Here is a 53,579-nt window from a genome sequence, read left to right as displayed (position 1 = left end):
AGACCGAGAAGGTCACCACCAGCATCGAGAGATTGAAGTTCTGGATCACCGAGCGCTGCACGTCCTTCTGGAGGCCGCGCAGGGTGCACCAGAGCGTGGGAATGGCGCCGGTAAAGCCGCCCAGTCCGCCGCAGACACCGCCGATCATGCCGACGACGCCGTCGGCCGCACGGCCGCCGGTCTTCACCCGTGGCAGGTTGCGCGCCATCAGCATGGCCGGGCACCAGAGCACGAGCAGCCCGCCGAGGCAGGCCTTGAACAGCGGCACGTCCAGGCGCGGGAGCAGCCACACGCCCAGGGGCACGCCCATCAGCCCGCCGAGCACGAAGGGCAGCAGCAAGGCGCGATCGAAGCCGCGCCGCACCGTGACGGCGGCGATCACCTGGCCGGTCAGCCCGCCGAAGGTGGCGAGCACCGCGGCCAGCCTGGGGTCCACGGTCCACGCCCAGAAGGACATCGCGACCAGGCTGAAGGCGAAGCCCGACAGCCCCTGCACGAAGCCGGCCACGATCGCGCCGAGCGCGACGATCAGGTAAAGAGACGAATCCAACGGGCCGACGTCAGGCTGACGCCGGCACCAGGGCCTCGCGCCGCACCCGCCGCACGTTGAAGGCGCTGGCGATCAGCACCGCCTGCACCACCGCCAGGCCGATGATCACGCTCATGTATTGGCCGTGATCCATCAGCCGCCCGAAGATCAGCGGCGCCACGGCCTGCCCGATGTCCAACCCGGCGTACACCACGCCGTAGACGCGGCCCGAGGCGTTGGCCGGCGTCGAGCGCTTGACGAGCAGGTCGCGCGAGGGCCCGGCGATGCCCGACGCGAAGCCCATGGCACCGAACATCGCCGGCACCAGCACCGGCGGGATATCCACCAGCGCGAGGACCAGCGCCAGCATCGCCGCGACGCCGAAGGCGAAGCCCACGATGCGCTCGCACCGGCTGGGGTCCGAGGCCAGGAAGCCGCCCACCAGCATTCCACCCGAGCTGGCCACCATGTAGACGGTGAGGCAGATCGCAACCAGGGCGACCGGCACGGCATGCAGGTGGCCGGCAGCAGCGGGCGCGAAGGTCTGCACCACGCTCAGCACCATCGCGTAGACGAAGAAGAAGCCGAAGCACATCCACACCGCCGGGATCTTGAGGAAGGCCAGCTCGCCGCCGGCTGCCGCGTCGGCGCCGGTGGCCTTGTGCACGGCCTTCACATCCAGCGCCAGCGCGGCGCGGTTGAGCCAGAGCACCAGCAGGACGACCAGGGCCAACGCGCCTGCGGAGGCCAGGGCCACGCGCCATGAAAACGCGATAGCCAACGGCACCACGAAGGCCGGTGCCAGGGCCCACCCCAGGCTGCCGGTGATGCCATGCACGCTGTACGCATGGCCCAGGCGCGTCGGGGCGACCTTCTGGTTGAAGAGCGTGTAGTCGACCGGATGGAACACGCCATTGCCGATACCGGCCACCACGGCGCTCGCCAGCAGCATCCAGTAGCTCTGCGCGCATGCGTAGCCGATGGCCGCCAGCGCCAGCAGGCCCAGGCCCGCGAAGAGCACCGGCCGCGGCCCCAGGCGGTCGACCAGGAAGCCCGAGGCGGCCTGCACCACGCAGGAGACCACGAAGAACACGGTCAGCACCGCACCGAGCTCGGTGTAGCTGACGTTGAAAGCCTCCTTGAGCCAGGGGAACAGCGGTGGCAGTACCAGTTGCGCGAAGTGGCTGATGGCGTGCGCCAGGCCGACGAGGCCGATCAGCTTGGCGTCGGAACGCAAGGTATTGGAGGCGAGGGAGGCGTCGAGCGAAGACATGAATTGCAACAAGAAACCGGGGGAGCCTCGGATCGTATGCTTAGAGGCCGCGGCAGAATGGCGATACAGAGACAACATTTGTCGAATCCATGCCGTCCCCTGTCTTTGCGCCCGCCCCACCTGCACGCCGACGCGCCGTGCAGCCGGAAGGCCCCGCGCCGACCCATGTCGTGGTCCCCCTCGCGCCGGACCGCTACGCGCCCGATGCGCTGCGGCCGCTGCGCGCCAAGGAGCATTTCCTCAAGGCCGACACCTTCGTCGAGCTGCACACCCACCCGTGGCCGCAGCTCACTTTCTCGACGCGGGGCGTGATCCGCCTGAGCACCGAGGACGGCAGCTACATCGTGCCGCCCTCGCGCGCACTCTGGGTGCCGGCCGACATGGCGCACAGCATCACGCTGATCGAGGACGCGGAGCTGCGCACCATCTACCTGCACAGCTGGCTCGGCCCCGGCTGGGAGAAATGCGAGGTGCTGGAGATCAGCCCCTTGCTGCGCGCTTTGATGCTGGCGCTGGACACCACACCCGACGGCGTGCCGCCTGCCGATCCGCATGCGGCGCAGCGCGAGCGCTGGATCGCGCCGCTCCTGGTAGACGAACTGGAGCGCGCGACGCAGATCCGCATCGATGTGCCGCTGCCCGCCGACAAGCGCCTGCGCCAGCTCTGCGAGACGCTGCTGCGCAACCCCGCCGGCCGCGCCACTCTGGCCGAGCGTGCCCAATCGATCGGTGCCAGCGAACGCACGGTGGCGCGCCTGTTCCGCGACCAGCTCGGCATGAGCTGGCAGCAATGGCGCCAGCAGGCGGTGCTGGCCCATGCGCTGCCGCTGCTGGCGCGCGGCATGGCCGTGAGCCAGGTGGCGTCGGCAAGCGGGTACGCGACAGACAGCGCCTTCTGCGCGATGTTCAAGGCAGCGACGGGGCAATCGCCGACGGCTTTCCAGCACAAAAGGAAGAAATAGCGCGGCCGGGGGTTTGTACAATTCGTACAAATTGCACTTTTTGGAGCTGCCATGCTGACTTACTCCGCTAGCGAAGCCAAGCAGAACTTCGCCGCAATGCTCGATGCCGCCGCCCGGGAGCCGGTGGTGATCCGCCGCCACAACCGCGATGTGGCGATGGTGATTTCGCCCGAGCAATACCGGAAGCTGCATCGCCTCAATGTCGAGGAGCTCAAGCGCCTCGTCGACGGGATCGGCGCCGAGGCCGAGAGGAACGGCATGACGGACGAGGTCCTGGCCGAGATCCTCGCCAGCGATGACTGAACCGCTCCCGCTGCGCCGCTGGGTCATCGATACCAACGTCCTTGTCAGCTGGGTGCTCCGCCCGCTGAGCGTTCCCGGCCGATCGGTCGACCGGGCCATCGACCTCGGAAGGCTGCTCTTCTCGAAGGAAACGCACCGCGAGCTGCTGTCCGTGATCCGCCGCCCCAAGTTCGATGGCTACGTCTCGCTCGATCGGCGGGTGGCATTCCTGATCCGACTCGACGATCTCATCGATTGGGTCCAGCCCACGCGCGCGATCCGCGCCTGTCGCGACCCCAAGGACGACCAGTTTCTCGAAGCCGCTGTGCATGGCAACGCCGATGCGCTCATCACGGGCGACGCCGATCTGCTGACCTTGCATCCGTTCCACGACATTCCCATCCTCACGCCCGAACGATTCCTCTCCGGCTTCGCCCCGCCGGCCCCGGCCGGCTTGCTGCAAGAACCGCCCGCGACCTACCGGACAACAGCACGCAAGACCATCGCGACAACCGTCAAGACTTGAGCGTCAGGGCGCTTTCGTATCATCGGCGGGTGCACCCCAACCATTCCGCGCGGTGAAGGATGGCCCTGAACCGCGACCAGCTCGTGCGCTGGCTCCCCTTCCTCGGCTGGCCCCGCCCCAGCCGCGCGCTTCTCACCGGCGAGGCGCTGGCCGGCATCACGGTAGCCCTGATGGTGATCCCGCAGGGCGTCGCGTATGCGGCGCTCGCCGGCATGCCGCTGGTCACCGGCATCTACGCCTCGCTCCTGCCTGCGCTCATCGGCGTGCTGTTCAGCGCATCGACGCGGCTCTCCGTCGGGCCTACCGCCCTGTCCAGCCTGCTCGTGGCGGCCTCGCTCGGCCCGCTCGCGATTCCCGGCAGCGCCGAGTGGGTGGCCCTGGCGGTGTGGCTGTGCTTCATGTCGGGCGCGATCCAGCTGCTGCTCGGCATGGGCGGCTTCGGCTGGGTCTTGCGCCTGGTCAACTCGCCGGTGCTGATGGGCTTCACCCAGGCTGCCTCGGTGCTGATCATCCTGTCGCAGCTGCCGGCGCTCTTCGGCTTCACGGGCCGGAGCATCGGCCAGCTGTGGCAGGGACCGCCGCCCGATTTCCTGGCGATCGCCTTCGGGCTCGGCAGCATGGCCGCGCTCTGGATCGCCAAGGAGCGCTGGCCCCGCTTTCCGGCCGCCATGGTGGTGGTGGGCGTGTGCGCGGCCATCAGCGCTGCCATCGGCTACGCGCTGCGCGGTGGCGCGGTGGTGGGCGCCCTGCCCTCGGGCCTGCCCGCCTTCTACTGGCCCGGCACACAGCCGCTGGGCACCTTCGGCGCCCTGCTGCTGCCGGCGCTGATGATCACGCTGGTGAGCTTTCTCGAGACGGCCTCGAGCGCCAAGGTCGACAACGCCCGCGCCGGCAAGCTGTGGAACGAGAACCAGGACCTGATCGGCCAGGGGCTCGCCAAGATCGCCTCGGGCTTCTCGGGCGCCTTCCCCACCAGTTCATCCTTCTCGCGCTCGGCCATCAATCTCTATGCCGGCGCCCAGACCGGCTGGGCCACCGTGTTCTGCGTGCTGCTGATAGGCGCCGCGCTGCTGTGGGCGATGCCGCTGCTCTACCACGTGCCGCAGGCAGTGCTGGCTTCCATCGTGGTGATCGCGATGCTGGGGCTGGTGCGACCCGGGCAGTTCGTGTCGCTCTGGCGCATCTCGCGCGTGGAGGCGATCACGGCACTGGTGACCTTCGTTCTCACCATCGCCGCCTCGCCCTCGATCTACTGGGGCGTGCTCGCCGGCCTGCTGATGAGCCTGAGCCACTACATGTACCGGCACCTGCATCCCCGCATCATCGAGGTGGGCCTGCATCCCGACGGCAGCCTGCGCGACCGCCACCTCTGGAACCTGCCGCCGCTGGCGCCCCGGCTGCACGCGATGCGCATGGATGCGGAGCTCGACTTCGCCACCGCCAGCACGCTGGAGCGCGCCATCACCGTCACGCTGGCGATGCGGCCGGAGCTCACCGACCTCTGCCTGTTTGCGCAGCCCATCAACCGCGTCGACGTGACGGGTGCCGAGGTGTTCGGCGCGATCCGCCGGCTGCTGGAATCGAAGGGTGTGCGCCTGCACCTGAGCGGCCTCAAGCTGCCGGCACAGCAGGTGCTGGAGCGCGCCGGGCTGCTGACGGCCGGGCCGATGCTGTTCATCTACCGAACCGATGCCGACGCGCTCGCGGCACTGGGCGCCATGCACGGGATGACCGCTGCGGACGTGGAGGCCGCGCTCAGTCCTGCACCGGCCCGCGCTGACGCTTGACCTCCGCGCGCTGGCTCTTCCCTTCGAGCCGGCGCTGCCTGGCCCCATAGCTCGGCTTGGTAGGCCGGCGCACGCGCGGCGGCAGGGCCACGCTGTCGACCAGTTCCTGCAGCCGCGCCAGCGCGTCGGCACGGTTCATGTCCTGGCTGCGGTGGCGCTGTGCCTTCAGGACCAGCACGCCTTCCTGGGTGATGCGGGTGTCACGCAGCGCGAGGAGGCGCTCCTTCACGGCGTCGGGCAGCGAACTCGCGCGGATGTCGTAGCGCAGGTGCACGGCGCTCGACACCTTGTTGACGTTCTGGCCGCCCGCGCCTTGCGCGCGCATGGCAGTGAACTCGACCTCCGAGGGGTCGATGGGGACGAGAGGGCGCGGCGCGGGCATGCGCCATTCTGACGCGGCCCCAGCGTCGCCGCCCGCCGATTGACGCTGGCCCGAGGCCGGTCCATATTGAATGCAGGAGGTCCGATGGCCATGCCTGCTGTTCGCCCCGCCGCGGTCGCGGGGATCTTCTATCCGGGGGATGCATTGCCGTTGCGGCAGCAGATCGGCGAATGCCTGGCCGGCGCCCACGACACGGTCGAGGCCGAGCGCCCACCCAAGCTGCTGATCGTTCCGCACGCGGGCTACGTGTATTCCGGTGCCGTCGCGGCGCATGCCTATGCCTTGCTCGCCCCCTGGCGCGAGCGGATCAGCCGCGTCGTGCTTCTCGGCCCGGCGCATCGCTCGGCGGTGCGTGCCCTGGCGGCCCCGGCGGCGGAGGCCTTCGACACGCCGCTCGGCCGCATCGCGCTGGACCTGCCTGCGCTCGCCCTGTTGCGCGACCTGCCGCAAGTCGTGCGCGACGACCGGCCGCACGCTTTCGAGCATTCGCTGGAGGTGCAGCTGCCGTTCCTGCAAACGCTGCTGGGCGGCACCTTCGACCTGGTGCCGCTGCTCGTCGGCCATGCTGGTCCCGCCGAGGTCGCGCAGGTGCTGGCACGCCTGTGGGGCAGCGACGAAACGCTGATTGTCGTCAGCTCCGACCTGTCGCACTACCTGCCCCATGCGCAGGCGCAGTTGCGCGATCGCGCGACGGTGGATCGCATCCTCGGCTTCGATGCCACCCTCGATCCCGAAGACGCCTGCGGCGCGCCGGCGATCAACGGTGCACTTCAGGCGGCACAGGCGCACGGCCTGCTGCCACGGCTGCTGGACCTGCGCAACTCCGGCGACACTGCGGGCGACCGCCGCCGCGTGGTCGGCTACACCGCGATCGCCTTCGAGGCGACGGCGCCATGAACACGAACCCGCCGGCAAGCTGGTGGCATAAGCTGGACGACGGCCGCATCCAGTGCGACCTGTGCCCACGCGACTGCCGCCTGCACGAGGGCCAGCGCGGCATGTGCTTCGTGCGGCAGCGCATCGGCGACGAGATGGTGCTCACCACCTACGGGCGCAGCTCGGGCTTCTGCATCGACCCGATCGAGAAGAAGCCGTTGAATCATTTCCATCCGGGTTCCAGCGTGCTGTCTTTCGGCACCGCCGGCTGCAACCTGGCCTGCAAGTTCTGCCAGAACTGGGACATCTCCAAGAGCCGCGAGATGGACCGGCTGATGGACCAAGCCTCGCCGCAGCGCATCGCCGAGCTGGCGCGCCAGCGTGGCGCCCTGAGCGTGGCCTTCACCTACAACGACCCGGTGATCTTCGCCGAGTACGCCATGGACACTGCCGATGCCTGCCGTGCGCTGGGCATCTTCAGCGTCGCCGTGACCGCGGGCTACATCCACGCCGCGCCGCGGCGCGAGTTCTATGCACGGATGGATGCCGCCAACGTCGACCTCAAGGGCTTCACCGAGGACTTCTATTTCCGGCAGACCGGCGGCCACCTGGCTCCCGTGCTCGATACGCTGCAGTACCTGCGGCACGAGACATCCTGCTGGTTCGAGATCACGACGCTGCTGATCCCCGGCCACAACGACAGCGATGCAGAGATCGAGGCGATGAGCCGCTGGATCTTCGACGCGCTCGGGCCCGACGTGCCGATGCACTTCACGGCCTTCCATCCGGACTACAAGATGATGGACGTGCCGCCCACGCCGCCCGCCACGCTGAAGCGTGCTCGTGCCATCGCGCTGGCCAACGGCCTGCACCACGTCTACACCGGCAACGTGCATGACTTGGAGGGCGGCACGACCTTCTGCCCTCACTGCCGCGCAGCGCTGGTGCGGCGCGACTGGTACCTCGTGATGGATTGCGCGCTGGATGCGCGGGGCGAATGTCCGCATTGCGGCACCCCTATCGCCGGCCATTTCGGAACCTTCCAGCACGGCTTCGGCCGCCGGCGTATCGCGGTGCGTGCGTCCGCTTGAAGCCTACACGGGCAGGACGTCGAGATTGTTCGCCCCCGGCAAGGCATGCAGGCTCTTCGCGAGGCGCGCGCTGTAGGAACGGCTCAACACGGTGCTGATCTCCGTCCAGTCGGCGCGAGCCTCGGACGGCGTCAACGTGACAACGAGATAGCCGCGCTTGCTTGTCTCCGCATAGCGCAGATCCCTCACCATCCTGGGGAAGGCGTCGGTCAGGACCGGCCCGGATATCAGCGGCAGCAGGACCTCGAGTCCTGGCGAGCTGACCGAGGGCGTCGCGAACTCGACCCCGACGCGCTGACCAGACGCATCGGTCAGGTTGCTGGCCCACGCGTTGTGGGTATCGCCCGCGAGCGAGACCAGGTTCTTGCCCATCGAACGGGCCGCCGCCAGCACGGTTTCGCGTGCCGCCGGGTAGCCGTCCCAGGCGTCGAAGTTGTAGGGGACTCGGCGCTGGGCCAGCAGGGCACGCTGGCTGTCGCTGCGCAAGTTTTCCGGCGTGGACTGTGCCAGCACGAATTCGCTCACCGTCTCCAGCGTGAAGGCGCTCGCAACGCTGAGCGGGATCTCCATGCGCGCCATCAACACCTGCTGCCCCAGCACCTGCCAGGTGGCACCCGAAGCGGCCATGCGCGCAGACAGCCAATCCGATTGCTCCGCACCCAGCAACTGGCGGGAGGGACTGTCGGCCGCCCCTGCAAGGTAGGCATCGAGGTCGACCTGGATATCCCGCCCGATGATTCGCGTGTCGAGCATGTGCAGCGACGCGAGCGTGCCGAAGTCGAAGGACCGGTAGATCTTCAGCGGATTGGCAGGATCGGGCATCCTGACCGGCAGCCATTCGCGATAGGCCTGCACGGCGGCGAGGCGCCGCGCGGCGAACGCGCCTTCGGTCGCCGGATCGTGGTTGGCCGCGCCTGCGGACCATGCGTTGTCGGCGAGGTCATGGTCGTCCCACACCGCGATCATCGGCATCCGCGCGTGCAGCGCCCTGAGGTCGGGATCGGTCTTGTACTGGGCGTGCCGGCGGCGGTAATCGTCGAGCGTCAGAATCTCGCGCGGCGGCTGCGATTCGCGATCCAACGCTATTGCCAGCTGCGAGGCGAAGCCCACCACGCCGTACTCGTAGATGTAGTCGCCCAGGTGCAGGACCAGGTCGACGTCGTTGCGCTTCGCGAGCTCGGCGCAGACATTGAAGTAGCCCGCCGGGAAGTTCGTGCACGACACCACGCCGAGCCGCATCTGCGACACGTTGCCGGTCGGCAGCGTCTTCGTGCGTCCGGTGGGTGAGGGCTCGGAACCGACGTAGAAGCGGTAGTAGTACTCGCTGGCCGGCAGCAGCCCGGTGGCGTCGACCTTGACGGTGTAGTCCTGCTCGGGCCCGGTGCTGGCCGTGCCGCGCGCCACGATCACGCCGAAGTTCGCATCGCTTGCGACTTCCCAGCTCAGGTTGAGGGTGCCGGGGCTCGCAGAAGTGACGCGGGTCCAGAGGATGACGCGGTCGGTCAGCGGATCGCCGCTCGCGACGCCGTGGGAGAACAGCGCAGGCGCCCCACCTGGCGCGCCGCCGCCCCCACCGCCCCCGCCGCCGATACCGCCGCCGAACCCGCCTCCACCACCCCCGCCCCCGCAGCCGGACACGCTGACGCCGGTGCCGACGAACATGGCATAGAGCACGGCGCCTCGGATGAACGATCGCCGCGATGGCTCGGGAGCGAGTCGGGGTGCCTTGTCCGGACCCGCAGTGGATCCAGGCGTTTCCGTGCCTTCTTGGGCTTCGCGCATGTCTCGCTCCTTGCCCCGCACGGCAGCCGCACGATGCGGTTGGGTCGCGTCGGAGAGTGGCGAGATTGAAGGCCGATCCAGGCGACCGTGCCGTCGGCCGAGGTCACTGCCAGAAGTCGGTCATTCGCTTACATCGAGTCACATCGAGTTGCGCCCCGATACGTCCACGAGCTTGCGGACGAGGGCTACTCGCCGCGCGAGACCGGGCGCGCCTGCACATCCGTCACGCTGTCGCCCCGGTCACGCAGGCGCACCGGGCTGCCCGCGTCCTCGCCGCGCGCCCGGGCACCGGCCACATCGGCTGCCGTCGGCTCGGCCGGCTGCGCCGCAGCGCGGAAGCGGTCGAAGCCGTGACGCGGATCGAAGCGCATGACCCAGGGCCGCACCGGTTGCCCGGTGAGGCGGGCCCAGCCGTAGCGCAGGCCCCACACCGCCGCCAGCAACATCACCGCGACGGCAAGGCTGGCCGCGAAGACCAGGCCGAGCAGGAACAGGACGACGCGCAGGAGGAAATTCATCATCATCCAGATTAGGCCATGGCCTCGGTGCGAGGTTCCCCGGCCTTCCGGAATTCGAATTGCCCCGGTTTGCGGATCGGGTCGGTCGTCACGGCGATCGTGTCTTTCGGCGCGAAGCTGCCGTCGAGCAGCAGCTTCGACAGCGGGTTCTCGATGCGGTGCTGGATCGCCCGCTTGAGCGGCCGCGCACCGAACACCGGGTCGAAGCCGACCTTGGCGATTTCCGCCAGCGCCGCCGGCGAGACCTCGAGCGCGAGGTCCATCTTCGCGAGGCGCTCCTGCAGCACCTTGAGCTGGATGGCTGCGATCGCCTCGATGTGCTTGGCGTCCAGCGCATGGAAGACCACGGTCTCGTCGATGCGGTTCAGGAACTCGGGACGGAAGTAGTTCTTCAACTCGTCCCACACCGCGTCCTTGATCTCCTCGGCCGGCCGGCCCACCATCGACTGGATGATGGGCGAGCCGATGTTGCTGGTCATCACGATCACCGTGTTCTTGAAGTTCACGGTGCGGCCCTGGCCGTCGGTCAGGCGGCCATCGTCGAGCACCTGCAGCAGCACGTTGAACACGTCAGGATGCGCCTTCTCGATCTCGTCGAGCAGCAGCACGCTGTAGGGCTTGCGGCGCACGGCCTCGGTCAGGTAGCCGCCCTCCTCGTAGCCGACGTAGCCGGGCGGCGCGCCGATCAGGCGCGCGACCGAATGCTTCTCCATGAACTCGCTCATGTCGACGCGGATCAGGTGATCCTCGCTGTCGAACAGGAAACCCGCCAGCGCCTTGCACAGCTCTGTCTTGCCCACGCCCGTGGGGCCGAGGAAGAGGAAGGAGCCGGTGGGGCGGTTCGGGTCCGCCAGGCCCGAGCGCGAGCGGCGGATCGCATTGGCGACCGCGCCGATGGCCTCGTCCTGGCCCACCACGCGCTCGTGCAGCTTGTCTTCCATCTGCAGCAGCTTGTCGCGCTCGCCCTGCATCAGCTTGGAAACCGGGATACCGGTGGCGCGCGCCACCACCTCGGCGATCTCTTCCGCGCCGACCTGGGTGCGCAGCAGCGTGGGCGCGCTGGACTTGCCCTTGCTGGCCTCGGTGTCCTGCGCTTCCTTCAGCCGCTTCTCCAGTGCCGGCAGCTTGCCGTACTGCAGCTCGGCCACCTTGTTGAAGTCGCCCTTGCTGGTGAACTCGGCAATCTGGAACTTGATCTTGTCGATCTCCTCGCGGATCTGCGCGCTGCCCTGGGCCTGCGCCTTCTCGGCCTGCCAGATCTCGTCGAGGTCGGCGAGCTCCTTCTGCACGCGGGCGATGTCCTCCTCGATCAAGGACAGGCGCTTCTGCGAGGCTTCGTCCTTCTCGCGGCGCACGGCCTCGCGCTCGATCTGCAGCTGGATCAGGCGGCGATCGAGGCGGTCCATCACCTCGGGCTTGGAGTCCATCTCGATCTTGATCCTGGCCGCGGCCTCGTCGATCAGGTCGATCGCCTTGTCGGGCAGGAAGCGGTCGGTAATGTAGCGGTCCGACAGCTCGGCGGCGGCGACGATGGCCGGGTCGGTGATGTCGACGCCGTGGTGCACCTCGTACTTCTCCTGCAGGCCCCGCAGGATGGCGATGGTCGCCTCCACGCTGGGCTCGTCCACCAGGATCTTCTGGAAACGGCGCTCGAGCGCGGCGTCCTTCTCGATGTACTTGCGGTATTCGTCGAGGGTGGTGGCGCCCACGCAGTGCAGCTCGCCGCGCGCCAGAGCGGGCTTGAGCATGTTGCCGGCGTCCATCGCGCCCTCGGCCTTGCCGGCGCCGACCATGGTGTGCAGCTCATCAATGAAGACGATGGTCTGGCCCTCGTCCTTGGCGAGTTCGTGGAGCACGCTCTTGAGTCGCTCCTCGAATTCGCCGCGGTACTTGGCACCAGCCAAGAGCGCCGCCATGTCGAGCGACAGCACGCGCTTGCCCTTGAGCGACTCGGGCACCTCGCCCGCGACGATGCGCTGCGCCAGGCCCTCGACGATGGCGGTCTTGCCGACGCCGGGTTCGCCGATGAGCACGGGATTGTTCTTGGTGCGGCGCTGCAGCACCTGGATGGCGCGGCGGATCTCCTCGTCGCGGCCGATCACCGGGTCGAGCTTGCCCAGGCGGGCACGCTCCGTGAGGTCGAGGGTGTATTTCTTGAGGGATTCGCGCTGGCCTTCGGCCTCGGGGCTGTTCACGCCCTGCCCGCCGCGCACCGCGTCGATGGCGGCTTCGACGGACTTGCGCGTCACGCCATGGCTGCGCGCCAGGTTGCCGATCTCGGCCTTGCTGTCGGCGACGGCGAGGAGGAACAGCTCGCCGGCGATGAACTGGTCGTTGCGCTTGATGGCTTCCTTCTCGGTCGCCTGCAGCAGCTTGCCCAACTCGGGGCCGACCTGAACCTGATCATGGCCCTGCACCTGCGGCAGCCGCTTGATCGCCGCCTCGGCTGCATTCAGCAGGCCCGGCACGTTGGCGCCGGCACGCTCGAGCAGCGCACGTGGACCATCACCCTGGCGCAGCATGGCCACCAGCAGGTGGACCGGCTCGATGTAGGCGTTGTCATTGCCCAGCGCGAGCGACTGCGCATCGGCGAGGGCTTCCTGGAATTTGGTGGTGAGTTTGTCTTGGCGCATGAATAACTCCGGTTTCCCGGGAGGTTGGGGGCCGGGGCGGGCATTTCAAGCGCGCGGCAGGGCAAAAACCGGCTCCTCGGGGCGAGTTTGGCGCCCTACGAGGAAGAAGACAGTGACGGAAAGAAATCCAGGATCTCGCGGCCCAACGGCTCCTCGCCGCTGTCGAAATGGGCGACGCGATGGCGCACCCGCCGCGCCGCCGCTGAAAGCCGATTCCGCTGGTTCGGCTCGTTCAGAATAGCGGCCTGCGGACCGTGAGGCGCCCCATCGCGCGCCCTCGTCTCGTTCCCTTTTTCATATCCACTGGAGTCGCTCATGTTCTCTACAAGCATGCCTCGCGCGTCGCGGCGAGTTTTCGTACTCGGGCTGGCCGCTGCGATGGCGGGCCTTGCAGGCCTCGCGCAGGCACAGCAGCAAGGTGCACCGATCAAGCTGCTGGTCGGCTTCCCGGCCGGCGCCGGCACCGACGCGATTGCCCGCACGCTGGGCGAGAAGCTCAAGGACCAGCTGGGGGCGCCGGTGGTGGTCGAGAACCGGGCCGGCGCCGGCGGGCAGATCGCGGCCCAGGCGTTGAAGGCCGCGCCGGCGGACGGCCATACGCTGCTGCTGTCGCACGACCACACCATCTCGATCCTGCCGCAGGTGGTGAAGAACCCGGGCTACAACTCGGCCACCGACTTCGTGCCCGTGGCCGGCTTCGCGACCTTCGCCAACGTGCTGGCGGTTTCGGGCGGCACGCCCGCGAAGAGCCTCGACGAGTACCTGAAATGGGTGCGCACCCAGCGCGGCGGCAAGGACACCATCGGCGTGCCGGCGCCGGCCTCGATCCCCGAGTTCCTGGTGAAGATGATCGGCGCCAAGTACAAGATCGACGTGCAGGCGGCGCCCTACCGGGGCAGCGCACCGATGACGGCCGACATGCTGGGCAACCAGATCAGCGCCGGTATCGCCTCCGTGCCCGACTTCATCGAGAACCACCGGGCCGGCAAGGTGCGCATCGTGGCCACCATCGGCGCCAAGCGCCAGGCGCTGCTGCCGCAGGTGCCGACCTTTACCGAACTGGGCTTCGCCAATCTGGAAGACCTGCCGTATTACGGCGTGTTCGCGCCAGTGGGCACGCCGCAGCCGGTGATCGACCGTTTCGGCGATGCGCTCGCCAAGGTGCTGGCCATGCCCGACGTCAAGCAGAAGCTCACGACCATGGGCTTGACGGTGGCGTACGAGCCGCAGGGGCAGTTCGCGGGCCGCGTGCGCAGCTATACGCAGACCTGGGCAGGCATCATCAAGGCGAGCGGCTTCACGCCGCAGTAGGCTGGTTTCAGGCGTTGCCGGCCTGGATGCCCCAGCGCGCCAGGGCCGCATCGTCATCGACGCGCGCATCGACCCAGCGCGCGCCCTGGGGCGTCTGTTCCTTCTTCCAGAACGGCGCCTGCGTCTTCAGGTAGTCCATCAGGAACTCGCAGCCCTGGAAGCTCTGGCCGCGGTGGGCGGAGACCACCGCCACCATCATGATCTGGTCGAGCGGCTGCAGGAGCCCCACGCGATGGATCACGCGCGCGCCGAGGATGTCGAATCGGCGATGAGCCTCGTCGATCATGGCCTCGATGGACTTCTCGGTCATGCCCGGGTAGTGCTCGAGCTCCATCGATGCCACCGCATCGCCGTCGTTGCGGTCGCGCACGGTGCCGACGAAGGCGCAGACCGCCCCCACCCGCTTGTCGTCCGCGCGCAACGCGGCGACCTCCCTGGCAAGGTCGAAATCGGCTGTCTGGATGAAAACGCGCGGGCCGCTCATGGCCGGATTGTGGCACCGCGCTAGACTGCGGCGCATGCCTTCCCTCGCGCACCGCCCTCTTCCATCGCTCGCCGCGATGGTCCGCGTGTGCCTGGGCGGCAAAGCCAAAAAACCCGAGCTCGTCTGACCGGGGCTTCGGTTCCGTCGTCGGATGAGCGACGGAACTGCAGGGTTCGATATCCAGCCTTGTTTCGTGCGCGCGTCCGACGGTGGTTCATCCATCGGTCTGGTCTCCAAGGAAAACCGCGTGCCTTCCACTTCTTCACCCTCTCCTGATTTGTCGGGCCTTTGGATCCCGCTCGTCACGCCCTTTCGCGACGGCGCCGTCGACCATGCGGCGCTGGCCGCATTGACCGATGAGCTCGCGTCTTCCGGCATCGCCGGCTTCGTGGTCTGCGGCTCGACCGGCGAAGCCGCGGCGCTCGATGCCAACGAACAGCTGGCCGTGCTCGCCACGGTCGCGAAGGCCGCGCCCGCCCTGCCGCGCATCATGGGCATCTCGGGCTACCACCTGGGCAAGACCGTTGCATGGGTGCGCGAGTTGAACGACCAGGGCCTTGCCGGGCTGCTGGTGCCAGCGCCGAGTTACATCCGGCCTTCGCAGGCGGGCTTGGTGGCCTGGTTTCAGGCGATCGCGCATGCAAGTGCCGCGCCGGTCCTCGTCTATGACATTCCCTACCGCACCGGCGCCGTCCTCGCGCGCGAGACGCTGCTCACGCTCGCGGCCGATCCGCGCATCTGCGGGCTCAAGGACTGTGGCGGCGACATGGCCAAGACGCGGGCGCTGATCGCCGACGGGCGGCTGCAGGTGCTGGCCGGGGAGGATGCGCAGATCTTCTCGACCTTGGCCGAGGGCGGCGTGGGTGCCATCGCAGCCAGCGCTCACCTGCAGACGGCGCGCTTCGTCCAGGTGATCCGCCTGCTCCGCGAGGGCCGGCTGGCCGAGGCGCGTGTCCAGTGGCAACCACTGCTCCCGCTGATCGAGGCCTTGTTCGCCGAGCCGAATCCGGGGCCGCTGAAGGCCGTGCTTGCGCGGCAAGGCCTGATGCAGGACGAGCTGCGTGCGCCGATGACTCGCGCCGGCGACGCGCTGTGCGCGCAGCTGTCGCAGCTGCAGGCCGCGCTCAGCCCCCCGTAACGGGCGGGAAGAAGGCCACTTCCTGGCCTTCGCGCAGTGCGGCGCCTTCGGCGCTCATGACCTGGTCCAGCGCCATGCGCACCGCCTTGCCGCGGGCCAACGCGCTGGCATGGGGCTCGCCGCGTGCGATCAGTTCGTCGCGCAGCGCGCCGAGATCGGCGGCGCGGGTCTCGACGGTTTCGCTGCCGGTCCCGAGGGCCTCGCGCACCGAGGCGAAGTAGCGCACGGTGACCTTCATGTTCAGGCCAGCAAGGACGAGAAGGGAATGAACTGCACCATGTCGCCGGCCTTGAAGGGCTGGCCGGCCGGCGTGTCGATCACGCCGTCGCCCCAGACCATGGAGGTCAGCACGCCCGAACTCTGGTTGGCGAACAGGTCGAGGCCGCCGCCGGCGTTGCGGCGCGCGCGCAGGAACTCGCGGCGGCGGTCGGCACGCGGCCAGTCGAAGTCGGCGCGCATCGCGATCGGTGCCGGCGCTACTCGGGTGGCGCCCTGGAGCGTCAGCAGGAAGGGGCGCACCAGGAGCAGGAAGGTCAGGAAGCTGGAGACCGGGTTGCCGGGCAGCCCGGTGAGATGGGCATTGCCGATGCGGCCGTAGGCAAACGGCTTGCCGGGCTTCATCGACAGCGACCACAGGTCGAGCTGGCCCAGTGCTTGCACGCCTGCCTTGATGTGGTCCTCTTCGCCGACCGAGACGCCACCGGTGGTGATGATCAGGTCGCTGCGCTCCGAGGCACTGCGCAGCGCGTCGATGGTCGCGTCGCGGCGGTCGGGCACGATGCCCAGGTCGTGCACCTCGCAGCCCAGCCGCACGAGCAGGGCCCGCATGAAGAAGCGGTTGGAGTTGTAGATCGAGCCCGGCTTCATGGCCTCGGGCGCAACTTCGCCGGGCATCACGAGTTCGTCGCCGGTGGACAGCAGCGTGACGCGCGGGCGCTTGGCCACCTGCAGCTGGTCGAGGCCGACGCTGGCTGCCAGCCCCAGCCCCGCGGGGGTGAGGCGCTCTCCGCGCGCGAGCACCACGTCACCCGCGGCGACGTCTTCGCCGGCGCGGCGAATCCACTGGCCCGCCGCCGGCACGATCTCGATGCGCACGCTGCCCAGCCCGCCCTCTTCCGGCAGCGCGGTGGCGTCTTCCTGCATCACCACTGCATCGGCGCCTGCGGGGATCTGCGCGCCGGTGAAGATGCGGGCGGCCGTGCGGGCAGCCAGCGGCGTGCCCACGGTGCCGGCGGGGATGCGCTGGGCCACACGCAGCACCGCGCCGGGCGCGGCGCAGTCGGCACTGCGCACCGCGTAGCCGTCCATCGAGCTGTTGTCGCGGGGCGGCACGGTGAGGCTGGAGCGCACGTCCTGCGCGAGCACGCGCCCGTCAGCCTCGAAGGTGGATACCGATTCGATGCCCATTTGCGGTGTGGCGGCGGCGAGGAGCCGCGCCAGTGCCTCGTCGAGCGGCATCAAGGGAGGACGTCTGGAAGCGTCAGCCATGGCGATCCAACTTGTACTCGAAACGGCTGGCGTTCTGCAGCAGCCAGGCGCCAATGCCATCGACGTCGTTCAGGTCGAACACCGGCAGCGTGGTGGCACGCGGGAGGCGCTCGGGCGTGTCGGTGGCGATTGCGACGATGAAGGGGTCTTCGGTATAGCGCGCCGGCCTGGGGGCCTGGCCTTCGTCGGGCTCGCGCCAGATCTCGATCTTCTGCAGGTCGCTGTGCTTGAAGCCTTCGACCAACACCCAGTCCACACCCGCATCGAGCTCGGCGACGAGCTCGTGCACACCGAGCTGCGTCGGCCGTTCGAATTCGCGGATCAGCGCGAGCCGCTTGTCGGAGGCCACGACCACCTCGAAGGCACCGGCCTCGCGATGGCGGTAGGTGTCCTTGCCCGGATGGTCGATGTCGAACTTGTGGTGGGCATGCTTGACCACCGAAACGCGCTGGCCGTTGAACCTGAGCACAGGGATCAGCCGCTCGACCAGCGTGGTCTTGCCCGCGCCCGAGAAGCCGGCGAAGCCGATGACTTTCATGCGCGACTCGCCGGCTCGGAAGGCGTGAATGAACCCGGGGAGGGCATGACGGGTTCGTTCATACCTTCCTTCAGGCGCAGTGCCGGGTGATGTAGGCCTTCACGGCCTCGGCGTCGGCCGGCAGCTGGATCACGCGCCGCGGCAGCGCCTCGATGCCTTCGAAGCGCGCGGGACGCTCGGGCGCGCGGCCCAGGGCCTCGACGATGGTCTCGGCGAACTTGATGGGCAGCGCGGTCTCGAGCACGATCATTGGCACGCCGGGCTCCAGGTGTTCGCGCGCGGCCTTGAGGCCGTCGGCAGTGTGGGTGTCGACCAGGGTGGCGAAGCGCTTGTCGGTGTCGCGGATGGTCGCGAGGCGATCGGCATGGGTGCTGCGGCTGCTTGCGAAGCCGAAGCGCGTGGCCGCCTCGCCGAAGACCGGGTCGGCGCTCAGATCGAAGCGGCCTGTCCTACCCAGATCTTCTTGGAAGAGTCTGCGCGTCCTGGCCGCATCCCGGCCGACCAGATCGAACACGAAGCGCTCGAAGTTGCTGGCCTTGGAGATATCCATCGAGGGACTGGAGGTCTCGTGCGTATCGGCCGCCGAGCGCACGCGGTAGATGCCGGTGCGGAAGAACTCGTCGAGCACGTCGTTCTCGTTGGTCGCCACCACGAGCTTGCGGATGGGCAGGCCCATCGAACGCGCCACGTGGCCGGCGCAGACGTTGCCGAAGTTGCCTGAGGGGACCGTGAAGCTGACCTGGTTGTCGTTGCTGCCCGTGGCCTGGAAGTAACCCGCGAAGTAATAGACAACCTGCGCCAGCAGCCGCGCCCAGTTGATGGAGTTGACCGTGCCGATCCTGTACTTGCGCTTGAAGTCCAGGTCGTTCGACACCGCCTTGACGATGTCCTGGCAATCGTCGAACACGCCGGCAACCGCGATGTTGTGGATGTTCGGGTCCTGCAGGCTGAACATCTGGGCCTGCTGGAAGGGGCTCATGCGCCCGTCGGGCGAGGTCATGAACACACGAACACCCTTCTTGCCGCGCATCGCATACTCGGCCGCGCTGCCCGTATCGCCGCTGGTGGCGCCGAGGATGTTGAGCTCCTCGCCGCGGCGCGCGAGCTCGTACTCGAACAGGTTGCCGAGGAGCTGCATCGCCATGTCCTTGAAGGCGAGCGTCGGACCGTTGGACAAGGCTTCCAGGTACACGCCGTCCTCGAGTTCGCGCAGCGGCACGATGTCGGGGGTTCCGAAGATCTCCGCGGTGTAGGTCTTGGCGCAGATCGCCTTCAGGTCCGCGGCCGGGATGTCGTCGATGTAGAGCGAGAGGATCTCGAAGGCCAGCTCTGCATACGGCAGTTCGCGCCACCGCGCGAGGGTGGCAGCATCCACCTGCGGGTAGCGCTCGGGCAGATAAAGGCCACCGTCCGGCGCCAGGCCCTCGAGCAGGATCTCGCAGAACCGGCGGCGCTCCGGATGGCCGCGCGTGGACAGGTAGCGCATCAGGACAGCTCTTCCTTGCGGATGCGCACGATCGGCGCGAGCACGGTGGGCAGCGCCTGGAGCTGGACCAACGCATCGTCCAGCGTGCCCTCGCGCGTGTCGTGCGTGAGGATGATGAGGTCGGTCTGGGTCGAGCCTTCGCCACCCACCTCGTCGGCCTCGCGCTGCAGCACCGCGTCGATGCTGATGCCCGCCGTGGCAAGCAGGCCGGTCACCTGGGCCAGCACGCCGGCCTCGTCGGCCACGCGCATGCGCAGGTAGTAGCTGGTCACCACCTCCGACATCGGCAGCACCTGCAGGTCGCTCATCGCGTCGGGATGGAAGGCCAGGTGCGGCACGCGGTGCGCCGCGTCGGCCGTGTGCAGGCGGGTGACGTCGACCAGGTCGGCGATCACCGCGCTGGCGGTGGGCTCGCTGCCGGCGCCCTTGCCGTAGTACAGCGTGGTGCCGACGGCATCGCCGTTGACCACCACTGCGTTCATTGCGCCTTCGACGTTGGCGAGCAGGCGCTTGGCCGGCACCAGGCTGGGATGCACGCGCAGCTCGATGCCCTGGGCCTTGCGCTTGGTCACGCCCAGCAGCTTGATGCGGTAGCCCAGCTGCTCGGCGTACTTGATGTCCTGTGCCGCCAGCTTGGTGATGCCCTCGACATGCGCCCTGTCGAACTGCACGGGGATGCCGAAGGCGATGGCGCTCATCAGCGTGACCTTGTGGGCGGCATCCACGCCCTCGATGTCGAAGGTCGGGTCGGCCTCGGCGTAGCCCAGGCGCTGCGCCTCCTTCAGCACGGTGGCGAAGTCCAGGCCCTTGTCGCGCATCTCGGAAAGGATGAAGTTGGTGGTGCCGTTGATGATCCCGGCGATCCACTGGATGCTGTTGGCGGTGAGGCCCTCGCGCAGCGCCTTGATGATGGGGATGCCACCGGCTACCGCGGCCTCGAAAGCCACCATCACGCCCTTGGCGTGGGCTGCCGCGAAGATCTCGGTGCCGTGCACCGCCAGCAGCGCCTTGTTGGCGGTGACCACATGCTTGCCGGCAGCGATCGCCTCCAGCACCAGCTCGCGGGCGATGCCATAGCCGCCGATCAGCTCGATCACGATGTCGATGTCGGGGTTGGCGATGACGGCACGCGCGTCGTTCACCACCTGCACGCCCTCGCCCACCGCCGCCCTGGCACGCGCGAGGTCGAGGTCGGCCACCATGGTGATCTCGATGCCGCGCCCCGCACGGCGCTTGATTTCTTCCTGGTTGCGCTGAAGCACCGTGAAGGTGCCGCTTCCGACCGTGCCGATGCCGAGCAGGCCTACTTGGATGGGTTTCATTCGATTCGTCTGGCTATGGAACTGGGGCAGAAGCGCGTCTGCTAGGCGATGCGGGTGCGGTAGCGCTCGAGGAAGTCGGCGATGCGCTGGATCGCCTCGCGCAGATCTTCCTCGTGGGGCAGGAACACGATGCGGAAATGGTCGGGCGTGGACCAGTTGAAGCCGGTGCCCTGCACCAGCATCACCCGGGTCTCTCTCAGCACCTCGAGGAAGAACTGGCGGTCGTCTTCGATCGGATAGACCTTGGGATCGAGCCGGGGGAACATGTAGAGCGCGGCACTGGGCTTGACGCAGCTGACGCCCGGTATCGCGGTGATCAGCTCGTAGGCCAGGTCGCGCTGGTGCCGCAGGCGGCCGCCCGGCCCTACCAGGTCGTTGATGCTCTGGTAGCCGCCGAGGGCGGTCTGGATCGCCCACTGTCCCGGCACGTTCGGGCACAAGCGCATGTTCGAGAGCATGTTGAGGCCCTCGATGTAGTCCTGGGCCATCTTCTTGTCGCCCGAGACCACCAGCCACCCGGCGCGGTAGCCGCAGGAGCGATAGCTCTTGGACAGCGAGTTGAACGTCAGCGTCAGCACGTCCTTCGACAGGCTCGCGATGGCGGTGTGCCTGACGCCGTCGTACAGCACCTTGTCGTAGACCTCGTCGGCCAGGATCACCAGGCCGTGCTCGCGCGCGATCGCCACGATGCCCTTGAGCAGCTCGTCCGAGTACAGCGCGCCCGTGGGGTTGTTGGGATTGATGACGACGATGCCCTTGGTGCGCGGCGTGATCTTGGCGCGGATATCGGCCAGGCTGGGCATCCAGCCATTCTCCTCGTCGCACAGGTAGTGCACCGGCTTGCCGCCCGAGAGGCTCGCGACCGCCGTCCAGAGCGGGTAGTCGGGCGCAGGCAGCAGCAGCTCGTCGCCGTCGTTGAGCAGCGCGTTGGCGGCCATCGCGATCAGTTCGCTCGCCCCATTGCCCAGAAAGATATCGTCCAGGGTGACACCGGCGATGCCCTGCTTCTGGGTTTCGTGCATCACGGCCTTGCGCGCCGCGAAGATGCCCTTGCTGTCCGAGTAGCCGGAGGAGCCCGCGATGTTGCGGATCATGTCCTGCTGCACCTCTTCCGGTGCGTCGAAGCCGAACGGGGCAAGGTTGCCGATGTTCAGCTTGATGATCTTCTGACCCTCTTCCTCCATCTGCTTCGCGGCATCCATGATCGGACCACGGATGTCGTAGAGCACGTTGGCCAGCTTGGCCGATTTCTTGAGCGGTTTCAAAGTCCCTCCAGGGGCGGGGTGCACGGGGGAAAACCTATAATTTGACCACAGTTCCCGCCCCTCTCATGAAGCTCCAGCCTGACAAATCCGATGCCCAGACCCTGACTGCGCATGGCCCTGGCTGGGTGGCCGTCAACAACGAACGGATCGAGAACAGCGTGGTGGTGAGTTCGCGGGGCGAGCGCTTTGCATGGGATTGCAGCCGCTTCGAGGAGTTGGACGCCGAGCATTTCGCGCAGTTGGCTTCACTGGGTGCCGAACTGGTCATCTTCGGAAGTGGTGCGCGCATCCGTTTTCCCCAGCCCGCGTGGATCCAGCCGCTGATGGCCTGCCGCACCGGCGTCGAGACCATGGACACGGGGGCGGCCTGTCGTACCTACAACATCCTGGCCGGCGAGGGCCGGCACGTGGTCGCGGCGCTGCTGATCGAGAGACCCGAGGATGGTCAATAGAGGGCGTTTCGGGCTAAAATACCGGGTTGCAAATCGGGGCCCGACCCAGTAATCGTCCAGGGAGCCGCCCAGTCAAGCAACGACCAATCTCCATCGTATCGAGCGCTCGAGGCGTGAGCCGCGAGCGAGTGCCAAAAGCCCGACTCGAACATGGAATCAAACGGAGAAAACAAGTTTCATGGCGATCGTTGTCAACAAACCCATCCCTGAATTCGACGCCAACGCCACTGGCGGCATCAAGGTATCGAACACCTCGCACCTCGGGCAAGTGCTGGTGATGTATTTCTATCCCAAGGACAATACGCCCGGTTGCACGACCGAGGCGATGCAATTCCGCGATCGCTACAAGGATTTCGTCAAGGCGGGCGCAACGGTGTTCGGTGTCTCGCGCGACAACATGAAGTCGCACGACGAGTTCAAGGCCAAGCTGGAGCTGCCCTTTGAACTGATTGCCGACACCGAGGAAAAGATGTGCCACATGTTTGGCGTCGTCAAGAACAAGATCATGTACGGCAAGAAGGTCAAGGGCATCGAGCGCAGCACCTTCCTGATCGGTGCCGACGGCGTGCTCAAGGCGGAATGGCGTGGCCTCAAGGTGCCTGGCCATGTCGACGAAGTCCTCAAAGCCGTGAAGACGCTCAAGAAGTAAGCGCCTGATCGGCAACATTCGTGAGCTTTTGCCAGCACGCGTTGGCGACGCGCAACGACCACGGAACCTGTCACAGCCGTTGTGCATAATGGTTCCATGCCGTTGAGCTCCGCGACCGCATCCACCGAACAAAGCCGCTTGGGTCTTCAGGCGGCTTTTTCGCTTTCTGGCCCCTTCTTTCCTGCGAGCGAACTGCCCCATGCCCCTGCCCCCAGCCCCCACGAAACGCGCCGCACTGCTTTCGCCGGACGCGCACGACGCGCCTGCCCGCTCCCTGCACGGGAAGGGCGGCCGTCGCTCCTCCGATCGGCATGCCGAAGAGACCCGGTCCGGCGGGCCTCAGCCGCTCGAACTGTTCGACCGGCGCGCCGCGGAAGGTAGCGCCGCCGTCGAGGCGCCGCCCCTGCCGCGCCTGAAAGCCCCGCTGCCTATCGCGCCCGTCACTCGCAGCAACGAGGAGCGCCGCCCCGCAACGGCAGTCAAGGAAGTGGCCAGCCCGATCAAGGGGAAGCGCAGCAAGCCCAGCGGCCCGGCCAAGCTGTTCGTGCTGGATACCAATGTGCTGCTGCACGACCCGATGTGCCTGTTCCGTTTCGAGGAGCACGACATCTTCCTGCCGATGATCGTGCTGGAGGAACTCGACGGTCATAAGAAGGGCACCACCGAAGTCGCCCGCAACGGCCGCCAGACCAGCCGCACGTTGGACGCGCTCGCCGCGGCGCAAGGGGCCGACATCGGCAAGGGTCTGAAACTCGATACCACCGGGCACCGCGAGGCTGGCGGCAAGCTGTTCTTCCAGACCGACCCGCTGGACTATTCGCTGCCGACAAGCCTGCCGCAAGGCAAGGCCGACAACCAGATCCTCGGCGTGGTCCACGCACTGCGCGACCTCTATGCCAAGGATGGTCCGGGGCGCGCAAGGCAGGAGGTAGTGCTGGTGTCGAAGGACATCAACATGCGGGTGAAGGCCCGCGCTCTGGGCCTCGCGGCTGACGACTACCAGAACGACAAGACACTGGAAGACGGCGACCTGCTCTACTCCGGCGCGTTGGCGCTACCGGCTGACTTCTGGACGCGCCAGAGCAAACCCATCGAGAGCTGGCAGAGCGGCAGCAGCACCTTCTACCGCGTCAGCGGTCCGCTGGTGCCCAACCTCTACATCAACCAGTTCGTGTATTTCGAGGCACCGGGCGAGCCCAGCATGTATGCCCGCGTGACCGAGATCCGCGACAGGACGGCAGTGCTCAAGACGCTCAAGGATTACGGCTCGATCAAGAACGCCGTGTGGGGCGTGAACACCCGCAACCGCGAGCAGAACTTCGCGATGAACCTGCTGATGGATCCGGAGGTGGACTTCGTCACCCTGACCGGCACAGCAGGCACCGGCAAGACGCTGATGGCGCTGGCCTCAGGCCTGACCCAGGTACTGGACGACCGCCGCTACACCGAGATCATCATGACCCGCGCGACCGTGAGCGTGGGCGAGGACATCGGCTTTCTTCCTGGCACCGAAGAGGAAAAGATGGGTCCATGGATGGGGGCGCTCGACGACAACCTCGAGTTCCTGGCCAAGGGCGACGGCGGCGGGGCCGGGGAGTGGGGACGCGCGGCTACCAATGAGCTGATCCGCAGCCGAATCAAGATCAAGAGCATGAACTTCATGCGCGGCCGCACCTTTCTCAACAAGTACGTGATCATCGACGAGGCGCAGAACCTGACGCCGAAGCAGATGAAAACCCTGGTCACGCGCGCAGGCCCCGGCACCAAGATCATCTGCATGGGCAACTTGGCGCAGATCGACACGCCCTACCTCACCGAAGGCTCATCCGGCCTGACCTTCGCTGTCGACAAGTTCAAGGGCTGGCCGCACAGCGGCCACATCACGCTGGCACGCGGCGAGCGCTCGCGGCTGGCTGACTTCGCGAGCGAGGTGCTGTAATCCGGGCCGGCTGCCAAGCCGGCTTTTTGCGCGCCGCAGCCGGGCTGCTGACAGGACGTTGTCAGTAGCCGGCGCGCAGCATGGCGTCTTGATTTCGCGCAACGGGATCGCCGACGGGCCAAGCGTCTGGGCACCGGCGCTCGGCGCGAGCGACGAGATGAACCTGGAGAGAGAACCATGCAACCTCAGCTTCGACGCCATCAAGGCTTCAACATCGCCGGTCTGACCGTGCGCACCAGCAACCACACCGAACACGAGCAGCACTCGGCGCGCATCGGCAAGCTCTGGACGCGCTTCTTCGACGAGCGCGTCTATGCCGTGACACCGAACCGCGTCGACGACATGCGGCTCTATGGCGTGTACTCCGCCTACGAGTCCGACGCGCATGGCGCCTTCGACCTGACGACCGGTGTCGCGGTCTCGGGCGGCCCGTCCGCCGTCCAGGTAGAAGCCGGCGACTACCTGGTCTTCACGGGCCAGGGCCAGATGCCGCAGATGGTGCTCTCCCTCTGGGAAACGATCTGGCAGTATTTCGAACAGCACCCTGGAATTCGTCGCAGCTACCGCAGCGATTTCGAGGCCTACAGCGGTCCCGATCAGGTCGCCATCCACATCGGCGTGATCATTGACTGAGGTCGGGAGTACGAGAGTACGAGGGCCATGCGGTGGCGCGAGCGGCACCATTTCGTGGAAGACTTCGAGAACAAGCTCATCCGACCTTGATCGTTCATCCCTATGCGCCGCGCCGACCGCCTGTTCCAGATCGTTCAACTGATTCGCGGCCGACGCCTCACGACCGCCGCCTTCCTCGCACAGCGGCTGGAGGTATCGGACCGCACGATCTACCGCGATGTGGCCGACTTGCAGCGCCAAGGCGTGCCGATCGAGGGCGAAGCGGGCGTCGGTTATCGGCTGGGCGCAGGCTTCGACCTGCCACCACTTATGTTCACGCAGGATGAGGCGGCAGCGTTGGTTGCTTCAGCGCGCTTGGCCCAGAGCTGGGTCGATCCAGCCATGGCAAAGGATATCCAGACCGCGCTCGGCAAGATCCTGTCGGTGCTCCCGCCGGCTGCGCGAGTGTCGGCCGAGAGCCTGGCGTTGTTCGCGCCTGCGCTCGCGCTCGACGATGGAACGCGGCTACGGCTGCAAACCCTGCGCGAAGCCGTCCAGGCGCGCAACAAGCTGCGCATGGACTACCACGACGTCAGCGGAGCACCGAGCCAGCGCGTGGTGCGACCACTGGGCTGCTTCTACTGGGGCCGGGTCTGGACCTTCTCCGCATGGTGCGAGCTGCGGGAAGACTTTCGCGGCTTCCGCGTCGACCGAATCGATCGCATCGAGGTCCTGCCGGAGCGCTTTCGCGACGAGCCCGGCAAGACGCTGGCCGAGATGCTGCGACGGCTGCAAGAAGATCCGGCGGAACCTCGGCCGTCGCGGCTGCAGTAACCTCTAGAAATCGCCGCCGCCGCTGGCCAGGTTCTCGAACTTGGTGAGCGGCTTGAGGAAGGCCAGCTTGACGGTGCCGGTGGGGCCGTTGCGGTGCTTGCTGATGATCACCTCGGCTACGCCAGGCTCCTTGCTGTCCTTGTTGTAGTAGTCGTCGCGGTAGATGAACATGATCAGGTCGGCATCCTGCTCGATGGCACCGGACTCGCGCAGGTCGCTCATCATGGGACGCTTATCGGTTCGGCTTTCGACGCCGCGGCTGAGCTGCGACAAGGCGATCACCGGGCACTTCAGCTCCTTGGCCAGCATCTTCAGGCCGCGCGAGATCTCGCCCACCGCCGTCGCGCGGTTCTCGTCGTTCATGCTGCTGGACACGCTCATCAACTGAAGATAGTCCACCACGATCAGGCCGAGCCGTCCGTACTGGCGCGCCAGGCGGCGCGAGTTCGCCCGCAGCTCGCTGGTGGTCAACCCCGGTGTCTCGTCGATGTGCAGCGACACGTTGCGCAGCTTCTCGATAGCCTCGGTCAGGCGCGGCCATTCCTCGTCGGTGAGCTTGCCGGTGCGCAGGTGGCCCTGGTCGATGCGGCCGATCGAGCCGACGATACGCACTGCCAGCTGGGAGGCGCCCATTTCCATGGAGAACACCGCGACCGGGAGCCCCTCGTTGAGCGCCACATGCTCGGCGATGTTGATCGCGAGCGAGGTCTTGCCCATGGATGGGCGCGCGGCCAGCACGATCATGTCCCCCGGCTGCAGGCCCGAAGTCATCTTGTCGAACTCGTAAAAGCCGGTGCGCACGCCCGTGATGTCGTTCGGGTTCTCCGCCATCTCGCTCACGCGGTCGAGCAACTCGACCACCAGGGATTCCATGCTCTGGAAACCCTGCTTCATGCGCGAGCCTTCCTCGCCGATGTTGAAGATCTTCTGCTCGGCCTCGTCGAGAATCTTGTCGACGGACTTGCCCTGCGTGTTGAACGCGTTGGTGGCGATCTCGTCGCTCGCGCTGACCAGCTTGCGCAGGATCGAACGCTCGCGCACGATCTCGGCGTAGCGCCGGATGTTGCTGGCGCTGGGCACGTACTGCGCCAGCGAATTCAAGTAGCTCAGGCCGCCGACCTCCTCGGCCTTGCCCAGGTTCTGCAGCTGCTCGAAGACGGTGATCACGTCCGCCGGCTTGCTGGCGTTGATCAGCGCGCCGATGGCCGCGTAGATCAGCTTGTGCTCGTGACGGTAGAAGTCACCGTCAACCAGCAGATCGCCCATGCGGTCCCACGCGCCGTTGTCGAGCAGCAGGCCGCCGAGCACGCTCGACTCGGCCTCGATCGAATGCGGGGGGATGCGCAACTGCGCGATCTGGCGATCGGCCGACGGGTCGTTATCGGCATAGGAGAAGACGGCTGACATGAACTTCCTTGCAGCCGCACATGCTAAGGCGCACGACGGGCCGCGTCACTGGATAAGGCTGTGGATAAGCGGTGACTTATCGGTGCAGCGCGCGGGACAACCGCGCCGCAAAAAACAAGGGCCGCCCGAAGGCGGCCCCACAAGGAGAAGGTCGCGGCTGCGGCCTTGTTTTCTTTAAGCGCTTTCGCCGTAAACCGTGACAGTGATGTCGACCACGACGTCGGTGTGCAACGCGACGCTGACGGTGCTGTCGCCGACGGTCTTGATCGGACCGCTGGGCATGCGCACCTGCGACTTGGCAACCTTGTATCCCTGCTTGTTCAGTTCGTCCGCGATGTCATGGTTGGTGACCGAGCCGAACAGGCGGCCGTCGACGCCGGCCTTCTGCGTCAGCTTGACAGCGGTGCCGCCGAGTTTCGCGCCCTGCGCCTGCGCTTCAGCCAGCTTGGCGGCCGCCGCCTTCTCGAGCTCGACGCGCTTGGCTTCGAACTCGGCCTTGTTGGCTTCGGTAGCACGGCGTGCGCGACCCGAGGGAATCAGGAAGTTGCGCGCGTAGCCGTCCTTGACCTTGACGACTTCGCCGAGCACGCCGAGGTTGACGACCTTGTCCAGAAGAATGACTTGCATGGTTCGCTTCCTTTAGACGCGGTGTTGATCGCTGTACGGCACCATCGCGAGGAAGCGGGCGCGCTTGATCGCGGTGTTGAGCTGGCGCTGGTAGATCGCGCGCGTGCCGGTCAGGCGCGCGGGGATGATCTTGCCGTTTTCGCTGATGAAATCGCGCAGGGTGTCGATGTCCTTGTAGTCGATCTCTTCGACACCGGCGACAGTAAAGCGGCAGAAGCGCTTGCGCTTGAACAGCAGCGATTGGGTGTTGCGCTTCGGACGCTTGTCCTTGTTGAACTTCTTGAACGTGGCCATTGTGGGACCTCTCGAAAATTAATCTTGCTGAAAATCCTGGATGTGCAGCACTGGGTGCTTGCCATTGCGCGGTGTGGCCAGGAAGCCCTGGAAACGCCAGAGACTTCCCAACGCCTGCCTCGCGAGCCGCTCGGCCACCGCGCCGAACGCAACGGCCTTGAGGGCCGCCTTGACCTGTCGGGGCTGGGCCGCTTCGGTCATCGTCGACTCGTGTTCGAGCCGCAGATCGATAGCGGGCAGGCCGGCAGGCGTGAAACGCAGGGCACCGAGCTCGGCAACGCAGGCAGTCAGCACCAGCTGATTGACTGCGGCAGCGCTCACATCATCAGTTGTTGTTGGCGGCGTACTCGGCCTGCTGGGCCTTGCGGGCTTCTTCGCGCTCCACCGTCTTCATCATCGACGAGGGGCCGGTCTCCGCCTTCTTCTTGACGACGGTGAGGTGGCGAAGGACGGCGTCGTTGAACTTGAAGGCATGCTCGAGCTCGGCCATCACGGCCTGCTCGGCCTCGATGTTCACGCACAGGTAGTGCGCCTTGTTGAGCTTGTTGATCTGGTAGGCCAGCTGGCGACGTCCCCAGTCCTCGACACGATGGACCTTGCCGCCGCCGGCGGTGATCATGCCCTTGTAGCGCTCCAGCATGGCCGGAACTTGCTCGCTTTGATCCGGATGGATCAGCAGAATGATTTCATAGTGACGCATGGCACTCCTTGTGGATCTTCCGTGGAAGGGATAAAGCCACCCGCAGCGTCAGTTGCAGTGTGGCAAGGCAAAGCCAGCTATTGTAGCAGGCGATAGCCGTCCTGGAGTGTTTTCGCCGCGCCGGCCTCAGATCCCCAACGCCTGATCCAGAGCGGCGGCCTTGTCCGCTCCCACTGCAGCGCGTATCTTGGGCGCGAGGGCAAGCAGGTCCTCGTAGGTGGAACTGCCTTCGACCGACAGGTTCAGCCTGAAACCGCGCAAGCCGAGGCTGCCGGTGAGCTGCGTCGCAATTGGATAGGCGTCCTTGTAGCGCTGCTGGCTCGAACGCTCCACCGGGGCCACAGACGGCGCAGAGATTTCCGGCTGCGATCGCAAGGCGGGCTTGTCTTCGGCCTGGGTCGGAGCCGGCGCAGGCGTCATCGGCATCGCTACCGTCCCGGCGTTGGCTGCGTCCGTCGATCCCCCTACTCGCCCGAGCAGGCCGAGTTCGACCATCTGGTCGATGTCCGCTCGCGCAATCCCCATGCCGGCCTCGAGCACCTCGCTTACGGAACGCTTGCCGTCAAACAGGATGAAGGCGGAGCGTTGACGCGGCGTGAGCCGGAGCGAGCGATCCTTGAACACCTGCTGGCCGGCTTCTGTCTTCACAAGAATCATGGCGTCCTCATGCGAAATCAGGGGGCTCTCAGGCTCAACGCGGCCCTTGTCGGAACAATCCCCGGGTGACTCCCTCCCTATGGGCGCCAAGTTTGACATCAAAGAAGCATTTGCTTCCGACCTGCTGAAGCTGACGGAGAAATTACAGCCTCGAGTTGTGACGAAAGTTGTACTGCGGCGGGACAGGCCAGCCCCGCCGCGTCCGGCATGGGCCCGAATCAGCGCTGCGCCAGCTGCTGCCAGGTATCGATCACGCTGTCCGGATTGAGCGAGATCGATTCGATGCCCTGCTCTGCCAGCCAGGCCGCGAAGTCAGGATGGTCGCTAGGCCCCTGTCCGCAGATGCCCACGTACTTGCCCTTGTCCTTGCAGGCCTTGATCACGCGCGCCAACAAGGCCTTGACGGCGGGGTCGCGCTCGTCAAAGTCTGCCGCCAGGAGCTCCAGGCCGGAGTCCCGGTCCAATCCCAGCGTGAGCTGTGTCAGGTCGTTCGAGCCGATCGAGAAGCCATCGAAGAATTCGAGGAACTCCTCCGGCAGGATCGCGTTGCTGGGCACCTCGCACATCATGATCAGCTTGAGCTCGTTCTCGCCGCGCTTGAGGCCGTGTTCACCGAGCAATCCGGTCACGCGCGCCGCCTGGCCCAGGGTACGAACGAAGGGCACCATGATCTGCACGTTGGTCAGGCCCATCTCGCTGCGTACGCGCTTGAGCGCCTCGCACTCCATCGCGAAAGCCTCGCCGAAATCCTCGCTGAGGTAGCGCGCCGCGCCGCGGAAGCCGAGCATGGGATTCTCTTCCTCCGGCTCGTAGCGGCTGCCGCCGATCAGCTTGCGGTACTCGTTCGACTTGAAGTCCGACAGGCGCACGATCACCGGCTTGGGCCAGAAGGCTGCGCCGATGGTGGCGATGCCCTCGGCCACCTTGTCGACATAGAAGGCGCGCGGGGAAGCATGGCCCCTGGCGACCGATTCGACGGCCTTCTTGAGGTCGGCATCGACGTTCGGGTAGTCGAGGATCGCCTTTGGGTGCACGCCGATGTTGTTGTTGATGATGAATTCGAGCCGCGCCAGGCCGACGCCGTGGTTCGGCAGCTGGGCGAAGTCGAAGGCCAGCTGGGGGTTGCCCACGTTCATCATGAGCTTGATGTCGATCTCGGGCATTTCGCCGCGCTGGACCTCGGTCACTTCGGTTTCGAGCAGGCCGTCGTAAATGAAGCCGGTATCGCCCTCGGCGCAGCTCACCGTGACGAGCGTGCCATCCTTGAGCAGATCGGTGGCGTCGCCGCAGCCGACGACCGCGGGAATGCCGAGCTCGCGCGCGATGATCGCCGCGTGGCATGTGCGCCCGCCGCGATTCGTGACGATGGCGGAGGCGCGCTTCATCACCGGTTCCCAGTTCGGGTCAGTCATGTCGGTCACCAGCACGTCGCCAGGTTGGACCTTGTCCATTTCGCTGATGCTGTGGACCAGCCGCACCGGACCCGTGCCGATCTTCTGGCCGATTGCGCGGCCCTCTGCAAGCACTGCGCCCTTGGCCAGCAGCTTGTATCGCTGCTCGGCCTTGCCCTGCTGCCGGCTCTTCACCGTCTCCGGACGGGCCTGCAGGATGTAAAGCTGGCCGTCGGTGCCGTCCTTGCCCCACTCGATATCCATGGGGCGGCCATAGTGTTCCTCGATTACCAGCGCGTATTTGGCCAACTGCTCCACTTCGGCATCGGTGAGCGAGTAGCGGTTGCGCTGCTCGGTCGGAACGTCGGTCGTCTTTACCAGCTTGCCGCTGGCCGCCTTCTCGGCGGCAGTGGCGAATTCCATCTGGATGAGCTTGGAGCCGAGATTGCGGCGGATCACTGCGCGCTTGCCTGCCTTGAGCATGGGCTTGTGCACATAAAACTCGTCCGGGTTCACCGCGCCCTGCACCACCGTTTCACCCAGCCCGTAGCTGGAGGTGATGAAGACCACGCCGTCAAAGCCGGACTCGGTGTCGATGGTGAACATCACGCCTGCGGCGCCCAGATCGCTGCGCACCATGCGCTGAACACCAGCCGACAGCGCTACGACGTCGTGGGCGAAGCCCTTGTGGACACGGTAGCTGATGGCACGGTCGTTGTAGAGGGAGGCGAACACTTCCTTCATCTTGTGAAGCACGTCCTCGATGCCCACCACGTTGAGGAAGGTCTCCTGCTGGCCGGCGAAGGAGGCGTCGGGCAGGTCTTCCGCCGTCGCGGACGAGCGCACGGCGAAAGAGGCTTCGGGATTGCCTGCGCTCAGCTCGGCGAAGGCCGCCCTGATCGCCTGCTCCAGGTCCGCGGGAAAGGGCTGGGCCTCGACCATGGCCCGAATCTCGGCCCCGGCCGCAGCCAGGGCGCGGACGTCTTCCGTATCCAGGCTCTTGAGCTTTTGGCTGATGCGATCGGCCAGGCCGTCGTGGGCCAGGAACTGTCGAAACGCATGCGCCGTGGTCGCGAAACCGGTAGGCACGCGCACACCTTGCGGGAGCTGGGAAATCATCTCGCCGAGGCTGGCGTTCTTGCCGCCGACCGACTCGACGTCGGTCATTCTCAGGTTTTCAAACGGTACGACCAGGGCGGTCGCTTCGAAGAGTGCAGACATGGGAAAGCTCCAGAAGTTGAAACCGGGGCAACATGCAGACGGCGCGGCGCGATCGTTTTGATTGCTTTGGGCGCAAGGGCGGTGTGCATGGATCAAGGCAAGTGGCGGCGGGAACGGACGGGCTGCATTCCCGATAATGGGCCGGATTGTAGGCGCCGAGTGGGTCGGCGCGCCGCAGGACAAGGCCGCCAAGCATGCACACACGCACCGTTTTCTTCGTCTCCGACGGTACCGGCATTACCGCTGAAACCTTCGGCAATGCCGTACTGGCCCAGTTCGAGATCAAGCCGCGCCACGTACGACTGCCCTTCACCGATACGGTGGACAAGGCGCACCAGGCGGTGCGGCGGATCAATCACACGGCCGAGGTGGAGGGGTTGCGGCCTATCGTCTTCACAACGCTGGCGAACATGGACGTGCTGGAGGTCATCGAGACCGGCTGCAAGGGCATGCTGCTCGACATGTTCGGCACCTTCGTGCGGCCCTTGGAAATCGAGCTGGCGATGAAGTCCAACCACCGAATCGGCCGCTTCAGCGACGTCAGCAAGAGCAAGGAATACAACGCACGCATCCAGGCCATCGACTTCAGCCTGGCGCACGACGATGGCCAGAGCAACCGCGACCTCGAAAGTGCCGACGTGATCCTGATCGGCGTGAGCCGCAGCGGCAAGACACCGACCTCGCTCTATCTGGCGATGCAGCACGGCCTGAAGGCGGCCAACTATCCCCTGATTCCCGAGGACTTCGAACGCCGACAGCTGCCGCCAGCGCTGATGCCGCATCGCAAGAAGATCTTCGGGCTCACGATCCAGCCTGAGCGCCTGAGCGAGATCCGCAACGAGCGGCGGCCGAACTCGCGCTACGCCAGTCTCGAGAACTGCCGGCACGAGGTGAGCGAGGCCGAGGCCATGATGCGTCGAGCCGGCATTCGATGGCTGTCGACTACCACGAAGTCGATCGAGGAGATCGCGACAACCATCCTGCAGGAACTGCGGCCTGAGCGGCTGACCTATTGAGCGTCTGCCTCACCAGGCCCTTTTTGCGACACCGGGGTGCGCACGACGCGGGCCTGCTGGTGCAGGCTCTCGCGAGCCTCGTGCGTCGAGCCGCTCCCTAAGCCACCGCTTCGGCAGTTGCTGCCTTTTCCGCCGGCGCCGAAGTCCGGATCAAGTAGTCGAAGGCACTGAGCGCTGCCTTCGCGCCGTCGCCGGCCGCGATGATGATCTGCTTGAACGGCACGGTAGTCGCATCGCCGGCCGCGAACACACCAGGCACCGAGGTCTGACCCTTGGCGTCGACCACGATCTCGCCGTGCCTCGAAAGCTCGAGCGTGCCCTTCAGCCAGTCGGTGTTGGGCACCAGGCCGATCTGCACGAACACGCCTTCCAGCGGCACCTTGCGGGTCTCGCCCGTCGCCCGGTCCTTGTAGATCAGCCCGTTGACCTTCTGCTGGTCGCCGGTGATCTCCGTGGTCTGCGCGTTGGTGATGATCTCGACGTTGGCAAGGCTCTTGAGCTTGCGCTGCAGCACCGCGTCGGCACGCAACTGGGTGTCGTACTCGATCAGCGTGACATGGCCGACGATCCCGGCCAGATCGATCGCGGCCTCGACGCCCGAGTTGCCGCCGCCGATCACCGCAACACGCTTGCCCTTGAAGAGCGGTCCGTCGCAGTGCGGGCAATAGGCCACGCCCTTGTTCTTGTACTCCTGCTCGCCCGGCACATTGATGTTGCGCCAACGTGCGCCCGTCGAGATCACGACTGAGCGGCTCTTGAGTGAGGCGCCGTTCTCGAGTTTGATCTCGATCAGGTCCTTGCCGGGCACCAGCGCCGAGGCGCGCTGGAGGTTCATGATGTCGACGTCGTAATGGCGCACATGCTCTTCCAGCGCCAGCGCGAAGCGGGGCCCCTCTGTTTCCTTGATCGAGATGAAGTTCTCGATGCCCAGGGTGTCGAGCACCTGCCCGCCGAAGCGCTCGGAGGCGATACCCGTCCGGATGCCCTTGCGCGCCGCATAGACCGCAGCCGCCGCCCCAGCCGGACCGCCGCCAACAATCAGGACGTCGAAGGGCTCCTTGCCGGCGATCTTCCGCGCCTCGCGCTCGACGCCACTGGTGTCGATCTTTGCAAGAATTTCTTCCAGGCTCATGCGGCCCTGGCCGAACTCGGTGCCGTTCAGGAAGACCGTGGGGACGGCCATGACCTGGCGCTCCTTGACCTCATCCTGGAACAGCGAGCCGTCGATCATCGTGGTCTTGATGCGCGGGTTCTGCACCGCCATCAGGTTGAGCGCCTGCACCACGTCCGGGCAGTTGTGGCAGGTCAGCGAGATATAGATCTCGAACTCGAAGTCGCCCTCCAGCGCACGGATCTGCTCGAGCACAGCCTGATCCACCTTGGGCGGGTAGCCGCCGACCTGCAGCAGCGCCAGGATGAGCGAGGTGAACTCGTGGCCCATCGGCAGGCCGGCGAAACGCGGGCCGTGGCTCTGGCTCGGCCGGTTGATCGAGAACGAGGGCTTGCGATGGTTGTCGTCGCGGCTCTCGATGACCTTCACCAGCGGCGACGACTCCGCCACGTCATTCAGCAGCGATTGCAGGTCCATCGACGCCTTGCTGTCATCGAGCGAAGCGACGATTTCAACTGGCTGCGTGATGCGGTCGAGATAGCTTTTCAGTTGTGCTTTGGTGCCGGCGTCGAGCATGGTGAACTCACCTCTTGAGAAATCGGAAGACAGAAATAGAAAGGCCCGGGTGCGAATGCGCCCGGGCCTGGCGCTAACGGGCGGGCTTAAATCTTGCCGACCAGGTCGAAGGAAGGCTTGAGCGTCTCGGCGCCCTCGGTCCACTTCGCCGGGCAGACTTCACCAGGGTGGGCTGCGACGTACTGAGCAGCCTTCACGCGACGCAGCAATTCGGCGGCGTCGCGGCCGATGCCGTTGTCGTGCACCTCGATGGTCTTGATCTTGCCCTCGGGATCGATCACGAAGGTACCTCGATAGGCAAGGCCGGCGTCTTCACCTTCCTCGATCAGCACCTGGAAGGCGCGTGCGAGCTGCTGGCTGGGGTCGCCGATCAGGGGGTACTGCACCTTGGCGATGGTGTCCGAGGTGTCATGCCAGGCCTTGTGGGTGAAGTGGGTGTCGGTCGACACGCCGTAAATCTCCACGCCCAGCTTCTGGAATTCGGCGTAATGGTCGGCAAGGTCGCCGAGTTCGGTCGGGCACACGAAGGTGAAGTCAGCCGGATAGAAGACGACGACGGACCACTTGCCCTTGAAGCTCTCGTTGCTGACCGGAACAAACTTGCCGTTGTGGTAAGCGGTGGCCTTGAACGGGACGATTTCGGTATTGATCAGGGACATGTACGGGTTCCTTGTTGAGGCTGATGAAAAAAGCGAAGCCTCAGTATAACTACCGATTTGATATTCTTGATAGCGATGAGCTATGAAAAATATTGGAGTGGGCTATGAGTCGATGCCCAGCCCGCTCAATGCGAACACCTATCACCCTCACACGCATGCAGACCGGCGCAACATGGGTTCTCTTGCCTGCGCTCGCGTGACGCTCACACAATCCCTGCTTTCAAGAACAAGGAAGAAACCATGAAGGGCGATCCCCAAGTCATCGACCATCTGCAGGCACAACTGAAGAACGAGCTGACCGCGATCAATCAGTATTTCCTGCACTACCGCATGCTCAAGCATTGGGGCTTGGACAAGCTGGCCAAGAAGGAATACGAAGAGTCCATCGGCGAGATGAAGCATGCAGACAAGCTCATGGACCGCATCTTCATGCTGGACGGCCTGCCAAACTTGCAGGACCTGGCCAAACTACGTGTTGGCGAGGACGTACCCGAAATCCTGCAGTGCGACCTCGCTTCCGAAATGGGCGCTCAGGCCACGATCAAGGACGGCATCGCCCACTGCGAGGCGGTTCGCGACTACGTTTCGCGTGATCTCCTGCAAGAGATCCTGGACGACACCGAAGAGCACATCGACTTCCTCGAGACCCAGATCGATCTGGTCGGCAAGGTCGGCCTGCAGAACTACCTTCAGTCGCAGATGGGCGAAGTCGAGTAGGACTGCTCACCACCACAAACCGCCGGGGCCCAATGGGCCCCGCTTTTTTTGCCATCCCAACCTCATAGTTATTGCAAATGCGAGGAATTCGTATTTATAATCGGGGCTCCTACCAACAGCCAGCCAGACTGCCGCCCCACCGCCATGATCGTCTGCGTATGTCGCCGAGTGTCCGACCGTGAGATCGCACGCCACGTGCGGGCCGGGATGACCTTCGACGAAGTGCAATTCGAACTCGGCGTCGCCACCCAGTGCGGTCAATGCGAGAGCTGCGCACGCGACGTGGTCGCGCAGTGCAGCGCCTCCCACCCGATTGCCGCGCTCAATCGCGAATCGGAGCCGAGTTCGATCCAGCTTGCCAGCGCCATTACGGAAAGCAGGACATGGAACTCTTCTCGGCCCTCGGCATCAGCCTGATCATCGTCAGCGGCTCCGCCTGGTGGATTTTTCGTAAGTAGCAGCCAGCGGTTTGCTGCACCCGGCACCTTCGACGGTGTCCGGCACTTGAATGTTTGATCGTGTCTGACCGCTTCTCCCCGTCGCCTCCTTCAGTTCTAGGCTTCTCGCGCAATGCGCTCATCGCGAGCGGCGTTGTTCTGTTCCATGTTGCGGCGCTCTGGGCGTTGCAAAGCGGGTTGCTGCGACGGGCCGCCGAGGTGGTGGTCCCGGTCGAGATCCTGAGCGAATTCATCGAGCCGCCCAAGCCGAAGGAAGCGCCGCCTCCTCCTCCGCCGCCGCCACCGCCGAAACCTCAGGTTGTCAAGGCGCCGCCCCCGCCGCGGCCCCAAGCCATTCGAGAGCCAAAGCCCACGCCGGCGCTAAACGCGCCCGCGGGAACCGTGGAGCCGCCTCCGCCTCCGGCCCCCATTGCCCCGCCCGCGCCTCCGGCGCCTCCAGCTCCTCCCCCGGCGCCGCCGGCGCCGCCTTCCGTGCAATTGCCCTCCAGCGACGCCGACTACTTGCAGAACCCCAAGCCGGTCTATCCCGCGATGAGCAGGCGTCTAGGCGAACAGGGCAAGACGGTCGTGCGGGTCACCATCGGCGTCGACGGCCTGCCAAAGCGGGCCTCCGTCCGCACTTCCAGCGGTTACGAACGTCTGGATGAGGCGGCTGTCGCTGCCGTCATGCGATGGCGCTTCGTACCGGGCAAACGGAATGGAGTCATTGAAGAAATGGACTTCAGCGTTCCGATCAACTGGGTTCTCAATTAATTACTGGAGCAACTTCGTATGGATTCCCACTTTGGCCTGATGAACGTCTGGAATCAGGGCGACTTCGTCACCCGGGCCGTGGCCCTGCTTCTGATCGGCATGTCGCTGGCGTCCTGGATCGTGATCCTGATCAAGGCGCTCGACATCATCCGGTACAAGCGCCTAGCCAAGCACTCGCAGGACTTCTGGCACAGCGAAGACTTTGCCACCGCACTGAACAAGCTCGGCAAGGATGGCAGCAATCCGTTCCGTGCGCTCGCACTGGAAGGTCGGGAGGCCGCGGCGCACCACCGCAATACCAAGGCGCATCTGCACGATGCCCTCGACGTCAGCGACTGGATCACCCGCGCGCTGCGCAACGGCATCGACGAATTCACCGCGCGCCTGCAGACGGGCCTCGCCATCCTGGCCTCCGTCGGCTCGACGGCGCCGTTCATCGGGCTGTTCGGGACGGTATGGGGCATCTATCACGCCCTGATGAGCATTGGCTCAGCCGGTCAAGCCACCATCGACAAGGTGGCCGGACCGATCGGCGAAGCACTGATCATGACGGCCCTGGGCCTGGCGGTCGCGATTCCCGCCGTGCTGGGCTACAACGCATTGGTGCGCGGCAACAAGTTCGTGCTCACCAAGCTCAACAGCTTCGCACATGACCTGCATGCCTACTTCGTCACCGGCGCGCGGGTTCAAAGCGGCGTCGAGGCCACCGTGGTCCCGCTCAAGAAAAGCTGAGGAACACCATGGCATTCGGTACCCAGGACGAGCCTGACGAGGTAATGAACGAGATCAACATGACGCCGCTGGTCGACGTCATGCTGGTGCTCCTGATCATTTTCATCATCACGGTGCCCGTGATGAAGCATGCCGTGAACATCGACCTTCCCCGCGCCAGCAGCGAGCCGGAGCAGACCAAGCCGCAGAACATCCTGTTCACGGTGGCGGCAGACGGCAGCTATTACTGGAACGAGGAGAAGATCGATGACAGCGAACTGAAGACGCGGCTGGCAGCCGAGGCCGCCAAGGATCCGCAGCCCGAGCTGCACATCCGCGGCGACAAGGCGGTGCGCTACGAGCGTGTGGCGCAAGCCATGTCGGCGGCACGCGAAGCCGGCGTACGGAAGATCGGCTTCATCACCGAACCCGAAGCCAAATAGCTGCGGGCAGCGGGAAAACCTATCGTGGCGATTGACTTTTTATTGAGAATCGTTATCATTCACTCATCGTTTCGATGAAGGGATTACCGATGCAAGCCGTGCCCAACGCGTTCAATGTCCTGAACCATCCCTCGCTCGATCATTCGGGCGGCGGCCGCGCAAGCAGCGAGCCTTCCCTGCCGGCGCCCCTCTTCGAGAGCGCGGAGCTTCTCAAGGGCGGCAAGAGCGTAGGCATCATGCACAACGGCTCGTTGTATCGGCTCCAAGCCACCAAACTCGGCAAACTGATTCTCACGAAGTAGGTCAGTTCGCCCCTCGCGCAAGTTTCATCGTGGGGCGACTCGAGGAGATCTGATCTCCGAAGGGTCGTTTTTTGCTAGCCAACGGCTTCTTGCCGACTAGCCAAGCTTTTTTTCCACCTTGAACCCCCAAAAAAAACGCCGACTCGAGGTCGGCGTTTTGCATGGAGGCATTGACGTCAGAGACCGAGCGCCGCGATACCGGCCCTGGCGATCTGGGCGTCTTCGTTGGACTTGACGCCGCTCACGCCGACCGCGCCGATCACTTGGCCATCCTTGACGATCGGCACGCCACCCTCGAGCAGTCCGTCCATGCCAGGAGCCGAAAGGAAGGAAGTACGGCCGCCATTGACCATGTCTTCATATACCTTGCTTTCGCGCCGCCCCATGGCAGCCGTGCGGGCCTTGGCGGGCGCAATATGCGACGAGATGGCGGCGGCGCCGTCCAGCCGCTGCAGCCACAGCAGATTGCCGGCATCGTCTGCGATGGCGACGGTCACGGCCCAGTTGTTCTTGAGCGCTTCGGCCTCGGCCGCAGCAGCGATCGCCTTGACGTCGGCGAGTTCGAGAAAAGACTTGGTCTTCATGGTCTTGCGAATAGTGAGCAAACACCGAGCATAGCGCCCGACCCTGCCGGAGCGCTTACGAGCTGGGCGGCGGCTTTAGCGCCATGCCGAGGCGGGTCTTTTCCCGGCCAGATCTTGCAGCCCCATAGAATGGCCCCAACTGCAGCTTCGCAGCCAACATCAGGAGTTTCAGCAATGAACGACCGCGTCAATACCCTTGCCACTTCCGTCGGTTACGGCCAGGCGCTGCCGCAAGTAGAGCGACAGCGCGTCCTGCGCAACACCTACTGGCTGCTCGCCCTGAGCCTGCTGCCCACCGTGCTGGGTGCATGGCTCGGCGTCGCCACCGGCATCACCCGCTCGCTCAGCGGCGGCATCGGCCTGATGGTATTCCTGGGCGGTGCCTTCGCCTTCATCTTCGCCATCGAGAAGACCAAGAACTCCGCCGCAGGCGTCCCCGTGCTGCTGGGCTTTACCTTCTTCATGGGCCTGATGCTGTCGCGCCTCATTGCAATGGTGCTGGGCTTCAAGAACGGCTCCGAGCTGATCATGACCGCGTTCGGCGGTACCGCCGGCGTGTTCTTCGTGATGGCTTCACTGGCCACCGTGATCAAGCGCGACCTGTCCGGCATGGGCAAGTGGCTGTTCGTCGGTGCCCTGGTGCTGATGATCGGCGCCATCATCAACGTGTTCGTCGGCTCCAGCGCCGGCATGCTTGCGATCTCGGTCGCGGCAATCGGCATCTTCTCGGCTTTCATGCTCTATGACCTCAAGCAGATCTTGGACGGCGGCGAGACCAACTACATCAGCGCCACCCTGGCGCTCTACCTGGACATATTCAACGTGTTCCAGAGTCTGCTCGCCCTGCTGGGCATCTTCGGCGGCGAGCGCGACTGATCGCCGGCTCCTCAGCTGAAAAAGGGCCCTTTGGGCCCTTTTTTATGGCCGATCGAACACCGCGATCGACTCGACGTGCGCCGTGTGAGGGAACATGTTGACCACGCCCGCGAAAGTGCAGCGATAGCCGGCCTGATGGACCAGCAGGCCCGCGTCGCGCGCCAGCGTCGAGGGATTGCAGCTGACGTAGACGATCCGCCTGGGCGGCGTCCAGCCCTCCCTGGGTAGATCGGCCTCCTGGTGCAGATCGGCCAGTGCCTTGGCCAGCGCGAAGGCGCCCTCGCGCGGCGGATCGACCAGCCACTTGTCTGCTGCACCGTCCCCCATCAGCATCACGGGCGTGATCTCGAACAGGTTGCGCGCGACGAAGCGAGTCGGGGCCAGCGCTCCCCGGCCGGGCGTCGGGCCCTGGTTGCGCGCCAGGTTCTCCGTCGCCCTTGCCACCAGCGCGGCACTGCCTTCGATGCCCAGTACTTCCCGCGCACGGGTCGCGAGCGGGAGCGTGAAATTGCCCAGACCGCAGAACCAGTCGATGACGCGCTCCTCCGCCTGCACGTCCAGCAGGCGCATGGCGCGGCTCACGAGCGCGCGATTGATATATGCGTTGACCTGTGTGAAATCGGTCGGCTTGAAGGGCATCGTGACGCCGAATTCGGGCAAATGGTAGGCCAGCATCGGCCCGTCGGATTCAAGCGGCCGAACCGTCTCGGGCCCTTTCGGCTGCAGCCACCACTGCACCCCCTCGTGCGCGGCGGCAAAGGCCTTGAGCCTCGCGACGTCTTCCGCCGACAGGGGCTCCAGGTGCCGCAGTACCAGCGCGATCACCCCGAGCCCGACGCCATCAGGTGCGTCGCCGCAGGCCAATTCGATCTGCGGGCAGGTATCGCGAGCGTCCATCGATCCGATGAGCTCGCGCAGCGGCATCAGCATGGCGCTGACGCGCGCCGGCAGCACGGGGCACACCTGCATGTCGGCGAGATAGCGGCTCTTGCGTTCGTGGAAGCCGATCAGTACCGTCCCCTTCTTGACGACATGACGCACCGACAGGCGGGCGCGATAACGGTAGTGCCAGGCGGGCCCCTCGAGCGGGCGCAGCACGTTCTCGGGCCGCACCTTGCCCAGATGCCACAGGTTGTCTTCGAGCGCACGCTGTTTCACCGCCACCTGCGCCGCGGGATCGAGGTGCTGCATCTTGCAGCCGCCACAAGCACCGGCATGCAGCCCGAAATGCGGACATCCGGGACGCACGCGCTGCGAGGATTCACGACGAATAGCAGTCACCGTGCCCTGCTCCCAGTTGTTCTTCCTGCGCTGCACCTTGAGCTGCACTTCCTCGAAAGGCAGCGCGCCCTCGATGAACACCACCATGCCGCTGGCCTTGTGTGCAACGCCCTGTGCGTCGAGGTCGAGCGACTCGACCTGCAGCCATTCATCATGAGGCTGCTGCTGCGCCTCTTTCTTTTCTATCGAATCCGTCATGCACGGATTGTCTCAGGGGCGGCATGCCCGCCCGCGAGGGGACTACAGGAGCGCGTCGCGCTGCACGCCCGCCCGCGCGAGTTGGCGGCGCATCTTGGCAAGAGCCTCGTTCTGGATTTGCCGCACGCGCTCGCGCGTGAGGCCCAGGCGCACGCTCAGTACTTCCAGTGTCTCCGGATCGCGGTCGTGCAGGCCGTAGCGCCCCTCCAGTACCTCGCGCTCGCGCTCACTCAATGCCAGAATCCACTGATCGAGGAGCTTCTCGACTTCATGCGTCTGGGTGATGCCCGTCGGGTCACTGTGCTCGTCCTCCGAAGCCACCGTATCTGCCAGGCTGAAGCTGTCCTCACTGCGTTCGCTGCCGGCATCGAGCGAACGCGGCGCCTCGGCCAGCGCCATCAGATCGGCCACGGCCTGCACCTCGCGGCCCAGCAGCGCCGCGATGTCTTCCACCCGCACGCCGTCGGGGCGACGCGCGATGAAGTCGGCATCGCCTTCCAGTGTGCGCCGCGCGCGCATCACCTGCTGCAGTTCGCGCACCACGTGCACCGGCAGGCGAATCGCGCGCGCCTGCATCATCGCTGCGCGCTCGATCGACTGGCGGATCCACCAGGTGGCATAAGTCGAGAAGCGAAAGCCGCGTTCAGGTTCGAACTTGTTGATCGCATGCATCAGGCCGAGGTTGCCTTCTTCGATCAGGTCCGCGAGTGGCACCCCCCGGCCGAGATAGCCCTTGGCGATGTTCACCACGAGCCGCAGGTTGTGCTCGATCATCGACTGCCGTGCCGAGAAGTCCCCGCTGCGCGCGGCGCAGGCGGTGCGATATTCCTCGTCGGGCGTGAACAGCTCAGTGCGCCGGATCTCACGCAGGTAGAGCGTCAACGAGTCGCCGCCCTCGCCGCCGAGATCGAGCGTCGCGCCATCACGCGAAATTTCTCGTGCCGCCTCGCTCTCCGGGCGATCGGGGCGCTCAGGCGCCTCGTCCGCGGGAACGGATGGCCCGAAGCCGCTGAACGGTGCGGCGCCACCGTTGCCCGCCGCGCGCCGCACGATCTGACCGCGACGCAGGCGAGAGGCGGCCATGCATGGTCCTACCGGGCGGGCAGATAGCGCGCCGGATCGACAGGCTTGCCCTGCCGGCGGATTTCGAAGTGCAGCTTCACGCGGTCCGCGTCGCTGTTGCCCATCTCGGCAATCTTCTGGCCCTTCTGCACCGACTGGTCCTCCTTCACAAGGAGCGTCCGGTTGTGGGCGTAGGCGGTGAGATAGGTGTTGTTGTGCTTGAGGATGATCAGGTTGCCGTAGCCGCGCAGCCCGGCCCCGGCATAGACGACGCGCCCATCGGCCGCGGCGAGCACGGAGTCGCCGGCCTTGCCTCCAATGTCGAGCCCCTTGTTCTTGGCTTCGTCGAAGCCGGCAATCAACGCACCCTGCGCAGGCCAGATCCAGCCCACGTCTTCGTCCCCCGAGGCCGTCGCAGCCGGTGTTGCAGGCGACGCGGTCACGATGGAAGGCGTCGGCTTGGCAGCCGCGCTCGCAGCAGCAGCTGGAGCCGGCGCGGCAGCAGCGGCCGCTGCGGGGCCCGCCGACGGCCCGGCGGTCCGCGCTGCATCAGAGGCAAGGGGCGCGGGCGTTGCTGCCGGCGTCGTGGTCGCGCCCGCAGGCGGAATTACGCGCAGCACCTGACCCACTTCGATCAGGTCGGGATTCTCGAGATTGTTCCAGCGCGCGATGTCGCGCCAGTTTTGACCCGTCTCCGTGCCGATGCGGCGGATGGTGTCGCCCGGACGCACCGCGTAGTACCCCGGTTTGCCGTAGTTCTCGATGCCCGGCAGCGGCTTGCCCGATGCATCGGTGGTGATGGGAGGTGTGCCTGGAGCAGTCGACGGAGCAGCAACTGGCGCACCGATCATCGTGCCGCGGTCCTCGACCGGAACGGGCCCACGCTTCGCGGCACACCCCGCAATCAAGAGTGCGACCAGCAGCATCACGCCAGCAAGCCAGCCCCGATTGCCAATACCCTGCATGTGTTCTTCCTTCAAGCAATTCCTGATTTTAGGGGGACAAAGTGAACCGCCTCAAGAACGCGGCGCTCCAGTCCGCGTGCTGTCTTGTCGATGACGACGAGGGCCTGTCCACCAGTCGACGACTGCGTCGGCGCGACGATGCGCCCGCCCACGGCGAGCTGCGCGACCCATGTCTCCGGCACTGCATCGCCGCCCGCCGCCGCAACGATGCCGGCGTAGGGAGCGCCCTTCGCGTAGCCCACCATGCCGTCCCCAAGGAGTAAGTGAACCGTGGCCAATCGGAACGGGCGCAGATTGGCGCGCGCCCGCTCATGCAGGCCGCGCAGGCGCTCGATGCTGTAGACCTCCGCCGCGACATGGCTCAGCACCGCGGCCTGGTAGCCGCAGCCGGTCCCGATCTCGAGCACGCGTCCGAGCCGATCGCCGGGCTTGTTCGCCAAGGCAGGCGCACCGAGCAGCAGCTCGATCATGCGCGCCACCACGCTCGGCTTAGAGATGGTCTGGCCCAGTCCGATCGGCAGGCTGGTATCTTCATACGCCTGATTGACCAAGGCGCTGTCGACGAATCGATGACGCTCGACCGTGTTCATGGCGCGGACTACGCGCGGGTCGGCGATGCCCTGCGCGGCGAGCCGCTGAACCATGCGGGCGCGCACCGCGTCCGATGCCATGGACGGTGTGTGATGAACGAGCGGCTTCACGGGAACCGCCGACGGCCGGCCACGCGTCGCAGCCGATGCGGTGGGCGTGAGCCGCACGGGAAACCCTGGCCGTTGACTCGCCATGGTCAGGAAGGCTCGCCCAATCGCGCCACCGTCTGGCGCCACTGTTCCAGATTGGCGTGGTCGGTCAGGTCGATCTGCAGCGGCGTCAAGGCGATGTGGCCGGCGGCCGTCGCATGGAAGTCGGTGCCTTCACCACTGTCTTTCGCGCCGCCCGCGCCCGCGATCCAGTACATGGTCTCGCCGCGCGGGCTGTCCTGGGTGATGACCTTCTCCGCGGCATGGCGGCGCCCCAGCCTGCAGACCTTGACGGGCTTGAGCTCCTCGAATGGCAGGTTCGGCACGTTGACGTTGAGCAGGAATGCAGGACCCCCGAGCATGCGATCGCGCTCGATCTGCTCGACCAGCCTTCGGGCCGCGCGTGCCGCCGCGTCGACATGCGCCCAGCCCTTCTCGATCTGCGAGAAGGCAATTGCCGGTATGCCGAAAAGGTACGCCTCCATGGCGGCTCCGACGGTGCCCGAATAGATGGTGTCGTCGCCCATGTTGGCGCCGTTGTTGATGCCGGACACCACGAGATCGGGTCGATAGTCGAGCAGCCCCTTGAGCGCGATGTGCACGCAATCCGCCGGCGTGCCGGTCACGTACCGAAAACCGTTGTGCGCCTTGTGCACGTAGAGCGGTGCCGCGAGCGTGAGCGCATTCGACTTGGCGCTGTTGTTGTGCTCTGGTGCAACCACTTCGACTTCCGCTACATCCTTGAGCGCATCGTGCAACGCCACGATGCCGGGAGCCTGGAAGCCATCGTCGTTCGAAATCAGTATCTTCATGGCTTTGATAGTGCGCGCGATTGTAGGCGGCGAGCGCGTCACGACAGGGACAATGCCCGCCCGCAGTCCGGCCTATCATGACCCGGATCCGTTGCCCCAGATTCACCCAAGGAGACCGAGCATGCACGCATGGCTCTGTGAGAACCCGACCGGCGTCGATGCGCTGACCTGGAAAGAACTGCCCACCCCCGCGCCTGGTCCGGACCAGGTGCTGATCGAGATCAAGGCGGCCAGCCTGAACTTTCCCGATCTGCTGATCGTGCAGAACAAATACCAGATAAAGCCGCAGCTGCCCTTCGTACCGGGATCGGAGTACGCCGGCGTGGTCTCGGCGATCGGCGAAGGAGTCACCCACTTGCGCGTGGGTCAAAGTGTTGCCTGTCTGTCGGGCACGGGTGGCTTCGGCACCCACACGCTGGCGCCCGCCGCCCTCTGCATGCCCCTGCCGGAGGGCTTCGGCCATGTCGATGCGGCCGCCTTCATCATGATCTATGCCACCTCCTGGCACGCGTTGATGGACCGGGCGCAGCTCAAGCCCGGCGAGACCGTGCTGGTGCTCGGCGCAGCCGGCGGCGTCGGCACCGCCGCCATTCAGATCGCGAAAGCCGCCGGCGCCAAGGTGATTGCAGCAGCATCGACGGACGAGAAATGCGAACTGTGCAAATCCATTGGAGCAGACCTCACGATCAACTACACCACGCACGCGCTTCCCAATGGGTTCCGGGATGCAATCAAGGCGGCGACCGACGGCAAGGGTCCCGACGTGATTTACGATCCGGTCGGCGGAGAATTCGCGGAACCCGCGTTCCGTTCGATCGGCTGGCGGGGGCGCTATCTGGTGGTGGGTTTCGCTTCCGGACCGATTCCTTCGCTGCCGCTCAATTTGATGCTGCTCAAAGGCGCATCGGTGGTCGGCGTGTTCTGGGGCGATTTCGCCAAGCGCGAGCCGAAGGCCAATGCGCAGATGATGGCCGAATTGGTGAAATGGTATGGCCAAGGCAAGGTCAAGCCGGTGATTGATGCCACCATGCCCATGGCCGAACTCAAGGCGGCCTACGCCCGCATGGGCTCGCGTGGGGTCAAGGGCAAGCTCGTCATGGTCAACTGAGCGCCTGCGCCTGCCATACAAAAAGCCCGCATCGCGGGCTTTTTTTTGGCGGGCAGACGCCTCAGTGGATCTCGAACTCAGACAGCGATTTGCCTGCCGCCAGAGCCTCGGTGATCCAGCGCGGCTTGCGACCGCGTCCGCCTGACCAGGTTTCTCCGGTCGGGCTGCGGTACTTCGCGGCGGATTTTGGCGCGGCCGCGGGCGCTCCCCGCCTGGTGCTGCGGCCCGTGAGCTTCAAATCGGCCGCGGTCAGGCCGTATTCGGCGATCTTCTTCCGCAACTCCTCGACCACGCTCGCGCGCTCCTGATTGCGCAGTTCTTCGGCTTGCTTGCGCAATTGCGCAATCTGCTCGTCGTGCTTCTTGATCTGGGAATTGATGTCGGCAAGTGTTGAGGCCATTGGTGCAAGTTCCTCCGAATTAGGAAGTCCGAATTCTAATTCAAGTCCGAATTGCTGCAAGCACCGCGCGTGCCAAAAAAAAACGCCGGTCGAATGACCGGCGTTTTGCAAGGGGGGGTTTGGGGTGGCTGATGGGACTCGAACCCACGACGACCAGAATCACAATCTGGGACTCTACCAACTGAGCTACAGCCACCGCAGAGCCGGCAATTGTAGCCGGAAAAAAGCTAGCGTCCGACGACAATGCCCGCATCGACCGGTTTCGGCACCAGGATCTCAGCCTTGAATCGGTTCTTGAGTAGTTCGTAGTAGGCGGCAGCCTCGGCGGCGGACGTGGCCAACGCAACCTGCTGGGTTTCCTGCTGCGCCATCTCGGCGGCGGGCGGCGTGCGCGGCACGGTTTTGTTGACGCGAACGACGGCATATCCCTGCGTGCCGAGGTCCACTCCCACCAGCGCGGGCAGCTTGACCGGATCGGCGCGCAGTGCCGCCTCGATGATCGGCATCGGCTGCGACTGCGTCTCCAGCCGCGAAACCGTCAGTGCCGCGCCGAAGTTCGCGCCGGCCGCGTTCGATTGCCAAGCTGCGAGTTTCGCTTCGCCTTCGGTCTTGGCCAGTGCCCCCGCGCGTTCGGCGACGAGCTGTGCCCGAACCTTGTCCTTGACCTCTTCGAAAGGCTGCGCTCGTGCCGGGGTGTACTGCGTCACGCGCCCGGATGCGAGCTGGTTGGGACCGATCTCGATCGCCTCCGTGTTGTGCTTGCGCTCCAGCGAATCGGCCGCAAACAAGGCGTTCAGGAAATTGCGGCTGGCCAGGGGGCCCGTCGCACCGGGCGCAGGCGTGCGTGTCACCTTGTCGGCGGTTCGGATCGCGAGCTTCAGCTTCTCGGCGGCCGGCTTCAGGCTGTCGGGCTGCTGATAGACGGCATCGGTGAAGGTCTCGGCCGCCTTGGCGAACTCCTGCGTTGCTTGCTGGCTGCGAACCTCGTCCTCGATCTTTGCGCGCACCTGCTCGAAGGGCGGGACCGCGCCCGGCTTGATGTCGTTGAGCTGGATGATGTGGTAGCCGAATTCGGTCTCTACCAAGTCGCTGATCTCGCCCTTCTTGAGCGCGAACATCGCATCCTCGAACGGCTTCACCATCGCCCCGCGGGTCACGAAGTCGAGATCGCCGCCCTTTTCCGCCGAGCCCGGATCCTGCGAATTCTTGCGTGCGATCTCCGCGAAGCTGCCTGGTGCTTTCTTGACCTCGGCAAGCAATCCCTGCGCTTTCTCGCGCGCCTTTTCGCGCTCGGCGGCTGGGGCGCCCGAGGGCACACTGATCAGGATGTGGCTGGCACGCCGCTCCTCCTTCGTGCCTAGGCGTTCGCGGTTCTGTTCGTAGTAGGTGCGCACGTCGGCCTCGTTGACCGTGATGTTTTTCTTGGCAGCCTCGAGATCCAGCACGAGGTACTCGACGCTCGCCTGCTCCGGCACCTGGAACTGCGCGACGTGCTGCTTGTAATAGGCCTCCAGGTCCGCATCGCTGACAGTGACCTTCGCCGCAAACTCGCTGGGAGCGAAACGCGCCACCTGGATCTCGCGGCGGTCATAGAAGGCGTCGAGCAGAACGGCAGTCTGTGCCGGTGTCGCGAGCGCCGTATCGGCAATGCCCTTCAGCACCTGCTGGCGCACCATCTGCGCAGCGAGCGCGGCCTGGTGCTGCTCGGGGGTCATGCCCGTAGCGCGCAAGAACAGCTCGCGGTCGAACTGGCGTTTGCCATCCTTGACGACGACGAAGCTCGCCAGGCCCGGATCGTTCTGGAATATCTCGAGCTGGCGCTGCTCGGTGACGACGAAATGGTCCTGGGCCGCAGCGGCGGCCAGCACGCGGTCGCGCACCATCCGCTCCAGCGTTGCGTAGCGCTGCGCATCGGTATCGAACATCGCAGGGTCGACGTCGGACCTTTGCTGGCGAATGCGATCGACATCGTTGCGGTGCTGCGTATCCCATTCCGGACGGTGAATGCTCTCGCCTGCCACGCTGGCAACCTTCTCGCCCTTGTCGCCGGAACCGCTGTAGCGGTCCAGCACGCCGACCACCACGAATGACGGCACGATCAACAGGAACAGAACAGCCATCAGGATCTTGTTGTGCTGTCGGATGAAATCGAACATGGATGGGGTCTCTTCAGCGAAAAACAAAAAAGGCGAACTCACTGTTCGCCTTTGCATCGGTTGGTGGGTGCTGAGGGGCTCGAACCCCCGACCTACGCCTTGTAAGGGCGCCGCTCTACCAACTGAGCTAAGCACCCAACCGGGATATGACTCTTAGTTCAGCGCATCTTTCAGCGCCTTGCCGGGGCGGAACTTCGGGATCTTGGCGGCCTTGATTTTAATCGCGTCGCCGGTGCGCGGATTGCGGCCCGTGCGTGCAGCGCGCTTACCCACAGCAAAAGTGCCGAAACCGACGAGCGAGACTGAGCCGCCCTTCTTGAGCGTCGTACGAATGGCGCCGATGGTCGATTCGAGTGCGCGCGTGGCAGCGGCTTTCGAGATGTCGGCGTTTTTTGCGATGTGCTCAATCAGTTCGGTTTTGTTCACAAGGACCCCTTGCAGGATAGATAGTTGATCGGGTAGCGTCAGAAGCGGTGCCGGCCCCGTGACGAAGCCACGGGGTTCGTTGAAGAAGAAAGGATGGCAGTTCTGATGCGCCGGCAGCGCGCTGCCGACAAGGATTACAACCACTGGTCCACGGGGTGTCAATACGACACGAGGCCGCGCAATCCAGCGAGGCCCGCGATTCTAGTGATGTTTTGCGCGGTCCTTTTTTCCCAGGCGGCTACGTTCAGAGCGCTTGCGCAATCGCGCGGCCGATGTCGATGGTGCCCGCGCTGCCGCCGATGTCCGGCGTGCGCGGCGCCCCGCTCTCCGGCGCCAGCACCTTCTCGATGGCGGCCAGGATCGCGTCGTGCGCGTTCCTGTATCCGAGGAACTCGAGCATCATGGCGCCGCACCAGATCTGACCGATCGGGTTGGCGATGCCCTTGCCTGCAATATCCGGCGCCGAGCCGTGCACCGGTTCGAACAGCGACGGCGTGCTGCGCTCGGGGTTGAGGTTGGCGCTCGGCGCGATGCCGATCGTGCCGGTACAGGCGGGCCCGAGGTCGGACAGTATGTCGCCGAACAGATTGCTGGCCACCACAACGTCGAAGAAGTCGGGGCGTTGCACAAAATGCGCGGTCAGGATGTCGATGTGGAACTTGTCGAGCTTGACGTCCGGGTAGCTCTTCGCCATTGCGGCCACGCGCTCGTCCCAGTACGGCATGGTGATCGAGATGCCATTGGACTTGGTCGCGCTGGTCAGGTGCTTGCCGGGACGCGACTGCGCCAGCTCGAACGCGAACTTGAGAACCCGGTCCACGCCCGTGCGCGACATGACCGTCTCCTGGATCACGATCTCACGCGCCGTGCCCTCGTACATGCGCCCGCCGATGCTCGAGTACTCGCCCTCGGTGTTCTCGCGCACGATGTACATGTCGATCTCGCCGGGCTGCCGCGCCGTGCCGTCGCGCCGCACCACCGGCGCGACGATGCCGGGCATCAGGCGGGCGGGCCGCAGGTTGACGTACTGGTCGAACTCGCGGCGGAACAGCAGCAGAGATCCCCAGAGAGAAACGTGGTCCGGGATCTTCTCGGGCCAGCCGACGGCGCCGAAATAGATCGCATCATGGCCGCCGATCTGATCCTTCCAGTCGTCCGGCAGCATCTTGCCGTGCTTCTCGCAGTAGTCCCAGCTCGAGAAACCGAAGTGGTCGAAATGCAGGTCGATGCCGAACTTGCGCGCCGCCGCATCGAGCACGCGCAGCCCCTCGGGCATGGTTTCCTTGCCGATGCCGTCTCCGGCGATCACGGCGATGCGCTTTTTGCCGCTCATGATGTCTTCCTTCAGGTATCAAACAAAAAATCGAAGCGCTTCTTCGGCCAGCGCCTCGGATGCCTCTTCGGGAATGTAGTGGCCGCAGGCCAGCGCAGCACCGGACACCCGCTCGGCGCGCTCGCGCCAAAGCCCCAGCACATCGAAGCAGCGCCCCACCGCGCCGTGCTCGCCCCACAGCACGCGCAGCGGCTGCACGAGCTTCAGGCCGGCTGCGATGTCGGCGCGGTCATGCTCGAGATCGATCGTCGCCGAGGCACGGTAGTCCTCGCAGATGCCGCGCGCCGTGCCGGCGATCGCGGCGCAGCGCTCGTACTCGGCCAGCGCCTCGGGCGCGAAAGGCGCCAGGCCGGCATGTCGGCTGCCCATCACGCTGCGGACGTAGCGCACCGGGTCGGACTCGATCAGAGCCTCGGGCAGCGGCGGCGGCTGGATCAGGAAGAACCAGTGCCAGTACGCACGGGCGAAGGCATCGGACGTCTGTTCGTACATCGCCAGCGTCGGCGCGATATCCAGCAGCATCAAGCGCTCGACGGCCCGAGGGTGATCCATGGCGAGCCGGTGCGCAACACGCGCGCCGCGATCGTGTGCCAGAACGTGGAAGCGCTCGAAGCCGTGATGGCGCATCACCGCCATTGCGTCTCTTGCCATCTCGCGCTTGCTGTAAGGAAGGTGCGCGGCATCGGTCGCCGGCCGATCCGAGTCGCCATAGCCGCGCAGATCCATCATCACCAGCGTGAAGCGGGTGGCCAACGCGGGCGCCACGCGCTGCCAGATGGCATGTGTCTGCGGATGTCCGTGCAGCAGCAGCAAGGGCGCGCCCTTTCCGCCGATGCGCCCGTGCAGGCGGACCTCGTCGCGAACCACGTGGAAAGGAGAAAAACCGTTCTGCATGCCCGCGATTGTGCGTTGTGCTTCTGGGCCTCATCAAGAAACAATCAGCGAATTGACTCTTTCCAGCAGGGAACGAATGGAACGCAGTGATCTCGAGTTGGTTCTCTCCGTGCGCCATGCAGGCAGCCTGGCTGGTGCAGCCACGGCATTGGGCGTGGTGCCCTCGGTCGTCACCAAGCGACTCGCACAGCTCGAGGAAGGGGTCGGCCATCGCCTCTTCGAGCGCACCACTCGCCGCCTGAGCCTCACTGCCGAGGGCGAGGCCGTCTGCGCACATGCCGAACGTCTGCTCGAAGGCTTCGCGGCACTCGAGTCCGAGCTGCGGGAGCGGCAGAAGGAGCCGAGCGGCGCACTGCGGATCGCCGCCACCTTCGGATTCGGACGACGCTGGCTAGGCCCAGCGCTCGCCCAGTTCGGACAGCAATACCCCGCCTTGCAGATCGAACTTCACCTCACGGAACGCCTCCCGGATCTTGGTGCCGAAGGCTACGACGGTGCGGTATGGCTCTGGTCCACGCCGGTCCGGCACGCGGGTGATTGGGTCGCACGCCGGCTGGCGCGGAACCAGCGCGTGCTGGCCGCTTCGCCTGCCTACCTCCGACGGCGCGGAACACCTGCGGATGCGCAAGCCCTTACCGGGCACGATTGCCTGGTCGTGCACGAAAACGAGGATGCGTCTGCCCGACGCTCCGATGTGTGGACCTTGAGCGACGCGAAGAATCGCGCCTCCACGCGCGTTCAGGTCAGCGGCCCCTTGTCGAGCAATTCCGGCGAGTTGGTGCGCGACTGGTGCCTCGCCGGCCGCGGGATCGTGCTGCGCAGCCTCTGGGACATCGAGCCGCAACTGAGCTCGGGCGAACTCGTTCGCGTGCTGCCAGAGTTGTCGATGCCTGAAGCCGACATCCAGTGGATTGCCCCCTGGCGCGCCAGGACGCCGCGCCGCGTCCGTCTGCTGGTCGACTTCCTGATCGAACAATTTCGCCCGGAGCCCTGGAAGCCGGCGGCGCCTGCACGCGTGGGTCCCAGGCATCACAAGGTGTAACAAACCTCCCCATGCCGGCTGGGTATTTCGGCCCCGGCGTTGTGTGCTTCCGACTACGCCTCTGCGCCGCTTGGCGGGAGAAATCGACCATTTGTCGCGCTTTCTGACAGCTCAGTGTGATAATTTCACATTCTTAACATATCGTCACATTTCTGGTTATCGGTATGTCGTCGGTACTCTGCACGGGTCCCAGAGAGCAAGGCGGTTGGAGAGTTGATGCGCAAACAGCACGGTTTCACATTGATCGAATTGGTTATCACGATAGCGGTCGTCGGCATCCTGGCCGCCATCGCTCTGCCCAGCTACCAGCAATACGTCATTCGTTCCAAACGGTCCGCGGCGCAGGCGCAGATGATGGACATCGCCAATCGTGAGCAACAGTTCCTGTTGGCCAACCGCAGCTACGCCGACAAGGCTGCGCTCGGCTACGCAGTGCCGGCGGAGGTCAGCGCCAACTACGACTGGGACATCACCTTGGCCACCGGTCCCGTGCCGGGCTT

Annotated in this window: 58 protein-coding genes and 2 tRNA genes (2 of these 60 cut by a window edge); 24 read left to right on the top strand and 36 right to left on the bottom strand. The window is 65.6% G+C overall.

The features are described from left to right. On the bottom strand, positions 1–550 hold the 5' portion of the coding sequence (locus ACMGEZ_RS10915) for a sulfite exporter TauE/SafE family protein (RefSeq protein WP_436822290.1). Its footprint begins 215 nt before the window's first position; 550 of the gene's 765 nt are visible here — the first part of the coding sequence; it begins with the start codon at positions 548–550; its stop codon lies beyond the left edge, outside the window. Between the two features lie 10 nt (positions 551–560). Continuing rightward, positions 561–1,802: an MFS transporter gene (locus ACMGEZ_RS10910; protein ID WP_436822289.1), complete on the bottom strand. Its 1,242-nt coding sequence runs from the start codon at positions 1,800–1,802 to the stop codon at positions 561–563. Between the two features lie 89 nt (positions 1,803–1,891). Between ACMGEZ_RS10910 and ACMGEZ_RS10905 the strand changes: the two genes are divergently transcribed. Genes ACMGEZ_RS10905 through ACMGEZ_RS10890 form a run of 4 tightly spaced genes read left to right on the top strand, consistent with a single transcriptional unit; the run spans position 1,892 to position 5,359 of the window. Next, positions 1,892–2,764, top strand: a complete 873-nt coding sequence (locus ACMGEZ_RS10905) for an AraC family transcriptional regulator (RefSeq protein ID WP_436822288.1) — start codon at positions 1,892–1,894, stop codon at positions 2,762–2,764. A 51-nt stretch (positions 2,765–2,815) separates the two neighbouring features. Continuing rightward, positions 2,816–3,067 carry a type II toxin-antitoxin system Phd/YefM family antitoxin gene (locus tag ACMGEZ_RS10900; RefSeq protein ID WP_436822287.1) on the top strand — a complete coding sequence of 84 codons (252 nt, stop codon included), beginning with the start codon at positions 2,816–2,818 and terminating at the stop codon, positions 3,065–3,067. Continuing rightward, positions 3,060–3,572: a putative toxin-antitoxin system toxin component, PIN family gene (locus tag ACMGEZ_RS10895; protein ID WP_436822286.1), complete on the top strand. Its 513-nt coding sequence runs from the start codon at positions 3,060–3,062 to the stop codon at positions 3,570–3,572. The genes ACMGEZ_RS10900 and ACMGEZ_RS10895 overlap by 8 nt, the downstream gene beginning before the upstream one ends. Positions 3,573–3,631: 59 nt before the next feature. Next, entirely contained in the window at positions 3,632–5,359 is a 1,728-nt protein-coding gene (locus ACMGEZ_RS10890) for a SulP family inorganic anion transporter (protein WP_436822285.1), read from the top strand. Here ACMGEZ_RS10890 and arfB read toward each other — a convergent pair. Then, positions 5,328–5,741: an alternative ribosome rescue aminoacyl-tRNA hydrolase ArfB gene (gene arfB, locus ACMGEZ_RS10885; protein WP_436822284.1), complete on the bottom strand. Its 414-nt coding sequence runs from the start codon at positions 5,739–5,741 to the stop codon at positions 5,328–5,330. The genes ACMGEZ_RS10890 and arfB overlap by 32 nt on opposite strands. 90 nt (positions 5,742–5,831) lie before the next feature. Here arfB and amrB point away from each other — a divergent pair, with 90 nt between their 5' ends. After that, positions 5,832–6,638, top strand: a complete 807-nt coding sequence (gene amrB / locus ACMGEZ_RS10880) for an AmmeMemoRadiSam system protein B (RefSeq protein ID WP_436822283.1) — start codon at positions 5,832–5,834, stop codon at positions 6,636–6,638. Then, positions 6,635–7,708, top strand: a complete 1,074-nt coding sequence (amrS, locus tag ACMGEZ_RS10875; RefSeq protein WP_436822282.1) for an AmmeMemoRadiSam system radical SAM enzyme — start codon at positions 6,635–6,637, stop codon at positions 7,706–7,708. Before amrB ends, amrS begins: the two co-directional genes overlap by 4 nt. 3 nt (positions 7,709–7,711) lie before the next feature. Here the strand turns inward: amrS and ACMGEZ_RS10870 are convergent, their stop codons facing one another. The 4 genes from ACMGEZ_RS10870 to ACMGEZ_RS10855 form a co-directional block, all read right to left on the bottom strand. Beyond that, positions 7,712–9,490: an alkaline phosphatase D family protein gene (locus tag ACMGEZ_RS10870; RefSeq protein WP_436822281.1), complete on the bottom strand. Its 1,779-nt coding sequence runs from the start codon at positions 9,488–9,490 to the stop codon at positions 7,712–7,714. A 185-nt stretch (positions 9,491–9,675) separates the two neighbouring features. After that, positions 9,676–10,011: a hypothetical protein gene (locus tag ACMGEZ_RS10865; RefSeq protein WP_436822280.1), complete on the bottom strand. Its 336-nt coding sequence runs from the start codon at positions 10,009–10,011 to the stop codon at positions 9,676–9,678. 8 nt (positions 10,012–10,019) lie between these two features. Further along, positions 10,020–12,641: an ATP-dependent chaperone ClpB gene (clpB, locus tag ACMGEZ_RS10860; protein ID WP_436822279.1), complete on the bottom strand. Its 2,622-nt coding sequence runs from the start codon at positions 12,639–12,641 to the stop codon at positions 10,020–10,022. Positions 12,642–12,736: 95 nt separating this feature from the next. Further along, positions 12,737–12,958 carry a hypothetical protein gene (locus tag ACMGEZ_RS10855; RefSeq protein ID WP_436822278.1) on the bottom strand — a complete coding sequence of 74 codons (222 nt, stop codon included), beginning with the start codon at positions 12,956–12,958 and terminating at the stop codon, positions 12,737–12,739. On the opposite strand from ACMGEZ_RS10855, the gene ACMGEZ_RS10850 reads away from it, so the two are divergent. Beyond that, a complete protein-coding gene (locus tag ACMGEZ_RS10850; protein WP_436822277.1) occupies positions 12,957–13,952 on the top strand; it encodes a Bug family tripartite tricarboxylate transporter substrate binding protein in 996 nt (331 codons plus the stop codon). The two genes, ACMGEZ_RS10855 and ACMGEZ_RS10850, sit on opposite strands and share 2 nt — an antisense overlap. A 7-nt stretch (positions 13,953–13,959) precedes the next feature. Here the strand turns inward: ACMGEZ_RS10850 and ACMGEZ_RS10845 are convergent, their stop codons facing one another. After that, positions 13,960–14,436: a molybdenum cofactor biosynthesis protein MoaE gene (locus ACMGEZ_RS10845; RefSeq protein WP_436822276.1), complete on the bottom strand. Its 477-nt coding sequence runs from the start codon at positions 14,434–14,436 to the stop codon at positions 13,960–13,962. Positions 14,437–14,683: 247 nt separating this feature from the next. Here ACMGEZ_RS10845 and dapA point away from each other — a divergent pair, with 247 nt between their 5' ends. Continuing rightward, a complete protein-coding gene (gene dapA, locus ACMGEZ_RS10840; RefSeq protein ID WP_436822275.1) occupies positions 14,684–15,574 on the top strand; it encodes a 4-hydroxy-tetrahydrodipicolinate synthase in 891 nt (296 codons plus the stop codon). Here dapA and ACMGEZ_RS10835 read toward each other — a convergent pair. The 6 genes from ACMGEZ_RS10835 to ACMGEZ_RS10810 are packed head-to-tail and all read right to left on the bottom strand — an operon-like array spanning position 15,561 to position 21,673. Further along, positions 15,561–15,812 carry a MoaD/ThiS family protein gene (locus tag ACMGEZ_RS10835; RefSeq protein ID WP_162587820.1) on the bottom strand — a complete coding sequence of 84 codons (252 nt, stop codon included), beginning with the start codon at positions 15,810–15,812 and terminating at the stop codon, positions 15,561–15,563. The two genes, dapA and ACMGEZ_RS10835, sit on opposite strands and share 14 nt — an antisense overlap. A 2-nt stretch (positions 15,813–15,814) precedes the next feature. Further along, a complete protein-coding gene (locus ACMGEZ_RS10830; RefSeq protein WP_436822274.1) occupies positions 15,815–17,062 on the bottom strand; it encodes a molybdopterin molybdotransferase MoeA in 1,248 nt (415 codons plus the stop codon). Then, entirely contained in the window at positions 17,055–17,630 is a 576-nt protein-coding gene (mobB, locus tag ACMGEZ_RS10825) for a molybdopterin-guanine dinucleotide biosynthesis protein B (RefSeq protein ID WP_436822569.1), read from the bottom strand. Before mobB ends, ACMGEZ_RS10830 begins: the two co-directional genes overlap by 8 nt. A 40-nt stretch (positions 17,631–17,670) precedes the next feature. Continuing rightward, positions 17,671–19,086, bottom strand: coding sequence for a threonine synthase (gene thrC, locus ACMGEZ_RS10820; protein WP_436822273.1), 1,416 nt, complete (start codon positions 19,084–19,086; stop codon positions 17,671–17,673). Further along, positions 19,086–20,408: a homoserine dehydrogenase gene (locus ACMGEZ_RS10815; protein WP_436822272.1), complete on the bottom strand. Its 1,323-nt coding sequence runs from the start codon at positions 20,406–20,408 to the stop codon at positions 19,086–19,088. The genes thrC and ACMGEZ_RS10815 overlap by 1 nt, the downstream gene beginning before the upstream one ends. A 41-nt stretch (positions 20,409–20,449) precedes the next feature. Then, entirely contained in the window at positions 20,450–21,673 is a 1,224-nt protein-coding gene (locus ACMGEZ_RS10810) for a pyridoxal phosphate-dependent aminotransferase (RefSeq protein WP_436822271.1), read from the bottom strand. Between the two features lie 65 nt (positions 21,674–21,738). Here ACMGEZ_RS10810 and ACMGEZ_RS10805 point away from each other — a divergent pair, with 65 nt between their 5' ends. The 5 genes from ACMGEZ_RS10805 to ACMGEZ_RS10785 all read left to right on the top strand — a co-directional run bounded on the left by ACMGEZ_RS10805 (position 21,739) and on the right by ACMGEZ_RS10785 (position 26,159). Continuing rightward, positions 21,739–22,125, top strand: coding sequence for an Mth938-like domain-containing protein (locus tag ACMGEZ_RS10805; protein ID WP_436822270.1), 387 nt, complete (start codon positions 21,739–21,741; stop codon positions 22,123–22,125). 178 nt (positions 22,126–22,303) lie between these two features. After that, on the top strand, positions 22,304–22,774 hold the full coding sequence (locus ACMGEZ_RS10800) for a peroxiredoxin (RefSeq protein WP_162575924.1): 471 nt from the start codon (positions 22,304–22,306) through the stop codon (positions 22,772–22,774). 199 nt (positions 22,775–22,973) lie between these two features. Continuing rightward, positions 22,974–24,713, top strand: a complete 1,740-nt coding sequence (locus tag ACMGEZ_RS10795; RefSeq protein WP_436822269.1) for a PhoH family protein — start codon at positions 22,974–22,976, stop codon at positions 24,711–24,713. 177 nt (positions 24,714–24,890) lie between these two features. Continuing rightward, on the top strand, positions 24,891–25,346 hold the full coding sequence (locus tag ACMGEZ_RS10790) for a GyrI-like domain-containing protein (protein WP_436822268.1): 456 nt from the start codon (positions 24,891–24,893) through the stop codon (positions 25,344–25,346). 102 nt (positions 25,347–25,448) lie between these two features. Then, positions 25,449–26,159: a helix-turn-helix transcriptional regulator gene (locus ACMGEZ_RS10785; RefSeq protein ID WP_436822267.1), complete on the top strand. Its 711-nt coding sequence runs from the start codon at positions 25,449–25,451 to the stop codon at positions 26,157–26,159. A gap of 3 nt (positions 26,160–26,162) precedes the next feature. On the opposite strand, the gene dnaB is transcribed toward ACMGEZ_RS10785, so the two are convergent. The 7 genes from dnaB to ppsA all read right to left on the bottom strand — a co-directional run bounded on the left by dnaB (position 26,163) and on the right by ppsA (position 32,456). Next, a complete protein-coding gene (dnaB, locus tag ACMGEZ_RS10780; protein ID WP_436822266.1) occupies positions 26,163–27,566 on the bottom strand; it encodes a replicative DNA helicase in 1,404 nt (467 codons plus the stop codon). Between the two features lie 174 nt (positions 27,567–27,740). Further along, positions 27,741–28,193, bottom strand: a complete 453-nt coding sequence (gene rplI, locus ACMGEZ_RS10775) for a 50S ribosomal protein L9 (protein ID WP_436822265.1) — start codon at positions 28,191–28,193, stop codon at positions 27,741–27,743. 12 nt (positions 28,194–28,205) lie between these two features. Beyond that, a complete protein-coding gene (rpsR, locus tag ACMGEZ_RS10770; RefSeq protein WP_007830781.1) occupies positions 28,206–28,487 on the bottom strand; it encodes a 30S ribosomal protein S18 in 282 nt (93 codons plus the stop codon). 18 nt (positions 28,488–28,505) lie between these two features. Then, positions 28,506–28,808: a primosomal replication protein N gene (priB, locus tag ACMGEZ_RS10765; protein WP_436822264.1), complete on the bottom strand. Its 303-nt coding sequence runs from the start codon at positions 28,806–28,808 to the stop codon at positions 28,506–28,508. A 4-nt stretch (positions 28,809–28,812) separates the two neighbouring features. Next, positions 28,813–29,187, bottom strand: a complete 375-nt coding sequence (gene rpsF / locus ACMGEZ_RS10760) for a 30S ribosomal protein S6 (RefSeq protein ID WP_068683060.1) — start codon at positions 29,185–29,187, stop codon at positions 28,813–28,815. 126 nt (positions 29,188–29,313) lie between these two features. Continuing rightward, positions 29,314–29,844 (bottom strand): hypothetical protein, encoded by a 531-nt coding sequence (locus ACMGEZ_RS10755; protein ID WP_436822263.1) that lies wholly within the window; start codon positions 29,842–29,844, stop codon positions 29,314–29,316. Between the two features lie 218 nt (positions 29,845–30,062). Then, entirely contained in the window at positions 30,063–32,456 is a 2,394-nt protein-coding gene (ppsA, locus tag ACMGEZ_RS10750) for a phosphoenolpyruvate synthase (protein WP_436822262.1), read from the bottom strand. A gap of 194 nt (positions 32,457–32,650) precedes the next feature. On the opposite strand from ppsA, the gene ppsR reads away from it, so the two are divergent. Beyond that, positions 32,651–33,472 (top strand): posphoenolpyruvate synthetase regulatory kinase/phosphorylase PpsR, encoded by an 822-nt coding sequence (gene ppsR / locus ACMGEZ_RS10745; RefSeq protein ID WP_436822261.1) that lies wholly within the window; start codon positions 32,651–32,653, stop codon positions 33,470–33,472. Between the two features lie 97 nt (positions 33,473–33,569). On the opposite strand, the gene ahpF is transcribed toward ppsR, so the two are convergent. After that, complete coding sequence (gene ahpF / locus ACMGEZ_RS10740) at positions 33,570–35,159, bottom strand: alkyl hydroperoxide reductase subunit F (protein WP_436822260.1); 1,590 nt, start codon at positions 35,157–35,159, stop codon at positions 33,570–33,572. Positions 35,160–35,245: 86 nt separating this feature from the next. Beyond that, a complete protein-coding gene (gene ahpC / locus ACMGEZ_RS10735; RefSeq protein WP_436822259.1) occupies positions 35,246–35,818 on the bottom strand; it encodes an alkyl hydroperoxide reductase subunit C in 573 nt (190 codons plus the stop codon). A 240-nt stretch (positions 35,819–36,058) separates the two neighbouring features. Here ahpC and bfr point away from each other — a divergent pair, with 240 nt between their 5' ends. The 6 genes from bfr (at position 36,059) to hemP (ending at position 39,202) form a co-directional block, all read left to right on the top strand. After that, a complete protein-coding gene (gene bfr, locus ACMGEZ_RS10730) occupies positions 36,059–36,535 on the top strand; it encodes a bacterioferritin (RefSeq protein WP_436822258.1) in 477 nt (158 codons plus the stop codon). A gap of 144 nt (positions 36,536–36,679) precedes the next feature. Further along, positions 36,680–36,952, top strand: a complete 273-nt coding sequence (locus ACMGEZ_RS10725) for a (2Fe-2S)-binding protein (RefSeq protein WP_436822257.1) — start codon at positions 36,680–36,682, stop codon at positions 36,950–36,952. Positions 36,953–37,050: 98 nt separating this feature from the next. Beyond that, positions 37,051–37,746 carry an energy transducer TonB gene (locus ACMGEZ_RS10720; RefSeq protein WP_436822568.1) on the top strand — a complete coding sequence of 232 codons (696 nt, stop codon included), beginning with the start codon at positions 37,051–37,053 and terminating at the stop codon, positions 37,744–37,746. Positions 37,747–37,764: 18 nt separating this feature from the next. Then, entirely contained in the window at positions 37,765–38,478 is a 714-nt protein-coding gene (locus ACMGEZ_RS10715; RefSeq protein ID WP_436822256.1) for a MotA/TolQ/ExbB proton channel family protein, read from the top strand. An 8-nt stretch (positions 38,479–38,486) separates the two neighbouring features. Continuing rightward, the gene (locus tag ACMGEZ_RS10710) at positions 38,487–38,900 is read left to right on the top strand and encodes an ExbD/TolR family protein (protein WP_436822255.1); all 414 of its coding nucleotides are present in this window, start codon (positions 38,487–38,489) and stop codon (positions 38,898–38,900) included. A gap of 89 nt (positions 38,901–38,989) precedes the next feature. Further along, positions 38,990–39,202, top strand: a complete 213-nt coding sequence (gene hemP, locus ACMGEZ_RS10705) for a hemin uptake protein HemP (protein ID WP_436822254.1) — start codon at positions 38,990–38,992, stop codon at positions 39,200–39,202. Positions 39,203–39,378: 176 nt separating this feature from the next. On the opposite strand, the gene ACMGEZ_RS10700 is transcribed toward hemP, so the two are convergent. Next, a complete protein-coding gene (locus tag ACMGEZ_RS10700) occupies positions 39,379–39,786 on the bottom strand; it encodes a GlcG/HbpS family heme-binding protein (protein WP_436822253.1) in 408 nt (135 codons plus the stop codon). 174 nt (positions 39,787–39,960) lie between these two features. Here ACMGEZ_RS10700 and ACMGEZ_RS10695 point away from each other — a divergent pair, with 174 nt between their 5' ends. Continuing rightward, positions 39,961–40,662, top strand: a complete 702-nt coding sequence (locus tag ACMGEZ_RS10695) for a Bax inhibitor-1/YccA family protein (RefSeq protein WP_436822252.1) — start codon at positions 39,961–39,963, stop codon at positions 40,660–40,662. A 42-nt stretch (positions 40,663–40,704) separates the two neighbouring features. Here ACMGEZ_RS10695 and rlmD read toward each other — a convergent pair whose 3' ends face one another. Genes rlmD through surE form a run of 5 tightly spaced genes read right to left on the bottom strand, consistent with a single transcriptional unit; the run spans position 40,705 to position 45,720 of the window. Then, positions 40,705–42,141, bottom strand: a complete 1,437-nt coding sequence (rlmD, locus tag ACMGEZ_RS10690; protein WP_436822251.1) for a 23S rRNA (uracil(1939)-C(5))-methyltransferase RlmD — start codon at positions 42,139–42,141, stop codon at positions 40,705–40,707. A 42-nt stretch (positions 42,142–42,183) separates the two neighbouring features. Continuing rightward, positions 42,184–43,224 (bottom strand): sigma-70 family RNA polymerase sigma factor, encoded by a 1,041-nt coding sequence (locus ACMGEZ_RS10685; RefSeq protein WP_436822250.1) that lies wholly within the window; start codon positions 43,222–43,224, stop codon positions 42,184–42,186. A gap of 8 nt (positions 43,225–43,232) precedes the next feature. Beyond that, positions 43,233–44,168 carry a peptidoglycan DD-metalloendopeptidase family protein gene (locus ACMGEZ_RS10680; RefSeq protein ID WP_436822567.1) on the bottom strand — a complete coding sequence of 312 codons (936 nt, stop codon included), beginning with the start codon at positions 44,166–44,168 and terminating at the stop codon, positions 43,233–43,235. 11 nt (positions 44,169–44,179) lie between these two features. Further along, complete coding sequence (locus tag ACMGEZ_RS10675; protein ID WP_436822249.1) at positions 44,180–44,953, bottom strand: protein-L-isoaspartate(D-aspartate) O-methyltransferase; 774 nt, start codon at positions 44,951–44,953, stop codon at positions 44,180–44,182. Positions 44,954–44,955: 2 nt separating this feature from the next. Next, the gene (surE, locus tag ACMGEZ_RS10670) at positions 44,956–45,720 is read right to left on the bottom strand and encodes a 5'/3'-nucleotidase SurE (protein WP_436822248.1); all 765 of its coding nucleotides are present in this window, start codon (positions 45,718–45,720) and stop codon (positions 44,956–44,958) included. A gap of 121 nt (positions 45,721–45,841) precedes the next feature. Here surE and ACMGEZ_RS10665 point away from each other — a divergent pair, with 121 nt between their 5' ends. Then, on the top strand, positions 45,842–46,828 hold the full coding sequence (locus tag ACMGEZ_RS10665; RefSeq protein ID WP_436822247.1) for an NADPH:quinone oxidoreductase family protein: 987 nt from the start codon (positions 45,842–45,844) through the stop codon (positions 46,826–46,828). A 61-nt stretch (positions 46,829–46,889) separates the two neighbouring features. Here the strand turns inward: ACMGEZ_RS10665 and ACMGEZ_RS10660 are convergent, their stop codons facing one another. The 7 genes from ACMGEZ_RS10660 to ACMGEZ_RS10630 all read right to left on the bottom strand — a co-directional run bounded on the left by ACMGEZ_RS10660 (position 46,890) and on the right by ACMGEZ_RS10630 (position 52,037). After that, positions 46,890–47,228, bottom strand: coding sequence for an H-NS histone family protein (locus tag ACMGEZ_RS10660; RefSeq protein ID WP_436822246.1), 339 nt, complete (start codon positions 47,226–47,228; stop codon positions 46,890–46,892). Between the two features lie 120 nt (positions 47,229–47,348). Continuing rightward, positions 47,349–47,424 (bottom strand) — tRNA-His (locus tag ACMGEZ_RS10655). A 31-nt stretch (positions 47,425–47,455) separates the two neighbouring features. Next, a complete protein-coding gene (locus ACMGEZ_RS10650) occupies positions 47,456–49,384 on the bottom strand; it encodes a peptidylprolyl isomerase (protein WP_436822245.1) in 1,929 nt (642 codons plus the stop codon). Positions 49,385–49,445: 61 nt separating this feature from the next. After that, positions 49,446–49,521, bottom strand: a tRNA-Val gene (locus ACMGEZ_RS10645). A gap of 16 nt (positions 49,522–49,537) precedes the next feature. Further along, on the bottom strand, positions 49,538–49,810 hold the full coding sequence (locus tag ACMGEZ_RS10640) for an HU family DNA-binding protein (protein WP_007830705.1): 273 nt from the start codon (positions 49,808–49,810) through the stop codon (positions 49,538–49,540). Between the two features lie 244 nt (positions 49,811–50,054). Beyond that, complete coding sequence (locus ACMGEZ_RS10635) at positions 50,055–51,143, bottom strand: tartrate dehydrogenase (RefSeq protein WP_436822244.1); 1,089 nt, start codon at positions 51,141–51,143, stop codon at positions 50,055–50,057. Positions 51,144–51,161: 18 nt separating this feature from the next. Beyond that, positions 51,162–52,037: an alpha/beta fold hydrolase gene (locus tag ACMGEZ_RS10630; RefSeq protein WP_436822243.1), complete on the bottom strand. Its 876-nt coding sequence runs from the start codon at positions 52,035–52,037 to the stop codon at positions 51,162–51,164. 76 nt (positions 52,038–52,113) lie between these two features. Between ACMGEZ_RS10630 and ACMGEZ_RS10625 the strand changes: the two genes are divergently transcribed. Beyond that, positions 52,114–53,079, top strand: a complete 966-nt coding sequence (locus tag ACMGEZ_RS10625) for a LysR family transcriptional regulator (protein WP_436822566.1) — start codon at positions 52,114–52,116, stop codon at positions 53,077–53,079. A gap of 216 nt (positions 53,080–53,295) precedes the next feature. Then, positions 53,296–53,579, top strand: partial view of a type IV pilin protein gene (locus tag ACMGEZ_RS10620; RefSeq protein WP_436822242.1) — the 5' portion only. Its footprint extends 94 nt past the window's final position; 284 of the gene's 378 nt are visible here — the first part of the coding sequence; its start codon is at positions 53,296–53,298; the stop codon falls past the right edge of the window.

Origin of the sequence: Variovorax stachyos (assembly GCF_051400855.1) — a bacterium.
Lineage (GTDB): Bacteria > Pseudomonadota > Gammaproteobacteria > Burkholderiales > Burkholderiaceae_C > Variovorax.
Note: the sequence above shows the minus strand (reverse complement) of the source record. Positions and strands in the feature narration are given on the sequence as shown.

Excerpts from the sequence above, each read along its gene's own strand:
- ACMGEZ_RS10910 (WP_436822289.1), bottom strand. The coding sequence starts at position 1,802 with ATGTCTTCGCTCGACGCCTCCCTCGCCTCCAATACCTTGCGTTCCGAC.
- ACMGEZ_RS10905 (WP_436822288.1), top strand. The coding sequence starts at position 1,892 with ATGCCGTCCCCTGTCTTTGCGCCCGCCCCACCTGCACGCCGACGCGCC.
- ACMGEZ_RS10900 (WP_436822287.1), top strand. The coding sequence starts at position 2,816 with ATGCTGACTTACTCCGCTAGCGAAGCCAAGCAGAACTTCGCCGCAATG.
- ACMGEZ_RS10895 (WP_436822286.1), top strand. The coding sequence starts at position 3,060 with ATGACTGAACCGCTCCCGCTGCGCCGCTGGGTCATCGATACCAACGTC.
- ACMGEZ_RS10890 (WP_436822285.1), top strand. The coding sequence starts at position 3,632 with ATGGCCCTGAACCGCGACCAGCTCGTGCGCTGGCTCCCCTTCCTCGGC.
- arfB (WP_436822284.1), bottom strand. The coding sequence starts at position 5,741 with ATGCCCGCGCCGCGCCCTCTCGTCCCCATCGACCCCTCGGAGGTCGAG.
- amrB (WP_436822283.1), top strand. The coding sequence starts at position 5,832 with ATGCCTGCTGTTCGCCCCGCCGCGGTCGCGGGGATCTTCTATCCGGGG.
- amrS (WP_436822282.1), top strand. The coding sequence starts at position 6,635 with ATGAACACGAACCCGCCGGCAAGCTGGTGGCATAAGCTGGACGACGGC.
- ACMGEZ_RS10870 (WP_436822281.1), bottom strand. The coding sequence starts at position 9,490 with ATGCGCGAAGCCCAAGAAGGCACGGAAACGCCTGGATCCACTGCGGGT.
- ACMGEZ_RS10865 (WP_436822280.1), bottom strand. The coding sequence starts at position 10,011 with ATGATGAATTTCCTCCTGCGCGTCGTCCTGTTCCTGCTCGGCCTGGTC.
- clpB (WP_436822279.1), bottom strand. The coding sequence starts at position 12,641 with ATGCGCCAAGACAAACTCACCACCAAATTCCAGGAAGCCCTCGCCGAT.
- ACMGEZ_RS10850 (WP_436822277.1), top strand. The coding sequence starts at position 12,957 with ATGTTCTCTACAAGCATGCCTCGCGCGTCGCGGCGAGTTTTCGTACTC.
- ACMGEZ_RS10855 (WP_436822278.1), bottom strand. The coding sequence starts at position 12,958 with ATGAGCGACTCCAGTGGATATGAAAAAGGGAACGAGACGAGGGCGCGC.
- ACMGEZ_RS10845 (WP_436822276.1), bottom strand. The coding sequence starts at position 14,436 with ATGAGCGGCCCGCGCGTTTTCATCCAGACAGCCGATTTCGACCTTGCC.
- ACMGEZ_RS10835 (WP_162587820.1), bottom strand. The coding sequence starts at position 15,812 with ATGAAGGTCACCGTGCGCTACTTCGCCTCGGTGCGCGAGGCCCTCGGG.
- ACMGEZ_RS10830 (WP_436822274.1), bottom strand. The coding sequence starts at position 17,062 with ATGGCTGACGCTTCCAGACGTCCTCCCTTGATGCCGCTCGACGAGGCA.
- thrC (WP_436822273.1), bottom strand. The coding sequence starts at position 19,086 with ATGCGCTACCTGTCCACGCGCGGCCATCCGGAGCGCCGCCGGTTCTGC.
- ACMGEZ_RS10815 (WP_436822272.1), bottom strand. The coding sequence starts at position 20,408 with ATGAAACCCATCCAAGTAGGCCTGCTCGGCATCGGCACGGTCGGAAGC.
- ACMGEZ_RS10805 (WP_436822270.1), top strand. The coding sequence starts at position 21,739 with ATGAAGCTCCAGCCTGACAAATCCGATGCCCAGACCCTGACTGCGCAT.
- ACMGEZ_RS10800 (WP_162575924.1), top strand. The coding sequence starts at position 22,304 with ATGGCGATCGTTGTCAACAAACCCATCCCTGAATTCGACGCCAACGCC.
- ACMGEZ_RS10795 (WP_436822269.1), top strand. The coding sequence starts at position 22,974 with ATGCCCCTGCCCCCAGCCCCCACGAAACGCGCCGCACTGCTTTCGCCG.
- ACMGEZ_RS10790 (WP_436822268.1), top strand. The coding sequence starts at position 24,891 with ATGCAACCTCAGCTTCGACGCCATCAAGGCTTCAACATCGCCGGTCTG.
- ACMGEZ_RS10785 (WP_436822267.1), top strand. The coding sequence starts at position 25,449 with ATGCGCCGCGCCGACCGCCTGTTCCAGATCGTTCAACTGATTCGCGGC.
- dnaB (WP_436822266.1), bottom strand. The coding sequence starts at position 27,566 with ATGTCAGCCGTCTTCTCCTATGCCGATAACGACCCGTCGGCCGATCGC.
- rplI (WP_436822265.1), bottom strand. The coding sequence starts at position 28,193 with ATGCAAGTCATTCTTCTGGACAAGGTCGTCAACCTCGGCGTGCTCGGC.
- rpsR (WP_007830781.1), bottom strand. The coding sequence starts at position 28,487 with ATGGCCACGTTCAAGAAGTTCAACAAGGACAAGCGTCCGAAGCGCAAC.
- rpsF (WP_068683060.1), bottom strand. The coding sequence starts at position 29,187 with ATGCGTCACTATGAAATCATTCTGCTGATCCATCCGGATCAAAGCGAG.
- ACMGEZ_RS10755 (WP_436822263.1), bottom strand. The coding sequence starts at position 29,844 with ATGATTCTTGTGAAGACAGAAGCCGGCCAGCAGGTGTTCAAGGATCGC.
- ppsA (WP_436822262.1), bottom strand. The coding sequence starts at position 32,456 with ATGTCTGCACTCTTCGAAGCGACCGCCCTGGTCGTACCGTTTGAAAAC.
- ppsR (WP_436822261.1), top strand. The coding sequence starts at position 32,651 with ATGCACACACGCACCGTTTTCTTCGTCTCCGACGGTACCGGCATTACC.
- ahpF (WP_436822260.1), bottom strand. The coding sequence starts at position 35,159 with ATGCTCGACGCCGGCACCAAAGCACAACTGAAAAGCTATCTCGACCGC.
- ahpC (WP_436822259.1), bottom strand. The coding sequence starts at position 35,818 with ATGTCCCTGATCAATACCGAAATCGTCCCGTTCAAGGCCACCGCTTAC.
- bfr (WP_436822258.1), top strand. The coding sequence starts at position 36,059 with ATGAAGGGCGATCCCCAAGTCATCGACCATCTGCAGGCACAACTGAAG.
- ACMGEZ_RS10725 (WP_436822257.1), top strand. The coding sequence starts at position 36,680 with ATGATCGTCTGCGTATGTCGCCGAGTGTCCGACCGTGAGATCGCACGC.
- ACMGEZ_RS10715 (WP_436822256.1), top strand. The coding sequence starts at position 37,765 with ATGGATTCCCACTTTGGCCTGATGAACGTCTGGAATCAGGGCGACTTC.
- ACMGEZ_RS10710 (WP_436822255.1), top strand. The coding sequence starts at position 38,487 with ATGGCATTCGGTACCCAGGACGAGCCTGACGAGGTAATGAACGAGATC.
- hemP (WP_436822254.1), top strand. The coding sequence starts at position 38,990 with ATGCAAGCCGTGCCCAACGCGTTCAATGTCCTGAACCATCCCTCGCTC.
- ACMGEZ_RS10700 (WP_436822253.1), bottom strand. The coding sequence starts at position 39,786 with ATGAAGACCAAGTCTTTTCTCGAACTCGCCGACGTCAAGGCGATCGCT.
- ACMGEZ_RS10695 (WP_436822252.1), top strand. The coding sequence starts at position 39,961 with ATGAACGACCGCGTCAATACCCTTGCCACTTCCGTCGGTTACGGCCAG.
- rlmD (WP_436822251.1), bottom strand. The coding sequence starts at position 42,141 with ATGACGGATTCGATAGAAAAGAAAGAGGCGCAGCAGCAGCCTCATGAT.
- ACMGEZ_RS10685 (WP_436822250.1), bottom strand. The coding sequence starts at position 43,224 with ATGGCCGCCTCTCGCCTGCGTCGCGGTCAGATCGTGCGGCGCGCGGCG.
- ACMGEZ_RS10680 (WP_436822567.1), bottom strand. The coding sequence starts at position 44,168 with ATGCAGGGTATTGGCAATCGGGGCTGGCTTGCTGGCGTGATGCTGCTG.
- ACMGEZ_RS10675 (WP_436822249.1), bottom strand. The coding sequence starts at position 44,953 with ATGGCGAGTCAACGGCCAGGGTTTCCCGTGCGGCTCACGCCCACCGCA.
- surE (WP_436822248.1), bottom strand. The coding sequence starts at position 45,720 with ATGAAGATACTGATTTCGAACGACGATGGCTTCCAGGCTCCCGGCATC.
- ACMGEZ_RS10665 (WP_436822247.1), top strand. The coding sequence starts at position 45,842 with ATGCACGCATGGCTCTGTGAGAACCCGACCGGCGTCGATGCGCTGACC.
- ACMGEZ_RS10660 (WP_436822246.1), bottom strand. The coding sequence starts at position 47,228 with ATGGCCTCAACACTTGCCGACATCAATTCCCAGATCAAGAAGCACGAC.
- ACMGEZ_RS10650 (WP_436822245.1), bottom strand. The coding sequence starts at position 49,384 with ATGTTCGATTTCATCCGACAGCACAACAAGATCCTGATGGCTGTTCTG.
- ACMGEZ_RS10635 (WP_436822244.1), bottom strand. The coding sequence starts at position 51,143 with ATGAGCGGCAAAAAGCGCATCGCCGTGATCGCCGGAGACGGCATCGGC.
- ACMGEZ_RS10630 (WP_436822243.1), bottom strand. The coding sequence starts at position 52,037 with ATGCAGAACGGTTTTTCTCCTTTCCACGTGGTTCGCGACGAGGTCCGC.
- ACMGEZ_RS10625 (WP_436822566.1), top strand. The coding sequence starts at position 52,114 with ATGGAACGCAGTGATCTCGAGTTGGTTCTCTCCGTGCGCCATGCAGGC.